This is a genomic window from Gemmobacter caeruleus (assembly GCF_008271655.1).
Lineage (GTDB): Bacteria > Pseudomonadota > Alphaproteobacteria > Rhodobacterales > Rhodobacteraceae > Gemmobacter > Gemmobacter caeruleus.
Genome location: NZ_VKKX01000044.1, coordinates 275,289 through 330,854 on the forward strand (window position 1 = coordinate 275,289; position 55,566 = coordinate 330,854).

Sequence of the window (55,566 nt, forward strand, 5' to 3'; positions counted from 1 at the left end):
CACCAGCAGCAGGGTGTTCACCTCTTTCGGCAGGGCGCCGAAACGGTCGATCAGCTCTGCGGCGAAACCCTCCAGCTCCACCTTGGTCGTCAGATGCGACAGGCGGCGATAAAGGCCCAGACGGATATCCAGATCGGGCACGAATTCCTCGGGGATCAGCACCGGCACGCCCAGATTGATCTGCGGCGCCCAGGCATCGTCCACCGGCGCAAGGCCGCTGATCTCGCCGGATTTGATCTTGGAAATCGTCTCCTCCAGCATCTGCTGATACAGTTCGTAGCCCACTTCCTTGATATGGCCCGACTGTTCCTCGCCCAGCAGATTGCCGGCGCCGCGCAGGTCGAGGTCATGGCTTGCCAGATTGAAACCCGCGCCCAGACTGTCGAGACTGGCCAGCAGCTTGAGCCGCTTTTGCGCCTGCGGCGTCAGCGGCGCGCGGGGTTTGGTGGTCAGATAGCAATAGGCGCGGGTCTTGGACCGGCCCACCCGGCCACGGATCTGGTAAAGCTGGCCCAGCCCGAACATGTCGGCGCGATGCACGATCATCGTGTTGGCGGTCGGGATGTCCAGCCCGCTTTCCACGATGGTGGTGGCCAGCAGCACGTCATACTTGCCATCGTAAAATTCGTTCATCCGCTCGTCGAGATCGCCCGCCGCCAGCTGGCCATGCGCGATGACATAGCGCAGTTCCGGCACCTGGGTTTTCAGGAAATCCTCGATCTCCGGCAGGTCGGCCACGCGCGGCACCACGAAAAAGCTCTGGCCGCCGCGATAGCGTTCGCGCAGCAGCGCCTCTCGGATGGTCACCGTGTCAAACTCGCTCACATAGGTGCGGATCGCCAGACGATCGACCGGCGGCGTGGCGATGATCGACAGGTCACGCACCCCGGTCAGGCTGAGCTGCAGCGTCCGCGGGATCGGCGTCGCGGTCAGGGTCAGCACATGCACCTCGGCCCGCATTTCCTTGAGCCGCTCCTTGTGGCCCACGCCGAAATGCTGCTCCTCGTCGATGATCAGAAGGCCAAGGTTCTGGAATTTCACGCCCTTGGCCAGCAGCGCATGGGTGCCGATGCAGATATCGACCCGGCCTTCCTCCAGCCCCTTGCGGGTATCGGCGGCGTCCTTCGCGGAAACAAAGCGCGACAAGGGCCTGACTTCCATGGGAAATCCGCGAAACCGCTCGGCAAAGCTGCGATAGTGCTGGCGCGCCAGAAGCGTGGTCGGGCAGATCACCGCGACCTGCATCCCGGCCATGGCCGCGACAAAGGCCGCGCGCATCGCGACCTCGGTCTTGCCAAAGCCCACATCGCCCACCACCAGCCGGTCCATCGGGCGCCCGGCCTCCAGATCGCTGATCACATCGGAAATCGCGTTCAACTGATCGTCGGTTTCCTGCCAGGGAAACCGGGCAGAGAACGCCTCCCAGGCCGAATGCGGGGCCTCCAGAATGGGGGCGTGGCGCAGATGGCGTTCGGCGGCGATGCGCATCAGACGGTCGGCGATCTCGCGGATGCGTTCCTTGAGCTTGGCCTTCTTGGCCTGCCAGGCGCCGCCGCCCAGCCGGTCCAGCAGACCTTCGTCATGGCCATAGCGGCTGAGAAGTTCAATGTTTTCAACCGGAAGGTAAAGCTTCGCCTCCTCGGCATAGACCAGATGCACATATTCATGCGGCGGGCCGGGGCGGTTGCGCGGCGGTTCTGGCACGCGCAGGGTTTCCAGCCCCATGAAGCGCCCGACGCCATGTTCGACATGCACCACCAGATCGCCGGGGCTGAGCGTGCCGAGATCTTGCAGGAAATTCTCGGCCTTGCGCTTGCGCCGGCTCTTGCCGATCAGCCGGTCGCCCAGCACATCCTGTTCGGAAATCACCGCAAGGCCCGGCGCGGTAAAACCTTCCTCTAGCGCCCAGACCGCGAGGAACAGCCCGCCCTTGCCCTCGGGGATGTCGCGGGCATCGCGGATCAGTCGCGCGCCGGGCAGGTCGTGATCTTCCAGCAGGCCCTTCAGCCGGTCGCGCGCGCCGTCGGACCAACTGGCGATCACCACCTGCCGATCTTCGCGCAACGCTTTCACATGCGCAGACAAGGCCCCGAAAAGGCTGATGGATTCCTGTTGGCGTTCGGGCGCGAAACTGCGGCCGGCACGCCCTTGGGCATCCAGCGATCCCGGCCCGGGCGATTGCGGCAGCGGCGAAAGCTGGATCACCCGATGCCCTGCAATCGCGGCCTCGAATCCGGCATCGTCCAGATAAAGCGCCTCGGGCGGACAGGGTTTGTAGACCGTATCCATCCGGCCCTTGACCCCCATCTGTTCGCGCCGCGCCTCATACTGGTCGGCGATGCCCTCCCACCGGGCGAGGCGCGCGGGCGTCACCTGATCGTCCAGCATGACGCTGGCCTGTGGCAGATAGTCGAACAGCGTCTCCATCCGGGCATGGAACCAGGGCAGCCAGTGTTCCATCCCCTGATGCTTGCGCCCGGCGCTGACCGCCTCATAGAGCGGGTCATCATTCGTCGCGCCGAATTCGATCCGGTAGGTCTGGCGAAAGCGGGTGATCGCCGCCTCGTCCATCACGATCTCGGACATGGGGGCAAGGTCGATCGTGGTCAGCTTTTCGGTGGTGCGCTGCGTTTCGGGATCAAAGCGGCGCAGCCCGTCCAGCGTGTCGCCAAAGAGATCCAGCCGCACCGGCCCGCCCTCGCCCGGCGGATAGATATCGACGATGCCGCCGCGCACCGCGAAATCGCCGGGATCGGTGACGGTCGCCACCTGCGCAAAGCCCATCCGCACCAGAAAGGTCTTGAGCGCGAATTCATCGACCCTTTCGCCCACCCGCGCGCTGAACGAGGCGCCACGCACCACCTCATGCGCCGGCAGGCGCTGCGTCACCGCGTTCAGCGTGGTCAGCAGGATGAACGGCCCCGGCACCCCATGCGCCAGCGCCGCCAGCGTGGCCATCCGCCGGGCCGAGATCTCGGGGTTGGGCGAGACGCGGTCATAGGGCAGGCAATCCCAGGCCGGGAAATCCAGCACCAGCGCATCGGGGGCAAAGAAGGCCAGTGCCGCGCGCATCGCCTCCATCCGCTTGTCATCGCGGGCGACATGGATCACCGCCTGCCCGCGCCCCAGTTCCCGCGCAAGCAACCTTGCGTCAAACCCCTCGGGCGCGCCGCCAAGGACGATCTTTGCCGCCTCTGCCATGGTGATCCTTTCCGTTCGGGCCAGTCCGTTCGGGCCCGTCAGTTCAGCACGCTGATGTTCAGGTTCTGATACATGCCCCAGACCGCGGTCAGCAACATCGACACCATGCCGACTGCCTGCACCGCCAGCCGCAGCTTGATCAGCCGGGCCTGCAACGCCTCGCCCTTGTGTTCGCCATCCGCGATGCGATGCGCGGCCTGCACCGACAGCAGCAGACAGACCGAAAGCGGGAACAGCAGGCAGAACACCGCCTGCGAGAATTCGGCCCCATACCAGAATCCGGTCACGGCCAGCCCGCTGAGGACAAAGGCCGCAAACGCGATGATCCAGCCGCCCGAGACATGGATGATGTGCAAGAGCCGGTTCACATGGACGCGGGTCAGATCCTCCAGCGCGTCCTGCGCAGGGCCGCCATGCTTGCGCGCCCGCAGGATCATGTCGAAGGGCACGCCCAGGATCCAGTGGCTCGCCATCCACCATTGCACCGCAAGCATGATCCAGAACCACAGATTCGAGAAAGAGCGCAGGTCGATCAGCTCGAAAATGATGTCAGTGACGTTCACGCGCAGGCCCCGGCAGCGACGCCCCCACCGGGGCCACCGCGACATTCCTAACCTTGCGATGCGCGTTTATCCATGGCAGGCAGACAGAAATTTCCGCATGCCGCGCAGAAGGCCGCGCAGCGTTGCGCCATTGCCAGCCCGAGGCCCGACCAAGGACGACTTCCATGCGCCCGATCCAAGCCAGCTATCCCGCCGCCCGCTTTCGCCGTGTCCGCAAGAGCGACAGCCTGCGCCGGCTGACGCAGGAACATGTGCTGACCGCGAATGACCTGATCTGGCCGATCTTCATCCGCGACGGCGCGGGGGTGGAGGAGCCGATCCATTCCATGCCGGGGGTCCATCGCCTGTCGATCGACCGCGCGGTGCAGGCGGCCGAGATGGCGGCGGGGCTGGGCATTCCGGCGATCTGCCTGTTTCCCTATACCGACCCTTCGGTCAAGACCCCCGGCTGCGAGGAGGCCTGGAACCCCGACAACCTGACCAATCGCTGCATCCGCGCGATCAAGGCGGCGGTGCCCGAAATCGCCGTGATGACGGATATCGCGCTCGATCCCTATAATTCCAACGGCCATGACGGGCTGGTGCGCGATGGCATCATCCTCAATGATGAAACCGTTGAGGCGCTGGTGCGGATGGCGCTGGTTCAGGCCGATTGCGGCGCCGATATCCTTGGCCCCTCGGACATGATGGATGGCCGGATCGGCGCGATGCGCTCCGCGCTGGAGGCGGCCGGGCACAAGGATGTGGCGATCCTCAGCTATTCGGCCAAATATGCCAGCGCCTTCTATGGACCGTTCCGCGATGCCGTAGGCGCCTCGGGCGCGCTGAAGGGCGACAAGAAGACCTATCAGATGAACCCCGGCAACAGCGACGAGGCGCTGCGCCTGATCGAACGCGACCTGCGCGAGGGGGCGGATATGGTCATGGTCAAGCCGGGCATGCCCTATCTCGATATCTGCCGCCGGGTGAAGGATGCCTTTGGCGTGCCGACCTATGCCTATCAGGTGTCAGGCGAATATGCGATGATCCGTGGTGCGGCCGAACGCGGCTGGATCCAGGGCGAGGCCGCGATGATGGAAAGCCTGCTCGCCTTCAAACGTGCGGGCTGCGACGGAATTCTGACCTATTTCGCCCCCGAGGCCGCCCGGCTTTTGCGCGGCTGATCGCCGAGTTGCCCGGCTTGGCGGTGACACGGCGTTGAAATCATGTCATATCTGGGGAAAGGGGCCAGAAAGACCCCCAAACCAGAGGCGTGAGGCAGAAATGATTTCCAGACGGAACCTGATCGGGTCGGCCGGGGCGGCGGTGACGCTGGCGGCCTGCGGCAATGGCGTCGGCGGCAATGGCGGCGCGATGATCGACGCGCGGGTCGATGAGACGCGCAATTACCTGTTCAGCCGTTATCCCGGCACCCGCGATCTGGCGGGCAAGGCGCTTGGCGTGCTGTATATGCCGCTGGTGACCGAGGCGGGCTTTGGCATCGGCGGCGCCTTCGGGCGCGGCGCGCTGCGGGTGCATGACGTGACGGTGGATTACTATGCCGCCGCCAAGGCCTCGGTCGGGTTTCAGATCGGGGCGCAGCAATATGCCCATGCGCTGTTCTTCATGACCGAATCCGCCTTGCAGGATTTCCGCCGTTCGCCCGGCTGGGCCGCGGGGGCGGATCTGAAATATGCCACGCCCGAACAGGGTGCCAGCATCGGCAAGGACACGACGGAACTGGACCCGGTGATCGCGCTGGTCTTCGGTCAGTCCGGCCTGATTGCCGGCGCCACGCTGTCGGGCACCAAATATACCCGCATCATTCCCTGACCAGCAGCCCGGCCAGATCCAGCGGCGGGCTGGCCGGGCAACCGCTTTCGGGGCAGCGCCAGCTTTCCAGCAGCGAGAGCCAGCGCTTTGCCTCGGTCGGCGGATCGGCCCCTTCCTGCGCGGGGAAATGCAGCGTCAGCCCGCCCAGCCGCAGCCCGTGCTGCACCACGCCATTGCCCGACAGCCGGGTATAGGCGACAACCTTGCCGCCCTCGTCCTTTTGCAGATAAAGCGCCTCATCCGCGCCATCGCAGATATAGCGCAGGGTCAGCGTGCCGATCGGTTCGGCCCGGGGCCCGGCATCGACCAGATCGCCGTCGCGGATCACCCCGCCCGATTTCACCACACAACCCGCCAGCGTCGGATCGTCCAGCAATGCCAGTCGGTTGAACCGCATCTCGGCAAAGCCCGCGCAGCGGCGGGCGGCATATTCCGGCTCCAGCGTGGCGGCGCAAAGGCCCAGAATGAGCCCGCGTTCAGGATAGGCGATCGGATGATAGGCGCGCGGGATCTGGTATTCGTGCCCGTCAAAGGCCAGCGTCAGATCCGCGCTCTGCGGGTGCAGCCGGTCCCAGCCCCAGATCGCGGCTGCCGCCAGCACCAGGGCCAGCATCACCTCAAAGGCATTGCGCAGATGGTGACGCCGCCGCTGCGCCCGGCCATGCCAGAGCAGCAGCAGAACCATCACCACGCTGAGCGCGGCCAGGATCACCACCGCCGGCGCGACGAGATGGGCGCCCGGCGCCTCGGGGTGGAGCCCGACACCCGCCAGCTTGACCAGCGCCACCGCCAGCCCCGCCAGGGCAAGGGCCAGCCCGACCAGGCTGAACCAGATTCCACGCCACGCTTTCACGATTTCGCCCCTTCCAGACCACAGGTGCAGATTGCGCCGGGAACCCGCGAAGGTAAAGGCGGAAATCCTGTTCTATCCCTTGGGTTTAGGTCAATCGGCGGATCAATGACGATGTGTCGTTCCGCCCGCCGCCCATGCGCTGCACATCCTTGTAGAACTGATCGACCAGCGCGGTTACCGGCAGGCTGGCGCCGATCTGGTCGGCGGTTTCCAGGCAGATCTTCAGATCCTTGCGCATCCAGTCCACCGCGAAGCCGAAATCGAATTCGCCCGCCAGCATGGTCTTGTGGCGGTTCGCCATCTGCCAGCTTCCGGCGGCGCCCTGGCTGATCACCTCGACCACTGCCGCGCCGTCAAGCCCGGCCTTTTCACCGAAGGCCAGCGCCTCGGCCAGGCCCTGCACCAGCCCGGCGATGCAGATCTGGTTCATCATCTTGGCGATCTGCCCGGCGCCACTGTCGCCCAGACGGCGGCAGATGCGGGCATAGGCGGCGATCACCGGCTCGGCCCGGTCATATTCGGCCTGCGCACCGCCGCACATAACCGACAGGACACCGTTCTGCGCCCCCGCCTGCCCGCCCGAGACCGGCGCATCGACAAAGCCCTTGCCCTGCCCGGCCGCCACCGCCGACAATTCCCGCGTCACCTGCGCCGAAACCGTGGTGTGATCGACAAAGACCGCTCCCGCCGCCATGCCGGCAAAGGCGCCCTCCGCGCCCAGGCAGACCGCGCGCAGGTCATCATCATTGCCGACACAGGCCATAATGAACTCTGCCCCCGCCGCGGCCTCGCGCGGGTTGGGCGCGGCGCGGCCGCCATGTTCGGCGACCCAGGCGGCGGATTTCGCGGCATTGCGGTTATAGACCGTCACCTCATGCCCCTTGGCCGCCAGATGCCCAGCCATGGGATAGCCCATCACCCCCAAGCCAAGAAACGCCACTTTCGCCATCGGACTGCCTCCCGCGATTGCCCTGCCGTCGGGTTTCGACTAGGAAACCAACTTGCATCCAAGGTCAAGGACGGCTCCCCTTGCTTACGCTTTTCCGCTGGCTCAGCCGCATCGTCACCGGGCTGATCGTGCTTACGGTGCTGGCGACGGCCATTGTGTACTGGTTTCTGTCGCGGTCCCTGCCGGATTACGACGAGGATTTCACCCTGTCCGGCCTGTCGGCACCGGTGGATGTGGTGCGCAACAACGACAATGTGCCGCATATCTTTGGCAAGACCGATGCGGATGTGTTCTTCGCGCTTGGCTTTGCCCATGCGCAGGATCGTCTGTGGCAGATGACCATGCTGCGCCGCACCGCCGAAGGGCGCCTGTCGGAACTGTTCGGTCAGCGCACCGTCAAGATCGACGAATTGCTGCGCCGCTATGATTTCGAGACGCTGGCCCGGCAATCGCTGGCGGTGCAGGATGACGAGACCCGCGCCGCGCTGGAGGCCTATTCCGCCGGGGTGAATGCCTGGATCGAGCAGGTCAATCTGGGCGCGCGGGGCCGCGGGGCGCCCGAGTTCTTTTTCTTTTCCAACGAGATCGCGGCCTGGCAGCCGAGCGACAGCCTCGCCATTCTCAAGCTGATGGCGCTGCAACTTTCGGGCCAGCTGGAAAACGAGGTGCTGCGCGCGCGCATGTCGATGCTGCTGCCCGGTGCGCGGTTGCGCGACATCCTGCCCGATGCGCCGGGCGCGGGCGTCGCCGCCCTGCCCGATTATGCCAGCCTGATGCCCGGTGCGTTCCCGTCGCAGGCGCCGATGCGGCTGGCGGCGGACCCGCTTTCGCCGGTGCCGCCGCGCGATCTGTCGGGGGCGTCGAATGCCTGGGCGGCCGCGCCGTCGCGTTCGGCCGCCGGCGGCTCGCTGCTGGCCAATGATCCGCATCTGGGCTTTACCGCGCCGACGCTGTGGTATCTGGCGCGGCTGGAACTGCAATCGGGCGGCGTGATCGGCGCGACCATTCCGGGCGTGCCGGCGGTGCTGATCGGGCGCAAGGAAAACCTCGGCTGGGGCCTGACCTCGGCCTATGTCGATGATCAGGACGTGTTCATCGAAGAGGTGAACCCGGCCAATCCCGAGGAATACCGCACGCCCGACGGCTGGAAGACCTTTGAAAAGCGCCGGACCATCGTGCAGGTCAAGGACAGCGCGCCGGTGACGCTGACGCTGCGCTGGACCGACAATGGCGTGGTGCTGCCGGGGTCGCATTACGATCTGGCCTCGGTCACCCCGGCCGGGCATGTCGCGGCGATTCGCTGGACGGCGCTGACCGGGCAGGACACGACGATGACCGCCGCGATCCACATGATGCGGGCCACCACCCGCGCCGAGGCGATGGAGGCGGGCAAGCTTTTCGTCGCGCCGACCCAGAACCTGATGCTGGCCGATCGCGACGGCATCGCCATGCAGGTGATCGGCGCCGTGCCGCTGCGTGATGCCCGCAACGAGACCCAGGGCCGGATGCCCGCGCTTGGCTGGAAGGCCGAAAACCGCTGGCTGGGCCTGGCGCCCTATGAAGACAATCCGCGCTTCGTCGATCCGGTCACCGGCATTCTGGGCAATACCAACAACAAGACCATCGACCGCCCCTTTCCGCAGCATCTGAGCTTTGACTGGGGCGATACGCAGCGCATCCAGCGCTGGCTGACGCTGATGAAAACCCGCGAGGTGCATACGCGCGAAAGCTTCATCGAGGCGCAGCTCGATACGGTCAGCCCGGCCGCGCGCACGCTCTTGCCGCTCATCGGGGCCGATCTGTGGTTCACCGGCGAGGCCGCGCCCAAGGGCACGCCCGAACGGCTGCGCCAGCGCGCGCTGGATCTGATGGCGAAATGGAACGGCGAGATGAACGAACATCTGCCCGAGCCGCTGATCTATCAGGCCTGGATGCGCAGCCTGCAAGACCGGCTGATCCGCGACGATATCGGGCCGATGGCCGATGAATTCACCCATTTCGACCCGGTTTTCCTGGAACGGGTCTATCGCAATCTCGATGGCGCCGGCGCCTGGTGCGATGTGGTGCAATCGGCGGTGGTCGAAAGCTGTTCCGACCTGGCGCGCATCGCGCTGGACGAGGCGCTGTTGCGCCTGTCGGAGAGATACGGGCCGAATGTGGAAAGCTGGCGATGGGGCGATCTGCATCAGGCGGCGCAGGATCATCCGGTGCTGGGCGATGTGCCGGTGTTGAAATATTTCGTCAATATCCGGCAAAGCACCAGCGGCGATGACCACACGCTCATGCGCGGCCGCACCAGCGGCACCGGCGACGACCCGTTCCTCAACGTGCATGGCGCGGGCTATCGCGGGGTCTACGATTTCGGCGACCCCGACAGTTCGGTCTTCATCATCTCCACCGGGCAATCGGGTCATCCGCTCAGCCGGCATTACGACAATCTGGGCGAACGCTGGCGCCGCGGCGAATATATCCCCATGAGCCTTGATCCCCAACTGGCGCGCGCCGCCTCGGTCGGGGACATGGTGCTGACCCCGGCCGCGCCATGACGGTGCTGCGCACGCCCCGGCTGATCCTGCGCCCCGCGAAATGGGATGATCTGGCGGCGGCGCATCGGCTGTTTTCCAACCCGGCGGCGATGCGCTACTGGTCGCGACCCGAACATGAGACGCTGGAGGAAACCCGCCACTGGCTGCGCTTTCTGGTGGAACCGGCGCCCGACAGCGTGGATTTCCTGATTGAAAAGGACGGGGTGGTGATCGGCAAGGCCGGGGCCTGGCGCCTGCCCGAGGTGGGCTTTCTGCTGTATCCCGATCATTGGGGCCAGGGCCTTGCGCGCGAGGCGATGGAGGCGGTGATCGCGTATCTGGCGCAGACGCGGCCCGAGGTGACCGCGCTGATCGCAGAGGTCGATCCGCGCAATGCGGCTTCGTTGCGGCTGTTGGGGCGGCTGGGCTTTGTCGAAACCCATCGCGCGGAACGCACATTGCTGTGGCGCGACGAATGGTGCGACAGCGTCTATCTGCGGCGCGACAGCTAAAGGTCGCGCCAGCGCTTTTCCTGCCGCGCGGTCCACAAGACCGCGATATCCCAGCCGTCTTCGCCCTGGGTTTCAGCCTGCACCACCCCTTCGGCATGCAGCCAGGCACGGCGGCGGCCGTCGCTGAACGGCAGATGCAGCAGGCGTTCGGTCTTTTCCTCGTCAAAGGCCGCGGAAATCGCCGCCAGCAGATCGTCCAGCCCGGCCCCGGTCAGCGCGCTGACCGCCAGCACATTGTCGCGGGTGGCGGCCTGCGCCACCAGCCGGTCGCGGGTAGCTGCATCCAGCAGATCGAGCTTGTTCCAGACCTCGATCATCGGGGTTTCGCCCTTGACGCCAAGGCTGGCCAGAATGTCGGTCACATCGGCGGCCTGTTCGGCGCTTTCGGGATGGGCGATGTCGCGCACATGCAGGATCAGGTCGGCCTCCAGCACCTCCTCCAGCGTCGCGCGGAAGGCGGCCACCAGTTGCGTCGGCAGATCCGAGATGAAGCCCACCGTATCGGACAGGATGACCTTGCGCCCCGAAGGCAGCGTGACCCCGCGCATCGTCGGGTCAAGCGTGGCAAACAGCATGTCCTTGGCCAGCACCTCGGCCCCGGTCGCGCGGTTGAACAGCGTCGATTTGCCGGCATTGGTATAGCCCACCAGCGCCACCACCGGGAACGGCACCTTGCGCCGGGCGCTGCGATGCAGCTCGCGCGTTTTCACCACCTTTTCCAGCTGGCGGCGAATGCGGATCACCTGATCGTCGATGGCGCGGCGGTCGGCCTCTTTCTGCGTCTCGCCCGGGCCGCCGACAAAACCGAAACCGCCGCGCTGGCGTTCCAGGTGGGTCCAGGCCCGCACCAGCCGCGTGCGCTGATAGCTGAGCGCGGCGAGTTCCACCTGCAACACCCCTTCGCGGGTGCGGGCGCGATCGGCGAAAATCTCCAGGATCAGGCTGGTGCGGTCCAGCAGCTTGACCCCCCAGGCCTTTTCCAGATTGCGCTGCTGGATCGGCGAGACCGGCCCGTCGATCAGCACGAGGTCAACCCCGGCCTCGGCAAAGCGGGTCTTCAGCTCCTCCACCTTGCCGGATCCGAACAGGGTGCCGGGATGCAGCCGGGTCAGCCGCACCACCTCGGCGCCCTGAACCTCCATCCCCGGCAGGGCGGCGGCCAGCGACACCGCCTCGGCCAGCCCGTGTTCGGGCAGGCGCCGGCTCTGCGCCGCGCGCAGATCGGGATGCACGATCCAGGCCCGCGTCGGCGCCGCCGCGGTGTCATGCGAATCCACCCCGCTGTCATGCGACAACGGGCCGAATGCGTCATCGTCCTCGTCAGGCAGGTCGGAAATCAGTCTTCACCTTCGTAAAGGTTGATCGGCGCCCCCGGCATGATCGTGGAGATCGCGTGCTTGTAGACCAGTTGCGACTGCCCGTCCCGGCGCAGCAGCACACAGAAATTGTCAAACCAGGTGATAACCCCCTGAAGTTTCACCCCGTTGATGAGAAAGATCGTGACAGGCACCTTGGCCTTGCGCACATGATTGAGGAATGCGTCCTGCAAATTCTGTTTGTCGGCAGCCATTTTTTTTGCCTTTTTTTATGTCGTGCGGGTCTTGTGCCACCGACCCCCGTTCCGGTTGGCGGCAGAATCAGTATGTCTGGCAAAGGTGAGAGATTCCAGCCCAAAAAACGGGATGTTACCGGATCAGCGCCGCCATTGTTCGGGCGCAAGCATCGCCAGCACCGCCAGCGCCTCGACCCGGCCCAGAATCATCGCGGCCCCGAGGATCGCCTTGGCCCAAATCCCAAGCTCGGCATAGCGCACCGGCAATTCGCCGGCATAGCCCGCCAGCGGCCCCGTAGTGGACAGCGCCGAGATCCCGAGGATCAGCGCCGGGTCGAAATCCATCCCCGTCAGCGTCAGCGCGCCCACCACCACCGCGATGGACAGCGCGAACAGCATGAAAAAGACCCAGGCCATCTGCGCCCCTTCGCCGCGCAACTGCCGGGCCAGCGATCCGCCGCCGCCGATGGAATGCGGGTGGATCAGCCGCTCCATCTCGCGCTGGCCATGGCGGAACAGCGCATAGACCCGCAACAGCTTGACCCCGCCCGCCGTGGTGGCGACACCGCCGCCGATGATGGCCAGGCCCATGAAGATCAGGCCATGGGTTTCCAGCCCCGACCAGATGCGCGCGGTGGCCCATTCCTCGGCCGGCAATCCGGTCGTGGTCAGGAAGGACAGCGTGGTGAAAGCCGTGCTCCACAGCACCGACAGAAGGGCGGTCAGGTCGGCGCCCTCGCGGTTCTCGATGGCGCCGATCCAGTGGCGCAGGAACAACACGCCGGTGACGCTGGCGACGATGGCCAGCGCCATGCGCAGTTCCGGGTCGCGCCAGACCGGCAGGTTGCCTTCGCCGAACAGCCCCCCCGGATAGCTGCGCCGCGTCAGCGCCATGAACAGAAAGCCCGCGATCAGGATCTCGCCCCAGATGCCCGATTGCGCCACGCCCTGCGCCCCGTCGGGCAGGATGCCCGAGGTGGACAGCGTCGCCATCGCCAGGCACAGCCCGTGAAAGCCGGTCTCGCCCGCCAGCACCAGTCCGAGCCAGAGCAAGAGTGTGAAACCCGCATAGGGCGGCAGCAGCATCAGGGCGAAACGCTCCAGCCGTTCACGCGGATCGGCGACCTGGCGAATCTGCGGCGCCCGGGTAGCCCCCGACCGGCCCGTCAGCACCTCCATCCCGCCGAGGTTCATCGGCAAAAGCACCGCGACCGCCATGACCAGGATGAAGAACCCGCCCAGCCAGCCGACCAGCGCGCGCCACAGATGCAGGCTGGCGGGCAGACGGCCGGGCGTGTCATAGAGCGTGGCGCCGGTGGTGGTGAAGCTCGACAGCATCTCGAACCAGGCATTCGCAAAGGTGGTGTCGGGCACCGCCTCGCGGAAGGGCCAGGCCATCAGCGGCGGCAAGACCAGATAGGCCACGACCATGGCGCGCAGATGGCTGTGGCGCAGGTCGCGCGGGCGGCGGTTCGCGCTGGCAATGCCGATCATCGCCGCCAGGATGCCGATCACCAGCGCGCCATAAAAGAACGGCCGCCCCGCATCATGCTGGCCGAGCACCAGCGCATGCGCCGCCGGCACCAGCATGGCCAGTGCCGTCAGCGCCATCAGCAGCACCAGCAAGGGAAGGGTGCGCAGCGCCCGCATCGTCAGAAGAAATCGACCGAGACTTGCAAAAGCCGCTCCACCTCGGGCACGTCCTTGGCCATGGCGAACATGGCGATCACGTCGCCCTCGTCGATGCGGACATCGCCGGTAGGCTTCAGCACCTTGTCGCCCTTCATCACCGCACCGACCAGCACGCCTTCGGGAAACTCGATGTCGCGCACCAGCCGCCCGGCCAGCGGCGAGGTGCCCAGCACCTGCGCCTCGATCAGCTCGGCCTCGGCATCGCCGATGGAGTAGATCGCCCGCACCCGGCCATGGCGCACATGGCGCAGGATCGACGACACAGTGGTCGCGCGCGGGTTGATATAGGCGTCGATATCCAGCTCCGCCAGCAGCGGCACCAGCGTCGGATCGTTCACCAGCGCGATCGAGAGCGAGGCCCCGGCGGCCTTGGCGCGCACTGCGACCAGCATGTTGGTCTTGTCGTCATCGGTCACCGCCAGAACCGCATCGGCGCGATCGACATTGGCCTCCATCAGCAGGTCGATATCCAGCCCGTCGCCATTCAGCACGATGGTCCGGGTCAGGCTGTCGGCCGCCAGTTCGGCGCGCGGGCGGCTCATCTCGATCACCTTGGCGCGGATGCGGTCGGTGCGGGCCTCCAGCGCGCGGGCCACGGCGAGGCCCACATTGCCGCCGCCGACGATCACGATGCGTTCCTGCTTGCGGGTGGTCTTGCCGAACACCTCCAGCGTGCGGTTCACATCCTGCGACTGGACAAAGACATAGATCTGGTCATCGGGGAACAGCTGGTCACCGGGTTCGGGCGCGAACAGCCGCCCGCCGCGCCGCACCCCCACCACGATGGCGGAAAGCGTAGAGAACAGTTCCGTCAACTGCCGCAGCGGCGTGTTCAGCACCGGGCAATCCTCGTCCAGCGCAATACCCAATAGCTGCGCCCGGCCGTTCAGAAAGCTTTCGGTATCAAAGGTCGCGGGCGCGGCAAGGCGCTGCATCGCGGCCTCGGCCACCTCGCGCTCGGGCGAGATCACGACGTCGATGGGCAGGTGATCGCGGCGATAGAGATCGTCATAGGCGGGAATGAGATAGTTCTGCGCCCGCAGCCGGGCGATCTTGCGCGGCACGCCAAAGACCGAATGCGCCACCTGACAGGTGACCATGTTCACCTCGTCGGAATGGGTGGCGGCGATGATCATGTCGGCATCCCGCGCGCCGGCCTTTTCCAGAATGTCAGGGTAAGAGGCAAAGCCGGTCACGCCCTGCACATCCAGCGTTTCAGTGGCGCGGCGCACCAGTTCGGGGTTGTTGTCCACCACCGTCACGTCATTGCGTTCGCCCGAGAGGTGCCGGGCGATCTGCCAGCCCACCTGCCCCGCGCCACAGATGATCACCTTCATGGGCTTCTCCCGGCCTTGGTCGGGTCAAGGCATGGCATGGGCGCGGGATGGGGTCAAGGATGCGGGACGGGTCAGAAACAGGGGTTTATGACTGGCAGACGTGGGGTTTGCAGCGCAGCATTCAATGAACTTGGTGTCAGGTCACGCAGGAAATCGGCCTTGATCCGCTCCAGATCGAGATCATTCTCTGGGGTGAAGGCCGCGCAGAAATCAGCCGGTCTTGCTGCAAGCTGTCTTGAAAGCAAGGCTCGCAGGTCGTTCTCTGATATTGGTGGATAGGCGTTCTTGGCGGAAAAGGTGATGACTTGTGCCAGGCGTTTCTGCATCTCGAACAATTCAGGGCCCGGATGGAGATCACACAGGCGCAATGCGGCTCCCAACTCGGCCAATAACAACGACATGCAGCCGACGGCACCTTTCCCCGACACATCAATGGCGCTGATATCGCCGTCCCGCCGCGTCACCTCAACCCCGCCTGGCATTTGCAGACGCTCGCTGCCATCGGACAGATGTTCCACCAGTGCGGCATGATCGGCGAAAAGCCGGTCGGGATCGAATGGAAATGCCGGTTCGGCCATCACGGGCCGGGCCGCAAGACAAAGCGTTGCCGCGAGGGTTGGGTCCAGGCGTCCCCTCACTCCTCGCCCTCGTCATCCTCGCTGCGGCCCTTGGCGCCTGTCACCACGCCCAGCGATTTCAGCTTGCGGTGCAAAGCGCTGCGTTCCATGCCGACAAAGGCGGCGGTGCGGCTGATATTGCCGCCAAAGCGGTTGATCTGGGTCAGCAGATATTCCTTTTCGAACAGCTCGCGCGCCTCGCGCAGCGGCAGCGTCGCAAGTTGCCCGCCGATCACCAGCCGCCCATCCTCGCCATGGCCGGAATCCTGGCCCGGCAATTCGCGCGCCTCGATCGGGCCGCTGCCCTCGCCCAGGATCAGCACCCGCTCGATCACATTGCGTAGTTGGCGCACATTGCCCGGCCAGCGCATCGTTTGCAGCATCGCCTCGGCATCCGAGGACAGATCGCGCAGCGGCAGGCCCTGGCTGCGGTGAAAGAGGTCGATGAAATGGCGGGTCAGTTCGGGGATATCCTCTCGCCGGTCCTCCAGCGCGGGCACCACGATCGGCACCACATTCAACCGGTCATACAATTCCTGCCGGAAGCGGCCGGCCTGAATCTCGTTGCGCAGATCGCGCGTGGTGGAGGAGATGACGCGCAGATCGACGCGCACCTTGTCCTGCCCGCCGGCGCGGGTGAATTGCTGTTCCACCAGCACGCGCAGGATCTTGGACTGCGTGCCCAGCGGCATGTCGGCCACCTCGTCGAAATAGACGATGCCGCCATGGGCCTGTTCCAGCAGCCCCGGCTCCACCCCGCGTTCGGGGGTCTCGCGGCCGAACAGCACCTCCTCCATCCGCTCCGGCTCGATCGCGGCGGAACTGACGGTGACAAAGGCGGCACCGGCGCGGTTGGAATGGGCATGGATATAGCGCGCGGCCATTTCCTTGCCCGATCCGGCGGGACCGGTCAGCATCACCCGCCCGTTCGACTTGGTCACCTTTTCAAGCTGGGTCTTGAGCAGCCGGAACGCCGCCGATGACCCCAACATCTCGGACGAGGTCACGTCGCGGCGGCGCAATTCGCTGTTTTCCCGCCGCAGGCGCGAGGTTTCCATCGCGCGGCTGACCACCACCATCAACTGATCAATGTTGAACGGCTTTTCGATGAAGTCATAGGCGCCCTGCTTGATCGCCGCCACCGCGATCTCGATATTGCCATGGCCCGAGATGATGACCACCGGCACATCGGGATTGTCGCGCTTGACGGTCTTGAGGATGTCGATCCCGTCCATCCGGCTGTCCTTCAGCCAGATGTCGAGGATCATCAGCGCCGGCTGTTCGGCGTTGATCGCGGCCATGCAATCATCGGCATTCGCCGCCAGCCGCACCGTGAACCCCTCGTCGCGCAGGATATCCCCGATCAATTCCCGGATATCGCGTTCGTCATCGACAATCAGAATGCTCATGCGTCCCCCTGGCCTCCCACGGCTGCGTGCCGCCCCCGGCGCGTGATGCGGGCCTGCCCGCGGGGCAGAATAATCTCTGCCTGGGCGCCGGAATGGGCGTTGTCTGAAAAAGGCGGCGCGTCGGTCAGCGCCAGCGTGCCGCCATGTTCCTCAATGATCTTCTTCACGATGGGCAGGCCAAGGCCGGTGCCCTTTTCCCGCGTCGTCACATAGGGCTCGAACAGCCGCGTGCGGTCGGGCGGCAGGCCGCAGCCATTATCGGCCACGGTGATCTCGGCCTGATCCTCGGTCACGGCCAGGCGCAGGCGGATCTCGGGGCGGTAGCCGGGCGGTGCGCCGCGCTCCTGCATGCCCTCGATCGCCTCGCCGGCATTCTTGATCAGGTTGGTCATCGCCTGGCCGATCATCGTCGCATCGAGGTCAAGCATGACCGGCCCCTCTGGCAGATCGGCGGTGATGGTGACATCGGGCTGGCCCGCGGCCTGAAGCGTGACCGCATCGCGCAGCAGCTTGACCAGATCGGTCTCGCGCCGGTCCGGTTCGGGCATGCGCGCGAATTTGGAGAATTCGTCCACGATGCGGCGCAGGTCATTGGTCTGACGCACGATCACATCGGCCAGTTGCTCCAGCTCCTCCGGCTCGGCCACCTCGCGGCGGAACTTGCGCTTGATGCGCTCGGCCGAAAGCTGAATCGGGGTGAGCGGGTTCTTGATCTCATGCGCGATGCGGCGGGCGACATCGCCCCAGGCGGCCATGCGCTGCGCGCCGACCAGATCGGTCACATCGTCAAAGGCCACCACATAGCCCTCCAGCGCGCCCGCGCCGCTGCGGCGCCCCGACATGCGCACCAGCAGGATCTCCATCCGGCCATTGCGCGACAGGCGCACCTCCTCCTGCAAGGCGGCGCCGTCGGTGTCGCGCAGCCGTTCGAACAGCGGGCCAAACTCCGGCACCGCCACCGCCAGGGCGATATCGCTCTGCCCCTCCTCGTCGAAATCCAGCAGGCGCTGTGCAGCGCGGTTCACGAAATCCACATCGCCATCGGCATCGAGACCGATCACCCCCGCCGTGACCGAGGACAGCACCGAATCGAACAGCCGGCGGCGCTGCGCCTCTTGCCGATGGGTTTCGACCAGCGCATTGCGCTGCCCCTTCAACTGATGCGTCATCTGGTTGAAGATGCGGCCCAGCATGGCGATTTCATCATCGCCCTCCTCCTCCATCACGCGGATGTCCAGATTGCCCTCGCCCACCTTTTCGGCGGCGGCAGCCAGACGGCCCACCGGGCGGCTGAGCCTTTCGGCGAACCACAGACCCAGCCAGACCGCGGCCAGAATCAGGATCAGCGCGAAACCCAGATACAGCAGCCCGACCCCGAACAGGATCGACCCGCGCGCATGTTCGACCTGATCGTAAAGCCGGACCTGTTCCTTGGTTTCATCAAGCAGCGACAGCAGGGAACCATCGACCTCGCGCGAAACATAGAGATAGCGGTCGGCATAGGCATCCAGATGCACCAGCGCGCGAAATTCGTTGTTTTCCCAATCCTGAATCACCACGGTTTCGCCCCGCAGCGCCCGGGCCAGTTCTTCGGGGCTCGGTTTCTCGAAATCGAACAGGTAAGAGCTTTGGCCACGCGATTTCAGCTCGCCGGCGCCGTCGATCAGATAGGCCTCGCGCAAGCCCCGCTGAACGGTCTTTTGCGCCTCGGTCAGCAGGACGCGCAACCGCCCGTCATCCAGAAAGAAGCTCGATTGCTTGGCCACATTGAAATAGGCGGCCAGCGCCTCGGCATCGGTGACCAGATCGGTGCGCTGCTCGCGCTCATAGGCCTCGGCCGCGTCGAGCGACGCGCCCACCACGCGCTGCACCCGCTCCGAAAACCAGCCCTCCAACCCGACGCTGACCGTCAGCACCGCAAAGACCGCGACCAGCACCGTGGGCAGAAAGGCCACCAGAGCAAAGACCCCGGTCAGCCGCAGGTGCAGCCGCGACCCGGCAGAGCGGCGGCGGCGGTCGGCCACCATGCGCACGACTCGCGCCAGCACCAGCGCGGCGATGATCAGGATATAGATGAAATCGACCAGCAGCACGAGACGCAGCGCCGTGCCCGACCCGTCGGTATTGAGCGGCCCGAGCAGCATCAGCGTGACGACGACCAGCGCCGGCCCCAGCGTCACCAGCCCCAGCGTGCTGGCCGTCTGAAGCCGCCGCTGGCGCCGCAGACGCGCCAGCTTGTTCAGCCAACTGTTGCTCGCCATTGCCGCGCGCAAGACCGCCAACCCCCTAAATCTCAGGGGTCAACTGTGACCCCGCCGCCATATCTGGCATGAGATTCGGGCCATGGCCCGAAAGTCACGCGATATGTTGCTGTTTTACATCAGCTTGCGGCGGCGTGTCACGCGAATATCCAGCTCCGTGATCTTCTTGCGCAAGGTATTGCGGTTGATCCCCAGCAGATCGGCACATTTTGCCTGATTTCCGCCGGTGGCATCCAGCGCGATCTCGATCAGCGGCGCCTCGACTTCGCGCAGAATGCGGTTATAGACCCCCGCCGGCGGCAATTGCCCGCCATGCAGATCGAAATAGCGCTTGAGATGCCGCGCGACCGAGGCGGAAAGCTTGTCGCCCTCTCCCAGGCCCTTCATCGGTTCGGGCAAGGGCTGGCTGCCCAGAACGGCCTCCACCTCGGCGCGGGTGATCTCGGGCTCGGACGAGGTGACCATCAGCCGCTTGAGCGTGTTTTCCAGCTGCCGCACATTGCCCGGCCAGCTATAGGCGCGCACCAGTTCCCGCGCATCGGCAGACAGGCGGCGCGCGGCGCCGAAATCACGCTCGCCCCGCGCCAGGAAATGTTCGGCCAGCAGCGGAATGTCATCGACCCGCTCCCGCAAGGCCGGCACCGCCAGCGTGACCCCGCCCAGCCGGTAGAACAGATCCTGCCGGAAGGCGCCGCCCTCCATCCGCCCGGCCAGATCGCTTTGCGAGGTGGCCATGATGCGCGGGGCATTGTCGCCCAGCATGTCGAGCATGCGCACGATGCGGCCCTGCGCCTCGTCATCCAGATCGGCCACCTCGTCAAAGACCAGACTGCCGCCGCGCGCCCGCGCCAGAAGCTGCGCCGGGCCGTCCATGCTGGCCAGATCGGCGGCCTGCGCCACCACAAAGGGCATGGTGCGACGGTCGGAAAAATCATGGATCGCCCGCGCGATCAGCGATTTGCCGGTGCCGCTTTCGCCGGTGATCAGCACCGGAAGATCGGTGTTCATCACCCGCGCGACCAGCCGGTAGAGCGCCTGCATCGCCGGCGTGCGCCCCACCAGCGGCAGATCGTCGCCCGCCTCGCGCGGGGCCGGCGTCGCGGGCCGGGCCACGCGGCGCTTCACATCCAGCGCGCGGGCCGAACGCTTCATCAGATCGGGCAGGTCAAAGGGTTTGGGCAGGTAATCAAAGGCCTCGGCCTCGGCGGCCTGGATCGCCGTCATGATGGTATTCTGCGCCGAGATCACGATCACCGGCAGGCCGGGCCGCAGGTTGGAAATGCGCGGCAGCGCCTCCAGCCCGTTGCCATCGGGCATGACGACATCGGAGATCACCAGATCGCCCTTGCCCTCTTCGACCCACCGCATCAGCGTGACCAGCGACGAGGTCGCATGCACCTTGCACCCCGCCCGCGTCAGCGCCTGGGTCAGCACCGTGCGGATCGTGCGGTCGTCATCGGCCACCAGAACCGTGCCATCCATCACTCAGCTTCCTTCTTCTGCAATTCCCTGGGCACGACCGGCAGCGAGACGCGGAACACCGTCCGCCCCGGCACGCTGTCCACCGAGATCCAGCCGTCATGTTCCGTCACGATCTTCGACACCAGCGCGAGGCCCAGCCCCGTGCCGTTTTCCTTGCCCGAGACGAAGGGTTCGAACACCTCGCCGGCGATGCCGGGCGGCAGGCCGGGGCCGTCGTCGATCACCTCGACCTGCAAGGGCAGCGCCTTGCCGGTGCCATCCTTGCGGCGCAGGCGCAGCGACAGGTCATAGCGGGTGCGCAAGGTGATGGTGCCGCCCTGCGGCCCTGCCGCCTCGGAGGCGTTCTTGATCAGGTTGAGGAAGACCTGCATCAACTGATCGGGATCGGCCATGGTATGCGGCAGCGAGGGGTCGTATTCCTCGACGATCTTCATCCGGGCGGCAAAGCCCATGATCGCGGATTTGCGCGCGCGGTCCAGCGCGTCATGGATGTTCACCGGGCGACGGTCGGGCGGGCGCACATTGCCGAACTGCTCCACCTGTTCCAGCAGTTTCACGATGCGGCGGGTTTCCTCGACGATGAGGTCGGTCAGTTCCCGGTCCTCGGGCGTCAGCCCCATGGACAGCAGTTGCGCCGCGCCCGCGATGCCGGCCAGCGGGTTCTTGATCTCATGCGCCAGCATCTCGGCCATGCCGATCGCGGATTTCGCCGCCGTCTTGGCGGCCCCCGCGCGGCCCAGCCGGTCCGCGATCTCGCGCGGGGAAATCAGCAGCATGAGCACGTCGGGGTTGTCGGCCATCGGCGCCACCTGCACCGTGCATTGCACCGGGGGCTTTTCGCCGCTGGTCACATCGACATCGTTGATGAACAGCGCCGACTGGTTCGCCCGCGCTCGCGCGCAGGCCTCGTCCATCTCGGCGTCGATATGGACGCGGTCAAAGACCGGCTGGCCCTTGAGGCTGCGCGAGGAGGCATTCAGAAACAGCTCCGCCGCCGGGTTGGTTTCCAGGATGCGCCCGCCCTCGTCGATCAGCAGCGCCGGAATGGGCAGCGAGGCCCAGATCACCCCCGGCACCGGATAGGGCTGGCGAAAACCCTTCATGCGGCGGCCCTTTCCTGATGCCGGAACGCCGCGCGCACCAGAGCGGCCACCCGGTCGGGGCTGTTGGTCGCCATCAACTCCGCCCGTGCGGCCTCCAGCCCCGCCATTTCCAGATACCAGCCCAGATGCTTGCGCGCGATGCGGATGCCCAGATCCAGCCCGTAGAAGGACAGCATGGCCTGATGATGCCCCACGATCATGTCGGCCAGCGCATCGCCCTGCGGCACCACGGGCGCCGGGCGGCCGAACAGCGCCGCCGCGACCTGCGCCAGCAGCCAGGGCCGGCCCTGCGCGCCGCGCCCGATCATCACCCCGTCCGCGCCCGAAAGCCGCAGCGCCTCGGCCGCGCTGTCGGGGCCGGTGATGTCGCCATTGGCAATCAGCGGCACGGTGATGGCCTGCCGCACCGAGGCGATGGCCCCCCAATCGGCCTGCCCTTTGTAGAATTGACAGCGCGTGCGGCCATGGATCGTCACCATGCGCACGCCCGCCCCCTCGGCCCGGCGTGCCAGTTCGGGCGCGTTCATCAGCGCGTCATCCCAACCCAGCCGGGTCTTGAGCGTGACCGGCACCTCGACCGCGCCGACCACCGCCTCGATCAGCGTCAGCGCGTGATCCAGATCCTTCATCAAGGCCGAGCCGGAATAGCCGTTGGTCACCTTCTTGGCCGGGCAGCCCATGTTGATGTCGATCACCCGCGCGCCCTGCCCCGCGACATATTTCGCGGCCTCTGCCATCCAATAGGGGTCGCGGCCCGCCAGTTGCACGCTGGTCGCGGCCTCCTCAAAGCCCAGTTCGGCCCGGGCGCGCGCCAGCGGGCGGGCCTGAACGACCTCTTGGCTCGCCACCATCTCGCTCACCACGAGGCCCGCGCCGAAAGACGCGACCAGCCGCCGGAACGGCAGGTCGGTGATTCCGGCCAGCGGCGCCAGCAGCACCGGAGGATCGAGGGCAATTTCGGCAAGACGCAAAGCCACGGTCAGGATCCTTGTCTGTTAATCTGGCAGCTAGACATGCCCCGTGCCTGTGACAACGACAAGACCGGGGCCAAGCGCCGCATATTTGGGCGCAAAGTAGTGATTGCACAAATATTAGGCGATGATGCCGCTTTTTGCCACCGGATTGTCACGGCAAACGGCTTGGCCTAGGAACGGCAGAACAACAAGGGGGGGCGCCGCATGACCATCGCCGCGATCATCGTCGCCGCCGGACGCGGCAGCCGCGCCGGGGGCGATGTGCCAAAGCAATGGCAGATGCTGGCGGGCCGTCCGGTGCTGGCGCATACGCTGGCGGCCTTTGCCGGGCTGCACCGGGTGCTGGTGATCCATCCCGACGACCGCGACCGGGCCGCCGCCCTCGGGGCCGAGCAGTTGGTCGAGGGTGGCGCCGACCGGGCGCAATCGGTGCGCAACGCGCTGGAGGCGCTGGCGGGCCGCGGCTTTTCCCGCGTCTTGATCCATGATGGCGCGCGCCCGCTGGTCAGTGCCGCCCTGATCGCGCGCATGACCGTCGCGCTGGAGCGCAGCCCCGCCGCCGCGCCCGCGCTGCCGGTGACCGATGCGCTGTGGCGCGGGGCCGACGGCATGGTCAGCGGCACGCAATCGCGCGACGGGCTGTGGCGGGCGCAAACCCCGCAGGCCTTTCACCTTGATGCGATACTGGCCGCGCATCGCGCCCATGGCGGCGGCGCGGCCGATGATGTGGAGGTCGCCCGCGCCGCCGGATTGCCGGTTGCCATCGTGCCGGGCGAGGATGACAATCTGAAACTGACCTATCCCGGCGATTTCGCCCGGGCCGAAGCAATATTGAGGGAGCGCGGCATGGAAATCCGGCTGGGCAACGGCTTTGACGTTCACGCCTTTACCGAGGGCGATCATGTCTGGCTCTGTGGCGTGAAGGTGCCGCATGGCAATGGCCTGCTGGGCCATTCCGATGCCGATGTGGGCATGCATGCGCTGACCGACGCGATCTATGGCGCGCTGGCCCAGGGCGATATCGGCCGGCATTTCCCGCCCTCCGACCCGCAATGGAAGGGCGCAGAAAGCCACATCTTTCTGCGGCATGCCATTGATCTGGCACGGCAAATGGGGTTTCGCCTGTCGAATGGCGACGTGACCCTGATTTGCGAACTGCCCAAGATCGGCCCCCATGCCGAGGCGATGCAGACCCGGCTTGCCGCGATCATGGGGGTTGAGGCGCATCGGGTCAGCGTCAAGGCCACCACATCCGAACGGCTGGGCTTTACCGGGCGCGAGGAAGGCATCGCCGCCATCGCCACCGCCACGCTGGTGCAGGCATGATCCGGGTTCTGACCACCTTCTTCGGGCTGGGCCTGCTGCGCCCGGCACCGGGCACATGGGGTTCGGCGGGCGCGGTCGCGCTTGGTATCGCCATTGACCGTTTCCTGGGGTTCCCTGCGCTGGTTATCGCAACGTTTCTGGTAACTTGCGTCGGTTTCCTCGCCTGCCGCGTGGCCCTGGCCGACCGCCCCGGCGAAGACCCGTCGGAAATCGTGATCGACGAGGTGGCGGGGCAATGGCTGGCGCTGCTGTTCCCGGCCTATGCCTTCTGGCAGCGCGGGCTGGAGGATTGGGCCGTGGTCGCCTATCCCGGCTGGGTCGCGGCCTTTCTGTTCTTTCGCCTGTTCGACATCTGGAAGCCCTGGCTGGTGGGTCGGGCCGACCGGCGCGGTGACTGGCAGGGGGTCATGCTCGACGATCTCTGGGCGGGGCTGTTCGCGGGCCTCGCGGTGATCGTCGCGGCCGGGGTCGCGCATGGGGTGATCATGCGATGAACGTCGCGGAACTGCTTGATCTTGCCCGAAAATCCGGCGCGGTGATCGCCACTGCCGAAAGCTGCACCGGCGGGATGATCGCAGCTGCGCTGACCGATATTCCCGGATCATCCGACGTGTTCGACCGCGGCTTTGTCACCTATTCCAACGCCGCCAAGCAAGACATGCTGGGCGTGCGCGCGCCCACGCTCGACGCGTTAGGCGCGGTGTCGGAACAGGTGGCGCGGGAAATGGCCGAAGGCGCATTGGCGCATTCGCGCGCGACGCTGGCGGTTTCGGTCACCGGGATCGCCGGCCCCGGCGGATCAGAACACAAACCCGAAGGCCGGGTCTGTTTCGGCCTGTCGCAAAAAGGCCGCCCAACCCGCTGTGAAACCGTGGAATTTGGCGCCATCGGGCGCGCCGCGGTGCGGGCCGCGACGCGCGACCATGCGCTAGGCCTGCTGGCGCTTGCCCTCGCCGATCCGCCCGTCATTTGACAACAGGATCGCCGCCGGACGGGTAAAGGGAATGGCCCCCAGCACCGCCAGAATGATCACCGTCATCGGCACCGCCAACACCGCCCCCGGCAGGCCCCAAAGCGCATACCAGGAGGCAAGGCTCACCAGCACCATCATCGGCGACAGGTTGATGCGCCGGCCCATCACATGCGGCTCGATCAGCGAGCCGATGACGAATTGCAGCGCCGACAGCGCCGCCATGGTCAGGAAAGTGTGCTTCAGATCGCCGGTCTGCGCCAGCGTCATCAGCGTCGGCGCCACCACCCCGGCGGCCGAGCCGAGATAGGGCGTGTAATTCAGGATGCCGATATAGATCGCCCAAAAGCCCGCCAGCTCGATCCCCAGGAATTTCAACGCGAAATAGGACAGGAGCCCCAGAACGATGTTGATTACCGTCTTGACCGCCAGAAAGCCGCCGATCCGGCTGTTGATATCCGACGACAGCGCGATCAGCTGTTCGGCCTTGTCGCCCTGCGGATAGGCCAGATGCAGCTTCTTCACGAAGCCGCCATATTCCACCATCAGGAACGAGGTATAGAGCAGGATCAGCACCAGAAGCCCGCCCAGGCTGCCAAGCGCGGTCAGCGCCTGCCGCGCGACCCCTTGCAGATCAAGGTTGGAGGTGACGATCTTGGTCAGCCCGCCGGGAATATACTGGTCGATGCGGAACCGCGCATCCAGCCCGTTCACCAGCCCCAGAATGTTGGTGGTATATTGCGGCAGGCGCTGCACCAGCACCTCGCCATTGCTGCGCAGGGTGGAAATCGCCAGAAAGATCGCCACAACGAACAGGCCCAGCACAAAGACATGGTGCAGGAAGGACGGCAAGAGCCGCAGCCCCGGCACCCGGCCCATCCAGTCCACTACCGTCCACAGCACGAAGGCCACGACCAGCGCGAAGGCGATCGGGATCAGGATCCCTTGCGCGATATAAAGCGCCAGCACCGTCAGGGCGATGAGGCCCGCCGCCGAAAAGGCGGTGATGATGGCAAGCGGGCGGGTTTCGATCCGGCGGGACATGATGGCCTTTCAAAGCGGGCGTCAGGCAAGGCCTGGGCCATAAAGATCCTTGGCGCGCGCCTCGAAGGCGCGGACGACACGTTGCATCGCCTCATTGAAGACGATGCCGATGATGCCTTGCAATATGGCGTTGCGGAATTCGAAATCCACGAAGAATTCGACCTCGCAGCCGCCCTCGACATCGCGGAACATCCAGGCGCTCTTGAGGAATTTGAAAGGCCCGTCCAGATATTCCGTGTCGATCTTCATCTGCTCCGGCCAGAGCGTGACCCGGCTGCCAAAGCGTTCGCGGAACACCTTGAAGCTGATGACCAGATCGGCCTCCATCACCTCGCCCCCGGGGATCGGACGACGCGAACGGATGCGCGCCGCCGCCGTCCAGGGCAGGAATTTCGGATAGGAGGCGACATCCGACACGAGGTCATACATCTGCTGGGCCCTGTAGGGCAGAATGCGTTTCTCGTGGTGCGTGGGCATCGGTCTTCCAAGCGTGACTTCCCCTTTGGTAATGTGTAAACGAACGGCAGAAATCAAGGGGCCGCCATGACCGACAGACCTTATGTGATCGAACCCATGATCTCGGCCAAGGCGATTGCCGCACGGGTCGAGGCGCTGGCGCGCGACATCACCGCCCATTATGCGGGCTGTGACCGGCTGGTCGTGGTGGGGCTGTTGCGCGGATCCTTCATGTTCATCGCCGATCTGGTGCGCGAGATCGACCTGCCGGTCGAGGTCGATTTCCTGGAGGCATCAAGCTATGGCGATGCCAGCCATTCATCCAAGGAAGTGCGTATCCTCAAGGACTTGCGCGGCGAAATTGCGGGGCGCGACGTGCTGGTGGTGGAGGATATCGTTGATAGTGGCTTTACCCTGTCGCATGTGACGCGGCTGTTGCAGAGCCGCAACCCCCGCCGGCTGGAGGTCTGTGCCCTGCTCGACAAGCCGTCGCGCCGCGAGGTGGAGATCCGCGCGACCTGGACCGGTTTTGAAATTCCCGATGAATTTGTCGTGGGTTACGGGCTGGACTTCGCGCAGCGTAACAGGAACCTTCCCTATATCGGCAAGGTCCGTTTCACCGAATGATCCTGCCCGACCTGCTGGCGCCCGGCCTGCGCGCGGTGTTTTGCGGCACGGCGGCGGGGGCGGCTTCGGCTCGCAAGGGGCATTATTATGCCGGGCCGGGCAACCGTTTCTGGCCGCTGCTGGCGGAATGCGGCCTGACGCCGCGCCTGCTGCGCCCGGAGGAAGATCACCTTCTGCCCGGCTTTGGCCTGGGCCTGACCGATCTGGCCAAGACGGCCAGCGGCGCCGATGCCGATATTCCGGCGGCGGCCTGGGATGCGCCGGGGCTCTTTCCCCGCATCGCTGCCTGTCGGCCCGCGCATCTCGCCTTTACCAGCCTGACCGCCGCGCGGCTTGCACTACAGCGGCCCGACCTGGGCGCCGGCCCGCTGCCCGAGGATGCGCGGCTGCCGGGGGTGCGGCTCTGGGCGCTGCCCTCGCCCTCGGGGCGGGCACGCGGGCATTTCGACGCCGCGCCCTGGCAGGCGCTGGCGCAAGCGCTCTCCGATCGGACCTAAGTCGGACGATCGCGCTGCCAGCGGCGTTATCGGCGTGACGCGGCGGCGCTCTCCGGGTTAGCCTGTCGCAAAAGGACGGAGGTTTTCCATGCGCGTGATCCCGACTGTGCTGGCCCTGGCGGTGATCGGCGGTGGCCTGGGCTGGTGGCTGACCGCGCCCGCGCCACTGCCCCCCGAGGCGACCGCCGGGCTGACGGGCGATGCGACGCGGGGCGAACAGGTGTTCTGGGCCTCGGGCTGCGCCTCATGCCACATGGCGCCCGGCGCCACGGGCGAAGCGCAGCTGGTGCTGTCGGGCGGGCAAAAGTTCCCCTCGCCCTTTGGCACCTTCGTCGCGCCCAATATCTCGCCCTCGGCGCAGGGGATCGGCGGCTGGTCGCTGGCGGATTTCGCCAGTGCCGTGACGCGCGGCGTGTCGCCCGAGGGGCAGCATTATTACCCCGCCTTTCCCTATGCGTCCTTCATCCGCATGGAGTTGCAGGATGTGGCCGATCTCAAGGCCTATATGGATGGGCTTCCGCCCAGCGATACCGCAAGCCTGCCGCATGAGATCGGCTTTCCCTTCAACATCCGGCGCAGTCTGGGCGGGTGGAAGCTGCTGTTCCTGCGCGACGATTGGGTGATCGACGATCCGCTGACCGATGACGAGGCGCGCGGGCGTTATATCGCCGAGGCGATGGCGCATTGCGGCGAATGCCATACGCCGCGCAATGCCCTGGGCGGGCTGGAGACCGGCCGCTGGCTGGCCGGGGCGCCCAATCCCTCGGGTCAGGGCACCATCCCCAATATCACCCCGGCTAAGCTGGGCTGGAGCGCGGACGAGATCGTCGAATATCTGACCACCGGCTTTACCCCGGAATTCGACAGCGTGGGTGGGCATATGGCGCATGTGGTGGAGAATATGGCCCGCCTGCCCGAGGCCGATCGTCAGGCCGTCGCCGCCTATCTGAAAAAGGTGCCGCCGTCGCCCTGAAGCGATTAACCACGCCTTAACCAGGGCGCGGCAGACTGCGGGGATGAGACAGCAGATGCACCCCGCCCCTTCACCGCTGCCGCTTTCCTTGCGCGCCCTGCCCGCCGGGCCGGATGAGGCGCGCGCAGAACGCTGGTTGCGCCAGATCTTTTCGGCTCAGGCGGCACAAGGCGGCGTGGTGCGCCGCTCGGTCGGCTGGGTGGACCGCGAGGTCGGCCGTGCCCGCTTTGTCGCCGAGGTGCGGCGACGCGGTTTCCACCTGATCTCCAGCGGCAACCAATTCATCGTGGTTTGCCATTCCGGCCCGGTAGACCTGCTGTTGTGACGCACGGATTTCGTCGAAAACCCGTGGGGATCCGAGTTTTCGACGAAAACTCGGGCGCCCCGTCAGACCTGGCCGAGCTTTTCCATCCGCGCGGCGCGCAGCCGGGCGAAATCTTCGCCGGCGTGATAGCTCGACCGCGTCAGCGGCGTCGCCGAGACCATCAGGAACCCCTTGCCGAAGGCCGCCTTTTCATAGGCCGCGAATTCCTCGGGCGTGACAAAGCGATCCACCCGGTGATGTTTCGGCGTCGGTTGCAGATATTGCCCGATGGTCAGGAAATCGACATCGGCCGAGCGCATGTCGTCCATCACCTGCCGCACGCCCTGCGCATCCTCACCGAGGCCCACCATGATGCCAGATTTGGTAAAGATCGTGGGATCCATCTCCTTGATCCGCTGCAACAGACGCAGCGAATGGAAATAGCGCGCGCCGGGCCGCACGGTGGGGTAAAGCCCGGGCACGGTTTCAAGATTGTGGTTGAACACATCCGGCCGCGCCGCGACCACCGTTTCCAGCGCGCTGGCATCGCATTTCAGGAAATCCGGCGTCAGGATCTCGATCGTGGTGTCGGGGGCGCGATGGCGCACGGCGCGGATGGTCTGGGCGAAATGCTCCGCCCCGCCATCGGCCAGATCGTCGCGATCGACGCTGGTGATGACCACATGTTTCAGCCCCAGTTTCTGCACCGCATGGGCCACGCGGCCGGGCTCGAACGCGTCAAGCGCCTCGGGCCGGCCGGTCGCCACGTTGCAGAAGCTGCAACCGCGGGTGCAGATATCGCCCATGATCATCATGGTGGCGTGGCCCGCGCTCCAGCATTCGCCGACATTTGGGCAGCCCGCCTCTTCGCAGACGGTGACCAGCTTGTTGGCCTTCAGCAGGTCGCGCGTGTCCTTGTAGCCCTGCGAGGTCGGCGCCTTGACGCGGATCCAGGAGGGTTTCTTGGGTTGGTCCTGATCGGGACGATGCGCCTTTTCCGGGTGGCGCTGATCGGGAAGTTTCAGGTCGCGCATCGGATATTTTTCCCCTGCCGCATGTCTTGGCCCAGACATAGGCTTTTTGCATGGGTCTGGCAACCGCGTGCCGGCGCGCGTGAAAGTTGAACGTCGCACGGCGCCGGCACGACCCAGAGCCAGCCGGCCCTTTCGGGCAGGGTCGCGCGGGCGGGCTTCCCCGATCCGGGCCACTTAAACAGTAAATGAAGGAGTCAACATGCCGAAGAAAATGATTGCCGAGGGGCTGGGAACCGCCATCCTCGTGCTGTTCGGCTGCGGAACCGCGGTGATTGCCGGGGGCGATGTCGGCCATACCGGCATCTCGCTGGCCTTTGGCCTTGCGATCGTTGCGGCCGCCTATGGTATCGGGGCGATCTCGGGCGCGCATCTCAACCCGGCGGTGTCGCTGGGCATGATGATGGCCGGGCGCATGACGCCGGGCCAGTTCGTGAGCCATGCCGTCGCGCAGGTCGCGGGGGCCATCATCGGTGCCGCGATCCTGCTGGTGATCGCCAGCGGCAAGGCCGATTATTCGCTGGCCGGCAACGGTCTGGGCCAGAACGGCTATGGCGCCGGCTATCTGGGCGAATACGGGCTGATGTCCGCGCTGACCTTTGAATTCGTCGCGACCTTCATCTTTGTCACGGTCATCCTGGGCGTGACGGGGCCGGGCAGCGTGGCGGGGTTCGCGGGGCTGGCCATCGGGCTGACGCTGACGGCGATTCACCTGCTGGGCATCAATGTCACCGGCGTTTCGGTCAATCCGGCGCGGTCGATCGGGCCGGCGCTGTTCGTCGGCGGCAAGGCGCTTGGCGATCTGTGGGTGTTCATCGTGGCGCCGCTGGCCGGCGGGGCACTGGCCGGGCTGGTGCATGCCTTGGGCTTCACCCGCGCCAGCGCCTGAGCGCGATTGCCAGACCTAACGGCGGCGCGCCGCCGTCAGGGCCGTTTCAGCCGATCAGCGGACCGGCGCGGCCATAGGTTTCGTCATAATGCCGGCGCAGCCGTTGCAGCGCGATGCGCAGCACGATCTTGCCCGAACGCGCGGCCCAGCCCATGCGCTTTTCCGCGATCTCCAACCCTTCGAGAAAACAGCAGACCCTGAGCGCCACATCCCCGAGGCCCGGGCCCAGATCGCGCAGCGCCGCCGCCACGCGGTCACGCGCGGCCGCCGGCCCCTCGGCCCGGCCCGCCTCGCCGCGAAAGCCGCCACGATCGCCGCCGGTCAGAAAGCGATCCCAGTTCTGCGCCACGCGCGGCCCCATCTGCGCCAGTTCGAAATCCTCGCGCAGGCGTTCGGCGGCCTGCACCAGATCTGGTTCCAGAAACACCTTGCCATCCTTGTCGCGCCGCCGCGCCAGCACGGCAACCGGGCTTTCGGCCAGGTTGAACCGCGCCCGGCGCAGCCCCTCGCCGCTGTCGATCTCGCGTTCCGTCCAGTCGGCATGCTGGGCGGCAAAGGGTGTCGCGGCCTCGGCCAGGCCGGAATGATGCGCCATGCGGCGGCGGTCTTCCTCCTCCACCAGGCGGCGCAGCGCGGCGCGGCCGGGGGCGGTGATCTCGTAGGTGGTCAGCCGGCCTTGCGTCTTGTGGATGACAATCCAGTCCTTGAGCGCGAAGGCCTGCGCCACGCCGCGTTCCAGCACCGCGGTCTGCACCATGCGCCCGTCACTCGCGGCGCGCAGGACGGCGGCCTTGTCCATGTCGGGGGCGATGGCCATCACTGCGCCGGGTTCGGCCATGCGGCGCAGCACGCGGCGACCCTCGCGGGCGATGCCGGCCTCATCGAGGGTGACGGGGGTCGGGCGGATCGGGGCAGTCATGTCATCGCTCTCCTTGCTGGTCCTGTCGCGATCGAACCCGGGGCCGGCGCGCATGTCCTGCGCACGGGCCAGCGCGGCCAGCGCCTCGTCCACCAGGGGATCGTCGCGCCGCGCCTCATAGCGCCGCACCTGCCGCATGACGGTCGAGGCCGCGACCCCTTCGCGCCGCGCCAGTTCGCGCAGCGACACCCCGTCTTCGGTATGATCGAGATAGAGGCGGACGGCATCGGGCAGCCAGGCGGGCAAGGTGAAGTCAGCGCTGAGATTGGGTTCCATCGTCTCGTTTTCCTGCGGCCCTCCGGTCGCTTTGCCCGGATGAGAGCAAATTCGACCGTCGGGGCCATTGGTTACCCATTGGTTAACAAAACCTGTCACCGCCGGGCTGAGACCCATAATTGTTTCCAAAAGCTAAACAAAAGCTGTGGCGCCGCACGCTGAAAACGGGCGCAATGCAACGACAGGTTGTTCCGTGCCATTGTTTCCGCATCGAAAACGGGAGACCCTGCCAATGACCGATTTCCGCAAAATCCTCGCCGATCTGCGTCGCCCCGCGCTGCTGCTGCGCGCCGCCCGTTGCGGGCTGAGCGACTATCAGCGTGACCGCGATCTGCGCCGGATCCTGCGTCTGGACAGCGCCGCGGGGCCGGAAAAGACCCTGCCCCGCCTGATCCGCGCCGAGGAGGAAATCGAGGAAATCCGCCAGTCGGGCGATGCGAGCTATTCGCTCAACCGCCATATCGAGCTGCTGATCGCGCTGCTGTGCGAGGCCAATCTGCTGCCCCGCGCGCCGCAGGGCGCCGCCTGACGAGAGACGGGCAGAACTACGAACGGGCCGACATGCGAACGGGCCGGGGGTGACCCCGGCCCGTTTCCATTTCCGCCACAATCGCTCAGATGAAGGCGTCGGGCATCGAGGCCTTTTTCTGCGCGACATAGGCATCGAGCGCCTCGCGCACCCCCTCGTCCATCGCCGGCGCCTGATAATCGGCCAGTTGCTTTTTCACGCGCTCCGCCGCCAGCACCTGCGTATCGCGGGCGCCTTCCTCGTCCCAGGTCTCGAAGGGTTTGTAATCCAGCAGGTCCGACCGCCAGAAGGCCGACTTGAAATTGGCCTGGGTATGGGCGCAGCCCAGATAGTGACCGCCGGGGCCGACCTCGCGGATCGCGTCCATCCCCTGCCCGTTCTCGTCCATCATCACGCCCTTGGCGAGGTGATGCAGCGTGCCCAGCTGGTCGGCATCCATCACGAATTTCTCGTAGCTGGAGACCAGACCGCCCTCAAGCCAGCCGCAGGCATGAAGCATGAAGTTCACGCCGGCCAGAAGCGCCATGTTCAGGCTGTTCGCGGTCTCATAGGCCGCCTGCGCATCGGGCAGTTTCGAGCCGCAGAACGACCCGCCCGAACGGTAGGGCAGACCCAGCCGCCGCGCCAGTTGCCCGGCGCCATAGGTGATATGCGCGGCCTCGGGCGTGCCAAAGGTCGGCGCGCCGGAATTCATGTCGATCGAGGTCACGAAGGCGCCAAAGATCACCGGGGCGCCGGGGCGGATCAGCTGGCTGTAGGCCACGCCCGCCAGCACCTCGGCCAGAACCTGCGTCAGCGTGCCCGCCACGGTCACCGGCGCCATGGCGCCGCCCACGATGAAGGGGCTGATGATCGCGGCCTGCCCGGCCTTGGCATAGACCTCCAGCGCGCCCATCATTACCGAATCGAAGGTCAGCGGGCTGTTGATGTTGATGAGCGAGGTCATCACCACGTTCTGATCGACGAAATCGGCGCCGAACAGGATCTTCGACATCTCGACCGAATCCTCGGCCCGCACCGGCTCGGTCACCGAACCCATATAGGGTTTGTCCGACAGCGTCATATGCGCGTGCAGCATGTCGAGATGGCGCTTGTTCACCGCCACGTCGGTCGGTTCGCAGACCGTGCCGCCGCTGTGATGCAGCCATTTCGACATATAGCCCAGCTTCACGAAATTCTGGAAATCGGCAATGGTGGCATAGCGCCGGCCGCCTTCCAGATCGCGCACGAAGGGCGGGCCATAGACCGGCGCCAGCACCAGATTGCGCCCGCCGATTTCCACATTGCGGGCCGGGTTGCGGGCGTGCTGGGTAAAGGTCTTCGGCGCCGTGGCGCAGAGCTTGCGGGCCAGGCCGCGCGGAATATGCACCCGCTCGCCGCGCACATCGGCGCCGGCCGCCTTCCACAGCGCCAGCGCGCCGGGGTTTTCCAGGAAGTTGACGCCGATCTCTTCCAGAACGGTCTCGGCATTCCATTCGATGATCTGAAGCGCTTCCTCGTTCAGAATCTCGAAATTCGGAATGTTGCGCTCGATGAAGCGCGCGGTGTCAAAGCTGATGCCGGTGCGCTCGGCCCGACGGGCCGCGCCGCCGCCCCGGGCCCGACGCCCGCCTGCTGTTGCATCATTCATCCCGCCATCCTCCATACGCGCCCAAAGGGGCAGTCCTGCGTTGCCCCCTATATGCCGCCGCGCCCGCGCCGGACAAAAGCCGTTTTCGTCGCATTTGGCGCGAAAGCGACATTCCGCCCTTTCTTCTTTTCGCAAATCTCCCCGGGGGTGAGGGCCACAGGCCCGAGGGGCCGGGCAGCCCCCCGAACCCGCCCGCCCGGGCCGGTTTCCCCTTGCGATTCCGGCCCGCCAAAGCTATGGCGCGCACATGACACATCCGCATCAACGCCTGCTCATCATCGACTTCGGCTCCCAGGTCACGCAGCTGATTGCGCGGCGCCTGCGCGAACTGAACGTCTATTGCGAAATCCACCCGTTCAATCGTGTGGATGACCGCTTTCTCAAGGAATTCGCCCCCCGGGCCGTGATCTTTTCCGGCGGTCCGGCCAGCGTCTATGCCGAAGGCGCGCCGATGCCGCCGGCCGGCGTCTTCGATCTGGGCGTGCCGATCCTCGGCATCTGCTATGGCCAGCAGGTGATGATGCATTGCCTCGGCGGCACGGTCGAGGGCGGGCATGGCACCGCCGAATTCGGCCGCGCCTTCGTGACGCCCAGCCCGGCGCGCCTGCCCCTTCTTGACGGCTGGTTCGCCGGCGGAGACGAGCAGGTCTGGATGAGCCATGGCGACCATGTGTCGAAACTGGCCCCCGGATTCGAGGTCTATGGCACCTCGCCCAATGCCCCCTTCGCCATCACCGCCGATCCCGCGCGCCATTTCTATGCCGTGCAATTCCACCCCGAGGTGCATCACACGCCCAAGGGTGCGAAGCTTTACGAAAATTTCGTGCGCCTTGCAGGCTTTACCGGCGACTGGACGATGTCTTCCTACCGCGAGGACGCCATCGCGCGCATCCGTGAACAGGTGGGCGACAAGCAGGTGATCTGCGCGCTGTCGGGCGGCGTGGACAGTTCTGTCACCGCGATCCTGATCCATGAGGCGATCGGCGACCAGCTGACCTGCGTCTTCGTGGACCATGGCCTTCTGCGCAAGAACGAGGCGCAGCAGGTGGTGGAGATGTTCCGCCAGAACTACAACCTCAACCTCATCCATGCCGATGAGAGCGAACTGTTCCTCGGCGCGCTTGAAGGGGTGTCCGACCCCGAAACCAAGCGCAAGACCATCGGCCGGCTGTTCATCGACGTGTTCCAGAAATACGCGAACGAGATCGAAGGCGCCGAATTCCTGGCCCAGGGCACGCTTTACCCGGATGTGATCGAAAGCGTCAGCTTCTCGGGCGGGCCTTCGGTCACGATCAAGAGCCATCACAATGTCGGCGGCCTGCCGGAAAAGATGGGGTTGAAACTGGTCGAGCCGCTGCGCGAGCTGTTCAAGGACGAGGTCCGCGCGCTTGGCCGCGAACTGGGCCTGCCCGCCAGCTTCATCGGCCGCCACCCCTTCCCCGGCCCGGGTCTTGCGATCCGCTGCCCCGGCGAGATCACCCGCGAAAAGCTGGCGATCCTGCGCGAGGCGGATGCGGTCTATATCGACCAGATCCGCAAGCACGGGCTCTATGACGAGATCTGGCAGGCCTTTGCCGCGATCCTGCCGATGAAAACGGTGGGCGTGATGGGCGACGGGCGGACCTATGATTACGCGGTCGCGCTGCGGGCGGTGACCTCGGTCGATGGCATGACGGCGGATACCTATCCGTTCAGCCATGATTTCATGGGCGAGACGATGACCCGGATCATCAACGAGGTGAAGGGCGTGAACCGCGTGTTCTATGACCTCACGTCGAAACCGCCGGGCACGATCGAGCTGGAATGAGGCAGAGCGGCGATTTTTCGTCGAAAAATCGGGGGGATGCGGCATGGTGAGGTTGCGCGGACAGTTGATCTGCATGACAGAGGACGACCGCGCGGTCGTCCTGGCGCATGTGGCCGATCACATCGCCCTGACCCGGGCGGAACCCGGTTGCCTGTCCTTTGACATCGCGGAAACCGACGATCCCATGACCTTCGAAGTGATGGAGAGCTTTCGGGACCGCGCCGCCTTTGACGCGCATCAGGCCCGCACCCGCGACAGTGCCTGGTTCGCCGCGACCCGCCATATCCTGCGCGATTTCCGCATCGAGGAGGTGGGCGACTGATCGCCCACCCTGCCACGCTATTTAGGCCGGCGCCAGTTCGCCGCCGACCGACCGGTGTTCCCAGATCGCCACGATCAGCAGGATCGCCGTCGAGGCGATATTGAGCCCCAGCAGGTTCAGCCAGGGCAGCGCGGCCAGCAGGCCTAGGCAGGCGCCAGCCCCACCATATGCGACAGCGGATAGTTCCGCCCCGAGATCTGCTTGAACCAGCCATTCCCCGCCAGGAACAGCAGCACCCCGCCCAGCACGCTGGCCGCTTCGGCCAGGGTCGCGGGGTCGGCCGGATGCGCGATCGACCGCTCCGCGCCGACCGCAGCCAGCACGATGCCGGCCACGATCGGGATATGGGCATAGGTGAAGGCCAGCCGCGCGAGCCGCCCGGGATCGTCGGAATGTTCGATCTGATGTGTGGCGCGGCGATGGCCGATGTGGAAATAGACCCACCACAGGCCAATCGCGCCCAGCAGACTGGAGAGGAAGGCCGCCATGGTCGTCGTCGTCCACTCCATCTCGGCGAAAGTGGCACCAGAGACGAGCAGCGTCTCGCAAGGCAGATGATGACGAACAGGCCGCAGCGCTCTGCGATATGGCCGCCCCTGACCTCCCAGTTGTGCGTGCCGTCGCGGCCGAGACCGGGCACATACATGCCGGTGACCGGCCCGAGATAGTCGATGACCACTGCCGCGATCCAGAGCGGCAGCCGCCCGTGATGCGCATCGGCCAGACCGCCGGCGATCCAGAACAGCGCGCCGACCGAGAACCAGATGATGATCCGCAGCTAGGTGCTGCGCAAGACCAGATCCTGACGCGAGACGGCGAACATGAAGCCGGTCCGCCCCAGTTGCATCGCGACATAGGCCAGTGCGAAGACCAGCCCGCGCGACCCGAAGGCCTCGGGGATCGACATCGACAGGAACAGCCCCGCCGTCATCAGCACAAAGACCAGGGCCCGGACATAGGTCCGCTCCGGATCGAGGCGGTTCAGCACCCAGGTCGTGTAAATCCAGACCCACCAGATCGCCAGAAAGATCAGCGCGGCCTCGACCGCGCCGAGCAGCGAATAGTGATGCAACAGAAGGTGGCTGACCTGGGTGATCGCAAAGACATAGACAAGATCGTAGAAAAGTTCCGCAAAACCGACGCGGCTGTCAGTCGCGCGCAAAAGCGTGCGGGCCATGATACCTCCAACATGAACGGGCGGTCGAAGGTAAGGGGCTGGACAATCCCGGCAAGCCTCGCCACCACTGGCGGGAAGGAGACCGCCATGCCCCCATCGCACCCCCTGAAAGCCGCGCTCTGGATGGTCGGATCCATCCTGTCCTTTACCGCCATGGCCGTGGCGGGCCGCGCGGTCTCCGGGGTGCATGACACGTTCGAGATCATGCTCTGGCGTTCGGTCACGGGCTTTGGTCTGGTGGTGCTGGTCGCCGGGGCCATGGGGCGGCTTGGCGATGTGCAGACCGCCCGCCTGCCCCAGCACCTGCTGCGCAACATCATCCATTTCTCGGGGCAGAACCTGTGGTTCTGGGCGCTGACGGCCATTCCGCTGGCGCAGGTCTTCGCGTTGGAATTCACCTCGCCGATCTGGGTGATCCTGCTGTCGCCGCTCTTGCTGGGCGAGGGGCTGACCGCGCGCAAGCTGCTGTCGGCTGGGCTGGGTTTTGTCGGGACGATGATCGTGGCGCGGCCCGATTTCGGGCGGTTCGATCCCGGAGTGCTGGCGGCGGCGGCCTCGGCGCTGTGCTTTGCCGGATCCGTGATCATGACCAAGCGGCTGACCCGGGTAGAAACGCTGGTCTCGATCCTGTTCTGGCTGACGCTGATGCAGACCGGGCTGGGGCTGCTGGCCAGCGGCTGGGACGGGCGGATCGGCCTGCCGACGCTGGCCACCCTGCCCTGGCTTCTGGTGATCGGCGCGGCGGGGGTGATCGCGCATCTATGCCTGACCATGGCGCTGAGCCTGGCCTCGGCCTCGGTCGTGGTGCCCATCGACTTTGCCCGCCTGCCGCTGATTGCTCTGGTCGGGATGGCGCTTTATCACGAGCCGCTGGACGCGGCGGTTCTGCTGGGCGGTGGCATCATCTTTCTGGCGAACTGGATCAATATCCGCGCGCGGACTGTCGCGCCGGCCACAGCGCGTAACGTCACGCCACGCTGACGTCGCGTTATTGATTGACCCAAAGAGAAGCCGCCGCATAGCCTTTTTCGCAACCGGCGGAGGAGGACACGGCCGGGTTGGAAGGGATGAGACACCATGAAACAGTTCACCGCATTTTGCGGCGTGCTGGCCGCCACGACCGGGCTGACCGGCACGATGGCACTGGCCGGCGGGATCGACCGATCGGGGCAGCCGGTCGGCGTGCTCTTTGAAAAGGGCAACTATGTCGAGTTGAGCTTTGGCCAGATCACGCCCAGCGTGAGCGGCCATGACCTTGCGGGCTTTGGCGGCGCGGCCACCGGCGGGGTGGCGGGCAAGCACAACCTGCCCGGGCTCGCGATCAAATACGATTTCAGCGACAAGCTGTCGGGCGCGCTGATCTATGACAATGCCTATGGCGCCGATATCGCCTATCCGGCGGGCAGTTCGTTCATGCTGGGCGGCACCTCCGCCACGGTGGACAGCGAGGGGTTGACCGCGCTGCTGCGCTACAAGTTCACCGAGCAATTCTCGGTCCATGGCGGGCTGCGCGCCTCCAAGGCCTCGGGGCATGTGGCGCTGCGCGGCCGTGCCTATGGGCCGGCCTTCGATCCGGCGGACCCCGCGACCTATCAGTCGGTCAACGGCTATGAGGCAGATCTCGCGCCCGACTGGGGCACCGGCTATGTGATCGGCGCGGCCTTTGAAAAGCCCGAGATCGCGCTGCGCGTCGCGCTGACCTATTTCTCCAAGGTGACGCACAAGTTCGACACGGTGGAGACCCTGCCGGGTGGTGCCGCCGCCGTTCTGGGCGCGGCCACCGTGAACGCGATCACCGAAACCGACACGCCGCAGGCGGTCAACCTCGATTTCCAGACCGGCATCGCCAAGGATACGCTGGTCTTCGGCTCGATCCGCTGGGTGGACTGGTCGAATTTCGAGGTGGCGCCGGGCACCTTCTTTGGTCCGCGTCTGGGCAGCCTGACCGAGCTTGAGGATACCACGACCTATACGCTGGGTCTGGGCCGCAAGTTCAACGACAACTGGTCGGGTTCGGTCTTTGTCACCTATGAGCCGGGCGGCGATCGTCTGGTCTCGCCGCTGGCCCCGACCAATGGCTATCGCGGCTTGGGCGTGGCGGCGGTCTATACGCAGGACAACATGAAGGTCACCTTCGGCGCCCGCTATCTGGACCTGGGCAATGCCTCGCCCGAGACCGGCACGCCCGACAACGCGGTGGCCGAGATGCGCGACAACCATGCCGTCGCCGTGGGTGTGAAGGTCGGCTTCACCTTCTGATCCGGCCCCCTGCCGGCGATGAAAGGCCCCGCCCGGCGCGGGGCCTTTGTTTTTGCACCGGGGCCATTCCCCGGCGCGGGGCCTTTGTTTTTGCACCGGGGCCATGCCCCGGCGCGGGGCCTTTGCTTTTGCGGCCAGCCGCGCTAGGAACAGGCCGAAGAATGGGGAAACAGGCGATGATCTACGCTTCGGCAGCAGACTGGCGCGCGGCGCCGCGCAAGCGGGTGCTGCTGTTCGGCATGTCGGGCCTGGGCAAGACGCATCTCGCCTCGATGCTGCGGGCGGCGGGCGGCTGGTTTCATTATTCGGTCGATTACCGCATCGGCACGCGCTACATGGGCGAACATATCGCCGACAATTTCAAGCGCGAGGCGATGAAGGTGCCGTTCCTGCGGGAATTGCTGATGACCGACAGCGTCTATATCGCCTCGAACATCACCTTCGACAATCTGGCGCCGCTTTCGACCTATCTGGGCAAGCCCGGCGATCCGGCCAAGGGCGGCGTGCCCTTTGACGAATACATGCGCCGGCAGGCGCAGCACCGCGAGGCCGAGATGGCCTCGCTGCTCGATACCACGCGCTTCATTTCCCGCGCCGAACAGCTTTATGGCTATCCGCATTTCCTGTGCGACAGCGGCGGGTCGATCTGCGAGGTGGTGGAGCCGGAAAACCCCGCCGATCCGGTGATGACCGCCTTGTCGCAGAACCTGCTGATGGTCTGGATCAAGGGGTCCGAGGCCCATACCGCCGAACTGGTGCGCCGCTTTGATCGCGCGCCCAAGCCCATGTATTACCAGCCGCATTTCCTGGAACGGATGTGGGCCGATTACCGAATGCAAAAGGGCGTGTCGCCCGAGTCCGTGGACCCCGACGATTTCGTCCGCTGGACCTATGCGCGCGCCCTTGCCCATCGTCAGCCGCGCTATGCCGCCATGGCGGAATGGGGCGTGACGGTCACCGTCGAAGAGGTCGCGCAGGTGCGTGACATTGGCGGCTTCGAAGACCTGATCGCCGACGCCCTCGATCGCCGCCCTTGATCGCGCCACAGCGTATCCCATCTTCTCCGCCGAACGGAGTGTGACATGCCGATTACCCTGCCCGAAACCCTGCCCGCCTTCGACGTTCTCAACCGCGAGGGCGTGATGGTGATGACGCCCGAACGCGCCGCGCGCCAGGACATCCGGCCGCTGCGCTTTGCGCTGCTGAACCTGATGCCGAAAAAGATCCAGACCGAGAACCAGTTTGCCCGGCTGATCGGCGCCACGCCCTTGCAGATCGACCTGCACCTGATCCGCATGAGCGAGCATCAGACCCGCAACACCGCCGCCGAACATATGGAAACCTTCTACCGCCCCTTTGACGAGGTCGAGGCCAGCGGCGAAAAGTTCGACGGCCTGATCATCACCGGCGCCCCCATCGAACACCTGCCCTTCGAGGAGGTGACCTATTGGGAGGAACTGACCCGCGTCTTCAACTGGACGCAAAGCCATGTCCATTCCACCTTCGGCGTCTGCTGGGGTGGCATGGCGATGATCAACCATTTCCATGGCGTGAAGAAATACATGCTGGATCACAAGGCCTTTGGCTGTTTCCGGCATCGCAACCTCTGCCCGACCTCGCCCTATCTGCGCGGTTTTTCGGATGATTTCGTGATTCCGGTCAGCCGCTGGACCGAGATGAAACAGGCCGAGATCGACATGAGGCCCGGGCTGCGCACGCTGCTCGGGTCGGACGAGGTCGGCCCCTGTCTGGTCGAGGATGCCGGGCATCGCGCGCTCTATATCTTCAACCATTTTGAATATGACAGCGACACGCTGAAGCAGGAATATGATCGCGACGTGGCGCAGGGCACGCCGATCAACGTGCCGATGAACTATTACCCCGAGGACGACCCGTCGCGCCCGCCGCTGAACCGTTGGCGCAGCCATGCCCATCTGCTCTATGGCAACTGGGTGAACGAGGTCTATCAGACCACGCCCTTCCGGGTGGAAGATATCGGTGCTTGAGACGGTCGCGCTGGTCGGGCTTGGGCTGGCCGGGCTGACCGGCTGGCGCGCCCGGGGGCGCGAGGCGCGGATTGCCGCGCGCTTTCCCGCCCTGGGCCCGGTTGTGACGGTCGAGGGGCGGCGGCTGCATCTGTGGCAGACCGGCGCCGGGCCGGATCTGGTGATGATCCATGGCGCCTCGGCCAATCTGCGGGAATTGCAGGCACTGGCCGAAGCGCTGGCCGCGCAGTTCCGGGTCACGCTGATCGACCGGCCGGGGCTGGGCTGGTCGGCGCCGGGCGTCGATGATCCGCGCGAACAGGCCCGGTTGATGCGTCTGGCGGCCGAAGGGCTGGGGGTGCGGCACCCGCTGCTGCTGGGGCATTCCTATGGCGGGGCGGTGGCACTGGCCTGGGCGATGCAGGCGCCGGTCGCGGGGCTGGCGCTGATCTCGGGCGTGGCGATGCCCTGGCCCGGCGGTCTGGGCGCCTGGTATGCCGCCACGAAACCCGCGCCGCTGCGGGCGCTGCTGGTGCCGCTGGTCGCGGCCCATGTGCCGCGCCGCCGGATCGAGGCCGCGATGACCGAGGTCTTTGCCCCCCAGCCCTGCCCGCCCGGCTATGGGCAGGCGGCCGGGGTGCCGCTGATCCTGCGCCGCGCTGCGCTGGCCGCCAATGCCCGGCAGATCAACAGCCTCTTGCCGGTGGTGCGCGTCATGGCGGGGCAATATGATACAATCCAGAGCCCGGTCGAGATTGTTCACGGCACCAGCGATACAATCGTGCCCGCCGCGATCCATGCCCTGCCGCTGTCACAGCGCCTGCCCGATGCCAGGCTGACCCTGATCGAGGGCGCCGGCCATATGCCGCATCGCACGCATGAGGCCGAGATCCGCGCCGCCGTGATCCGCCTTGCGGGCCGCGCGGGGCTGCGCCTAGACTGCCGCCAGGATGATGAGGGGAGTCAGTGATGGACCTGCCATTTGACGGCGCGATCAGCCGCTATTTCAAGGATGAAGCGCCCAAGGCGGTGCGCAAGCGCATTGAAAACGCCGGCAAGGACGAGATCCTCTCCAAGGGCTATGCCTATCGGGAGGAAATCGGCAAGAAGGAATATGAGGCCGATATGGCGGTGCTTCAGGCCCAGCTTGTCCGGCTTCAGGCCGATGTGAAGGCCACTGGCAAGCGCATGATCGTGGTGTTCGAGGGGCGCGACGCCGCCGGCAAGGGCGGCACGATCAAGGCGCTGACCGAAAACCTCAACCCGCGCGGCGCGCAGGTGGTGGCGCTGTCCAAACCCTCGGACCGCGAGGCGACACAATGGTATTTCCAGCGCTATATCGACTGGTTCCCCGCCGCCGGCGAAATGGTGTTCTTTGACCGCAGTTGGTACAATCGCGGCATCGTGGAGCCGGTCTTCGGCTTTTGCACCGAAAACCAGAAGGACGCCTTCTTTCGCCAGCTTCCCGATTTCGAGGACATGATCGTGCGCGAGGGGATCACCTTCCTGAAATTCTGGCTCGATGTCAGCCGGCCGGAACAATTGCGCCGCATGCTCGCCCGCGAGAAAGACCCGCTCAAGCAATGGAAGCTGTCACCCATCGACGTGGAGGGGCTGACCCGGTGGGAGCCCTATTGCGAGGCCATCGCCGAGACGCTGGAACGCAGCCATACCGGCCATGCGCCCTGGACCATCGTGCGCTCTGACGACAAGAAACGCGCGCGGCTGGCGGTGATCCGGGCGATCCTGCAATCGGTGGAATTCAAGGGCAAGGATGGCAAGGCCATCGGCCAGCCCGACCCCGCGATCTGCGGCGGACCGGAATTGTGGTCAGACGGCGAGAATGACTAAACGCGGCTATCATCACGGCAATCTGCGGCAGGCGCTGGTCGAGGCCGCGCTCGATCTGATCGCCGAGAAAAGCCCGCAGGGCTTTACCCTGTCCGAGGCGGCGAAGGCGGCAGAGGTCACCCCTGCCGCCGTCTACCGCCATTTCGCCGGGCGCGAAGACCTGCTGGCCGAGGTGGCCCGTCAGGGCTACGAGATTTTCGGCGCGCTGATGGAATACGCCTATGATGACGGCCGCCCGACCGCGCTGGCCGCGTTCGAGGCGACGGGCCGCGCCTATCTGGCTTTCGCGCGCAAATATCCCGGTCATTACATGGCGATGTTTGAAAGCGGCATCAGCGCCCAGGCCTTTCCCGATCTGGCGCCGGTGGCGGCGCGGGCGCGGGCGGTGCTGGAACGTGCGGCCGATGGGCTGTCACAGCACCTGCCCGCCAATCGCCGCCCGCCGCCCAGCATGGTCTCGGCCCATATCTGGGCCATGAGCCATGGTGTCGTGGAACTTTACATGCGGGGCAATGGCGCCAAAAGCCCGTTCCCGCCCGAGGATCTGCTGGAAACCGGGATCGGCATCTATCTGCGCGGCCTGGGTCTGTTGCCGCCCGACAGCTGACAAAAAAGGCCGGGACGGCCGGATGGCTCCGGCCCCCGGCCAGTCAGGGGTACGCCCATTTGACCCGCTGGGCAGGGATGGCTCACGCCTGCCAGAACGCCTTGGCGCATTCGGCCTCGGCCGCGCCGGGGGTCAGGCCGATATCCTTGAGCAGATGCGCATCGAGCGACTTCAGGGCATGGCGGCCATTGCGGCGCAGCTCCCAGGCCAGAACCGTCTGGGCCAGCGCGACAATGAGGCGCGAGACCGGCGGCAAGGCTTGCGGCAGGGAGAGTTGCAGCGTCGGGGCGGTCATCGTTGACCGGGCCATGATATCACCTTTTGTGTTGATACAATGCGCGAGATTGCGTAGTATGATTGATACAATGCGATTCCCGACAGCACCAGAGGAACATTGTGACTGACACAAACTGGATCCCCGACCTGTCACAATTTCCCGGGCCGAAATATCTGTCGCTGACCCGCGCCCTGCGCGAGGCGATCCGCTCGGGCGCGCTGCCGCCGGGCACGCAATTGCCCACGGTGCGCGATCTGGCCTGGGATCTGCATGTCACGCCCGGCACCGTCAGCCGCGCCTATCAGATGGCGACGCAAGAGGGGCTGCTGGCCGCCACGGTGGGGCGGGGCACCTTTGTCGCCGCCCGCGCCCCGCGCCTTGGGCCGACACAATCGCTGTTTCAGGAACGCGACCTGGCCAGCGAACCCTGGCTGGTCGATTTCCGCTCGCCGCAATTGCCCGATGTCGGCCAGGGCGCGGCCTTCGCGCAGGCGCTGCAACGGATCGCCGCCGATCTGGGCCATTCCTGGGATGACTACCCCACGCAGCGCGGCGAGGCGCCCCTGCGCGCGGCGATCGTCGATTGGCTGTCGGATCGGCAGATGGGCCAGATCCGCCCCGAGGATATCGCGCTGACCCATGGCGGGCAGAACGCGCTTTTGCTGATCTTCCTGTGTTGCCTGCGCGGTGACCGTCCGGTGATCCTGGCCGAGGATCTGGCCTATCCGGGCATCCGCCACGCGGCGCGGCTAGTGCGGGCCGAGGTGGTCGGGATCGAACTGGATGACGAGGGCATGGTGCCCGACGCGCTGGAGGCCGCCTGCCGCCGCCATAGCGCGCAGGTGCTGGTCCTGACCCCCGAGGCACAGAACCCGACCGCCTGCCGCATGTCCGCCGCCCGCCGCGCCGCCATCATCGAGATCGCCCGGCGCTATGATTTGCAGGTGGTCGAGGACGATTGCTATTCCGTCGCCGAAAGCGACCTGCCCTGCCTGCGCGCGCTGGCGCCGGAACGCTGCTGGTATGTAGGATCGCTGTCCAAGTCGATCTCGGCGGCGCTGCGTTTCGGTTTTGTCGTCTGCCCCCCGGGCATGGGCGAGGCCGGACGGCTGACCGCACAACATGGCTTCTTTGCGCTGGCGCGGCCGGTGTCGGATCTGTGTCTCGATCTGCTGCGGTCAGGCGCGGCACATGAGATCCGGCGCGGAGTGCAGGCCGAATTTTCGGCCCGGCTCACGCATATGGTTTCGGCGCTCGACGGGTATCGGCTGTCCTGGCAACCCGGCCTGCCCTTCATCTGGGTGCCGCTGCCGACGGGCTGGCGCGGATCGACCTTCACGCGCATGGCCGAATCCGAAGGGGTGCTGGTGCGGCAGGCCGATGAATATGCGCTGATCCATGGTCGCGCGCCACATGCGCTGCGCATCGCGGTGGCCGGCGCCATTCCGCGCCCGCGCTTTGACGCGGCGGTGGCCAAGATCGCACGTCTGCTGGCCTCGCCCCCGGCCGACATGATGGCGGTGTGACCGGCCTGCCGCGTTCACGCCCTTGTGCTGCGCGGCGCATCTTGGCCGGCTTGACCCGCCACGCGCCCGGTTTCATATTGAAATCAGAGCAGTAACATAATGGACCCGAAAATGGGACAGGCGATTTCCTTTCACGCCCCGCATGGGGGCGCCGATTTTCTTGCGCTGCGCAAGGGCCGCAGCGGCCAGCGCGAGATTGTCTATGACGATGGCGTCAGCCGCCGTATCGTCTGGCAGGTCGAGGCCGCGGTGCCCGAGGGTCGGCTGACCGATGCGCTGCGCCTGGCCGCGCGCAGCCTGCGGATTGTGCCCGCCCTGCTGGACGAGCTGAAGAAACGGGCAATCCCTGTGGCCCGCGTGGCGGGCTGAAAAAATGATCAAATTATTTTTCTATGCCTGACAAGGCCTTGTGCAAATCCGTTCCCGGTTCGCCCCCGCCCCTGGCGGGGGTTTCGCATTTTGGCCCCTTTTCAGACCCGCTTCCCTGTGCCAGAAAATCAGGAAAAATCCTGCGTCCCATAGACGCGGAGAAACCGAACAGGGGGCATGATGAACCGGGGTTCCTCATCCGGGCGCTTCAGGAATACCGAAGCTGCCAACGGCTTGATGATGGTGTCACCCACCGCGATCTATGCGGTGCTGCTGCTGGCCGCGCCGCTGATCGCGGTCGTGCTGTATTCGCTGATGGTGGACAGCAAGGTGGGCCTGTCGGCGGGCCTGACCTTTGACAATTACATCAAGGTCTGGACCGGCAGGATCGACCAGGCGCTGATGCTGCGGTCGCTGACCGTATCGGCCATGGTGACGCTGGTGACCGTGGCGCTGGCCTATCCGGTCGCCTATTTCGTCAGTTTTCATGTGCGGCCCGAACGCAAGTCGATGTGGATCTTCCTGATCACCATCCCGTTCTGGACCTCGTATCTGATCCGGGTTTTCCTGTGGAAGGTGATCCTGGGCTATAATGGCGTGATCAATTCGGGGCTGATGAACCTGGGCATCATCGACGAGCCGCTGACGGTCATCAACTATTCGCTCGGCTCGATGATCATGACGCTGGCCCATGCCTATGCGGCCTTCGCGATCCTGCCGATCTTCGTGAGCCTGGAAAAGATCGACCGCTCCTTCCTGGAGGCCGGGCAGGATCTGGGGGAATCGAAGCTGATGACCTTTTTCCGCGTCACCCTGCCCCTGTCGATGCCGGGCGTGATCGCGGCGGTGCTGATCGTCTTCATCCCGACCATCGGCGATTACGTCACGCCAGAGCTGATCGGCGGCGGCAAGCTTCCGATGATTGCCAACCGGATCGAGGCGATCATGCTCAAGCAGAATGACAAGGCGCTAGGCTCGGCCATCGCGATGACGGCGATGCTGATCGTGGCCGCGGTGGCGGTGGTGTTCCTGCTGCTGAACCGGCGCTTCCTCAAGGGGCAGAGCAAATGATGAAGAACCCCTCTCTCAAGCTCTATGCCGTCGCCTATCTGATCTTTCTCTACGCGCCGATCGCGCTTTTGCCGCTGTTTGCCTTCAATGACAGCAAGGTGATCGCCTTTCCGCTGGCCGGGTTCACGACCAACTGGTTCGCGGAAATGTGGGCCGACCAGCAATTGTTCAAGGCCTTCGGCAATTCGCTCTTGATCGCGGTCTGTGCCTCGGTGCTGGCGACCACGCTGGGCATCTTTGCCGCCCGCGCCTCGACCCGCTACAAGTTTCCGGGCAAGGCGGGCATCCTTGGCCTGATCATGCTGCCGATGGTGCTGCCTGAAATGATCGTGTCGATGGCGCTCCTGGTGGTGCTGATCGCGATCGGGGTGCCGTTGTCGATCTTTACCATCATCCTGGGCCATGTGCTGATCTGCACGCCCTTTGCGGTTGCGATCCTGACCTCGGCCTTTCAGTCGCTGGACCGCTCGCTCGAGGAAGCCGCCTATGACCTGGGCGAGACGCCGGCCTCCACCTTCCGGCTGATCATCCTGCCGCTGGTGATGCCGGGCATCATCTCGTCGCTGCTGATCTGCTTCACCATCAGCCTGGACGAATTCATCATCGCCTACTTCCTGGGCGGCAACCAGACCGTGCTGTCGGTCTATATCTTTGGCCAGTTCCGCTTTCCGGCCAAGGTGCCCGCCGTCATGGCGCTTGGCTTCGTGCTGGTCTGCATCTCGATCTGCCTTCTCACCATCGCTGAATATTTCCGTCGCCGCGGCATCGCCAAGACCGGCGGCAAGGATACCGGAGGTTTCCTGTGACATTCTCTGCCGAAAAGACGAACATGATCGAGTTCCGGGATGTTCACAAATATTACGGCGATTACCATGCGCTGCGCGGGATCAATGCCACGATCAAGGCGGGGGAGTTCTTTTCGCTGCTCGGGCCTTCGGGCTGCGGCAAGACCACGCTCCTGCGCACCATCGCGGGGTTCGAGGATATCTCCTCGGGCGCGGTGCTGATCGACGGCAAGGACATGGCCAATGTGCCGGCCAATATCCGCCCCACCAACATGGTGTTCCAGTCCTACGCGATCTTCCCGCATCTGACGGTGGAGGAAAACGTGGGTTTCGGCCTGCGCAAGGATCCGCGCAGCAAGGACGAAAAGGCCCGCGCCGTGGCCGAGGCGCTGGAGATGGTGGGCCTCAAGGGCTATGGCAAGCGCGCCGCCCATGCGCTTTCGGGCGGGCAGCGGCAGCGCGTCGCGCTGGCCCGGGCGCTGATCCTCAAGCCCAAGGTGCTGCTGCTTGACGAGCCGCTCTCGGCGCTTGACAAGAAGATGCGCGAACAGATGCAGGTGGAGCTGATCAAGCTGCAACGCCAGGTCGGCATCACCTTCATCCTGGTGACGCATGACCAGGAAGAGGCGCTGGTCATGTCCGACCGGATCGCCGTGATGTTCGAGGGGCAGATCGCCCAGCTGGCTGATCCCGAGACGCTCTATCGCCGCCCGGCCAGCAAGAAGGTCGCCGATTTCATCGGCACGATGAACTTCCTGCCGGCGCAGGTGATTTCCGACAGCGGCGCCACGGTGGAGATCGACGCCGCCGGCTTTGGCCGCATGAGCCTTTCCCCCGATCAGGTGATGCGCGGCGACAGCGAGGGCGGCCCTACCATCGGCCTGCGCCCCGAGACGCTGACCATCCTGTTCGACGGCCAGACCGCCTCTGACCGCGAGGTGTTCGGCACGGTGGAGGAGGTCGTCTATTACGGCGACATGACCTATTATGATGTCAGCCTGCCCGGCGCGCCCGAACCCATGCGGCTGTCGATGCGCAACGTGCCCGGCCGCCCGGTGCTGGACCGCGGCGCCCAGGCCCGGCTGGGCTGGAGCCCCGGCGCCGTGGTGCTGTTCCGCTGATCCATCCAAACCCCGCGCCCCGGCGCGGGGTTTCGCTTTGGCCCGGTTGCATCGACAATCGGGGCCAGCCGGCCCGAGATGGCGCCGACGGTCTACCCCTCCTCCTTTCGCCCGATGCTCCCGCGCCGCACCGATCATGGCGGCGCGCATTCGCGCCGTTGTCGAAAGGTTCAGACCTCGCTCGCGTCGATCTTCGCACACGAAGCGACAGCACGGCCGCAGCGCGGCCAGCAATACCTCGGCGGCGCCGACCGGCGTCCGGAAAGCAAAAAGGCCCGCACGACGCGGGCCCTTTCGATGTTGGACAGAAAGCGGATCAGCGCTTCGAGAACTGGAAGGACCGACGGGCCTTGGCCTTGCCGTATTTCTTCCGTTCCACCACGCGGCTGTCGCGGGTCAGGAAGCCGGCGGCCTTCAGCGCACCGCGCAGCGAGGGTTCATAAAGTTGCAGCGCCTTGGAGATGCCGTGCTTCACCGCACCGGCCTGACCCGACAGGCCACCACCGGCCACGGTCGCGTAAACGTCGAACTGGCCTTCGACATTCGCCACCTGGAAGGGCTGCTTCAGGATCATCTGAAGCACCGGACGGGCGAAATATTCCGCCATCGTCTTGCCGTTCACTACAACCTTGCCCGAACCGGGCTTGACCCAGACGCGGGCCACGGCGTCCTTGCGCTTGCCGGTCGCATAGGAGCGGCCAAGCGCGTCACGCTTGGGTTCACGCGCCACGGCTTCAGCCACGGCCGGAGCCGCAGCGGCGCCCGAGACGGCCGATTTCAGATCGTCGAGGGATTTGATGTCAGCCATGATCAGGCGCTCCGGGTGTTCTTGGGATTCAGCACCTTCACGTCCAGGACGGTCGGCTGCTGCGCTTCATGGGGATGCTCGGCCCCGGCATAGACGCGCAGATTGGTCATCTGCTTGGCGCCCAGCGAGTTGCGGGTGATCATGCGCTCGACGGCCTTGATCACGACGCGCTCCGGGTGCTTGCCTTCCAGGATGTCACGCGCGGTGCGCGACTTGATCCCGCCCGGGTGGTTGGTGTGCCAGTAGTACACCTTGTCGGTGCGCTTCTTGCCGGTCATCTGCACCTTGTCGGCGTTGATGACGATGACATTGTCACCCATGTCCATATGGGGGGTGAAGGTCGGCTTGTTCTTGCCGCGCAGGATATTGGCGACGATCGTGGCGAGGCGGCCCAGAACGACGCCCTCGGCGTCGATCAGGATCCACTTCTTCTCGATATCCGCCGGCGTAGCGGTAAAGGTTTTCATGTCAGACCCATGGAATTGAAGGGGCAGCAACCGCCCCTGAATCTCGGATGGCGGCTTTTCCCGCATTTCCCCGCGCAGGTCAAGCACCACCATCACATTTTAATGACGCCAAAACAATGGCTTACAAAAACGGTATCAATTTACCCCACAATTCTGCCTTGCTCCTTGCCCAAATACTCCCGCCGGAGGCAGACCGGAGACCAGCGGGCCGCCCGGCCCGCGCAGGCGACGCCAAAGCCGTGCCGCCGCAGGCGGCTCCGCAAGACAAGCCCGGCTCAGCGCAGCTTCGGCGGCCGCTCCGGGTCCATGCCGGGGGGCTGGGGCGCGGGCGGCGCCTCCGCGACCGGCACGGGCAGGTCAAAGCGCAGCGCTACCGCCGCCATGGCACGCACCGCCGGCTCGGTGCCGGCGAGGAAGGCCACATCCATTTCGCCCGCCTCGATCCCCGAAAAGGTCAACGCCTCGGCCGCGGCGCGCGCCAGCGCCGCTTCGGCCCCCGCCACCGCATCGACAAAGGCCAGCATATGCCCGCGCCGCCCGCCGCGATAGACAACCGCCGCCAGCAGCGCCTGCCCCGCCAGCCCGCCCGCGCGCGCCAGTTTCGCGTCCAGCCCGGTGACCAGCGTCTCGGGCAGGCCCTTCGGCGGCTCGAACCGCTCCGGCACCGCCTCGGCCTCCTCGGGTTCATGGTCCAGCGTCTCGGCCAGCCAGTCCACCGCGAAAGCCGGCAGCAAGAGCGACGAGGGCGCGACGCCGAGGTTCACCCCCAGCCCGATGCCCTGCCCCGCCAGCTGCCGCGCGATCACCCGCCCGGGCAGCGCGGCATAGGGTGCGGGCACGCCGGTAAAGGCGCCCAGCCGTTCCTCGGTGTCAAAGACCAGCACGACCGGCCCGTCCTTCAGCTCAAAGATGCGCGGCGCCAGCACCTCGCCCTCGGCCTCGCGTTCCAGAAGCAGGATCATCTCGCCATCGGCCAGACGTTCATAGAATCGCAGGCGCGGGGCGTCCTCGCCCTCGGGCGCGGCGGCCATGGCCTCATAGGCCAGATCAAGCGGCGTCATCGGTCGTCGTCCTCCATCAGCGCCGCGACGCGCGCCCGCAATTCGGGCAGCAGTTCGGCGGCGAACCAGGGATTGCGCTTCAGCCACCCGGTATTCCGCCAGGACGGATGCGGCAAGGGGATAATCCCCCGCGCCGCCGGGCCGCGCCACTCGGTCACGACCTGGGTGACCGGCCGCCGGTCGCCCAGATGCCAGCGGATCGCCGCCGCCCCGACCGCCAGCACCAGCCGCACCGCACGGTGTTCGGCCATCAGCCGCGCGCGCCAGGTGGCGGCGCAAATCAGCGGCGGCGGCAGATCGGCGCCGCGCGCATCATAGCCGGGAAAGCAAAATGCCATCGGCAGGATCGCCACCCGGCTGCGATCATAAAAGGCGGCCGGCTCCAGCCCCAGCCAGTCGCGCAGCCGGTCGCCCGAGGGGTCGGTAAAGGGCTGGCCCGAGCGATGCACCCGCAGCCCCGGCGCCTGCCCCGCGATCAGCAGCCGCGCCGCCGGCCCATGCCACAGAACCGGGCGCGGCTCATGCGCGGTCGCGGTCGCGGCAAAGCGCGCGGCACAAAGGCGGCAGGCGGCGATCTCGGAGGCAAGCTGGTCCATCCTGCCAGCATGGCCCGGCCGATGCGGGGCTGCAACACCCTGCCGCCGCGCCCCGTCCCGGCATTGCCCCCCGTGCGCGGGACGGCTATCCCGGCGCAACCCCGACACCCGCTTGACGGGTGGCCCCACAGGACGGAAGCTGCGCCTGATGTATCGCGTCTCGACCTTCATCCGCCATTTCGCCCATGCGCTGCTTCTGGGCGCGCTGATCGCGACGATCTGGGTCAATCTTTCCCCGGCCAGCTATTATGACGTGATGGAGCGGCGGCTGTTCCCATTGCCGCTGCCGGCGGGGCTGATCTCGGATCACGTTGTCGTGACGCTGATCACGCTGACCTCTGACGCGCTGATGGCGCTGTTCTTCTTTCTGCTCGGCAAGGAGCTTTGGGAAGCCAACATGCTGGAACGCGGCGCGCTGCATGGCCGGCGCGGCGCCCTGCCCTTTCTGGCCACACTGGGCGCGATTGCCGGGGCGGTGCTGGTCTGGCTGCTGGTTTCTGCGCTGATCGAAACCGCCGAGGAGGCCGCCTTTGGCACCGGCTGGGCGGTGCCCGTGGGTGGCGACGCGGTGCTGAGCTATGTGATCGGGCGCCATGTCTTTGGCAAGGGCAGCCCGGCGCTGCATCTTCTGCTGCTGATCGCCATCGGCGCCGATCTGGCGGGGCTGCTGGCGCTGACGCTGGTCGCGCCGCTCGATCCTGCGCGGCTTGTCTGGCTGGCGCTGCCGCTGGGCGCGGTGCTGGCGGTCTGGCTGATGTTCGGCCGCCATGCCCGCGCGCGGTCCGAGCGCGAAAGGCAAGAGGCGCGGCATCTGTGGCCCTATATCATCGCGGGACTGGCGAGCTGGGTCGGCGTGACCGCCGCGGGCCTGCCGGGGGCGCTTGGCCTTTTGCCGGTGATCCCGGCCATTCCGCATGCGCGCCGGGCCTTCGGCCTGTTCGCCGAGGCGGAGGAGCTGTTGCACGATCCGCTGAACCGCATCGCGCATATGGTGGTCAAGCCGCTGGTCGCGGTGCTGTTCCTGTTCGGGCTGACCCGGGGCGGCATCGACCTGCGCGCCTTTGCGCCCACCACGATCACGGTGCTGGCGGCCTTCTGGATCGGCAAGCCGCTGGGCCTCATGCTGGGCGTCACACTGGCACGACGGCTGAGCGGTCTGCCGCTGCCCGCCGATCTTGCCATGGCCGATATCGTCCGCATCGCCGCCCTGATGGGCCTGGGCTTCACCGTGCCGCTGGTCGCGCTCGAGACCGCGCTGCCCGGCGGCGCCATGGCCGAGGCCGCGCGGCTGGGCCTCGCGCTCAGCCTGCTGATCGGGCCGCTTCTGATCGTCACACATCGCCGCTGACAGGCCCGTGGCGGTGGACAGCCCGCGCCGCTGCCGACATAATGCAGCCCCAATTGGGGCCTATCCTGCCCCCCGACGGAAACGAGTGACCGAGTATTAACGAAGATGTCCTATCCGGGGAAACAACCGGGCGGACAGGGGCGCCGGGCAGCTGGCGCAATGAGGCGCGGATGATCGAGTTCGAAAATGTCAGCAAGTCCTTCTGGACGGGCAAGCAGCGCAAGGTGATCCTTGACCGCGCCTCGTTCCGGGTGGAGCTGGGCAATTCGCTGGGTATCCTTGCCAGGAACGGCACCGGCAAGACCACGATCATCAACATGATGGCCGGGCTGGAAAAGGCCGATGAAGGGCGGATCACCCGCACCTCGCGCATTTCCTTTCCGCTGGGCTTCATGGGCGGGCTGATCAACAAGCACAGCGCGACCGAGAATGTGCGCTATATCGCGCGGCTCTACGCGCTCGACCCCGACTATATCGAAAGCTTCTGCCGCTGGCTTTGCGGGCTGGACGAATATTTCGACATGCCAGTCGGCACCTATTCGGCGGGGATGCGGTCGCGCCTGTCCTTTGCACTGATGCTGGCGCTGGAATTCGACATCTACCTGATCGACGAGGGCATGCCCTCCACCACCGATGTCGAATTCAACCGCAAGGCCGGCTCGATCCTGAAACAGCGGCTGGAGAATACGACCATGGTCGTCGTCTCGCACCAGGCCGCCACGCTGGAAAAATTCTGCCGCTCGGCGGCGGTGCTGCGCAACGGGCAGCTTTACATGTTCGACACCCTCGAAGAGGCGAAGCGTCTTTATGACTACGAAGCTCAAAGTTAAGCGGTTCCGCATTCGCCGCCCCGAGCCGGTGACCCCGCTTCCCCCGCGTGAGGCGGTCGCGCAAGAGGGCATGCTGTTCGCGCCCACGGCCGATGATGACGGCTTTGCCGGGCAATCCTTCGTCAAGCCCGAGGCCGCTGCCAATGCCGGCCCCCGCGCCGCCGGCACCGAGATGGACGAGATCCGGCGCGAGGGGCTGACCGGGCGCCAGCTGCGGCTGGCCCGGCGGCTGGCGCAAAAGCACAACCTGCCCGCCACCTCGGATTTCGATGCGGTCCGGCTGCTGCGGCAGGCCGGGCTTGACCCGTTCCAGCGCACCAACCTGCTGGATCTGCTGCCCGGTGGCGATGGCGATGGCGGCGCCCCGCCCTCCGCAGGCCCGCCCGGCCGCGCCCTGGCGCCGGTGCCGGGCGACGGGGTGCAACTGCCCCAGACCATCCGCCCCGCCGCCCTGCCCTCGACCGAGGTGCAAGCCGAACGCAGCCATGCCGATGACATCATGCGCATCCAGCGCGATCTGGCGCGGCGGCGGCGGCGGCGCTCGGCGCTGCTGGCGGTGCGGATGTTCTTTTTCGTGGGCCTGCCCACGCTGCTGACCGCCTTCTACTATTACTTCGTCGCCTCGCCGCTTTATGCCACCAATACCGAATTCGTCATCCAGCAGGCGGGCAGTTCCGGCCGGGGCGGCGCCAGCGGTCTGGGCGGGCTGTTGCAGGGCACGAGCCTGGCCAATTCGCAGGATTCGATCACCGTCCAGGGCTATCTGCAATCGCGCGACGCGATGATCCGGCTCGACAAGGATCACGGTTTCCGCGCCCATTTCGAAGACCCGTCCATCGACCCGATCCAGCGGCTTGACCCCGATGCAACGCTGGAAAAGGCCTATCGCACCTATACCCGGAACATCCATATCAGCTACGACCCGTCCGAGGGGCTGATCAAGATGGAGGTGATCGCCGCCGATCCCGCCAAATCCGAGGAATTCG

Annotated in this window: 55 protein-coding genes and 1 pseudogene (2 of these 56 running past the window's edge); 30 read left to right on the plus strand and 26 right to left on the minus strand. The window is 65.9% G+C overall.

The genetic code is table 11. The features are described from left to right. Nucleotides 1-3,201 carry the 5' portion of a transcription-repair coupling factor gene (gene mfd / locus FOA17_RS14640; RefSeq protein ID WP_149142242.1) on the minus strand. Its footprint begins 264 nt before the window's first position, so 3,201 of the gene's 3,465 nt are visible here — the first part of the coding sequence; the start codon lies at nucleotides 3,199-3,201; the stop codon falls past the left edge of the window. Nucleotides 3,202-3,239: 38 nt separating this feature from the next. Continuing rightward, the gene (locus FOA17_RS14645; RefSeq protein ID WP_149142243.1) at nucleotides 3,240-3,764 is read right to left on the minus strand and encodes a component of SufBCD complex; all 525 of its coding nucleotides are present in this window, start codon (nucleotides 3,762-3,764) and stop codon (nucleotides 3,240-3,242) included. A gap of 164 nt (nucleotides 3,765-3,928) precedes the next feature. On the opposite strand from FOA17_RS14645, the gene hemB reads away from it, so the two are divergent. Both hemB and FOA17_RS14655 read left to right on the plus strand, forming a co-directional pair. After that, nucleotides 3,929-4,927: a porphobilinogen synthase gene (hemB, locus tag FOA17_RS14650; RefSeq protein WP_149142244.1), complete on the plus strand. Its 999-nt coding sequence runs from the start codon at nucleotides 3,929-3,931 to the stop codon at nucleotides 4,925-4,927. Between the two features lie 100 nt (nucleotides 4,928-5,027). Beyond that, nucleotides 5,028-5,576 carry a lipid-binding SYLF domain-containing protein gene (locus FOA17_RS14655; RefSeq protein WP_149142245.1) on the plus strand — a complete coding sequence of 183 codons (549 nt, stop codon included), beginning with the start codon at nucleotides 5,028-5,030 and terminating at the stop codon, nucleotides 5,574-5,576. Here FOA17_RS14655 and FOA17_RS14660 read toward each other — a convergent pair. Continuing rightward, a complete protein-coding gene (locus FOA17_RS14660; protein ID WP_149142246.1) occupies nucleotides 5,566-6,429 on the minus strand; it encodes a hypothetical protein in 864 nt (287 codons plus the stop codon). The genes FOA17_RS14655 and FOA17_RS14660 overlap by 11 nt on opposite strands. A gap of 85 nt (nucleotides 6,430-6,514) precedes the next feature. After that, the gene (locus FOA17_RS14665) at nucleotides 6,515-7,378 is read right to left on the minus strand and encodes an NAD(P)-dependent oxidoreductase (protein ID WP_149142247.1); all 864 of its coding nucleotides are present in this window, start codon (nucleotides 7,376-7,378) and stop codon (nucleotides 6,515-6,517) included. Between the two features lie 80 nt (nucleotides 7,379-7,458). Here FOA17_RS14665 and FOA17_RS14670 point away from each other — a divergent pair, with 80 nt between their 5' ends. Then, complete coding sequence (locus FOA17_RS14670; protein ID WP_149142248.1) at nucleotides 7,459-9,924, plus strand: penicillin acylase family protein; 2,466 nt, start codon at nucleotides 7,459-7,461, stop codon at nucleotides 9,922-9,924. Beyond that, nucleotides 9,921-10,415 carry a GNAT family N-acetyltransferase gene (locus tag FOA17_RS14675; RefSeq protein WP_149142249.1) on the plus strand — a complete coding sequence of 165 codons (495 nt, stop codon included), beginning with the start codon at nucleotides 9,921-9,923 and terminating at the stop codon, nucleotides 10,413-10,415. Before FOA17_RS14670 ends, FOA17_RS14675 begins: the two co-directional genes overlap by 4 nt. Here the strand turns inward: FOA17_RS14675 and hflX are convergent. From hflX to dusB, 10 genes are all read right to left on the minus strand, one after another. Then, nucleotides 10,412-11,710 carry a GTPase HflX gene (hflX, locus tag FOA17_RS14680; protein WP_238991832.1) on the minus strand — a complete coding sequence of 433 codons (1,299 nt, stop codon included), beginning with the start codon at nucleotides 11,708-11,710 and terminating at the stop codon, nucleotides 10,412-10,414. The two genes, FOA17_RS14675 and hflX, sit on opposite strands and share 4 nt — an antisense overlap. 41 nt (nucleotides 11,711-11,751) lie before the next feature. Then, the gene (hfq, locus tag FOA17_RS14685) at nucleotides 11,752-11,985 is read right to left on the minus strand and encodes an RNA chaperone Hfq (protein ID WP_054303569.1); all 234 of its coding nucleotides are present in this window, start codon (nucleotides 11,983-11,985) and stop codon (nucleotides 11,752-11,754) included. 123 nt (nucleotides 11,986-12,108) lie between these two features. Continuing rightward, complete coding sequence (locus FOA17_RS14690) at nucleotides 12,109-13,617, minus strand: TrkH family potassium uptake protein (RefSeq protein ID WP_149142251.1); 1,509 nt, start codon at nucleotides 13,615-13,617, stop codon at nucleotides 12,109-12,111. 2 nt (nucleotides 13,618-13,619) lie between these two features. Then, a complete protein-coding gene (gene trkA / locus FOA17_RS14695) occupies nucleotides 13,620-14,996 on the minus strand; it encodes a Trk system potassium transporter TrkA (RefSeq protein WP_149142252.1) in 1,377 nt (458 codons plus the stop codon). A gap of 71 nt (nucleotides 14,997-15,067) precedes the next feature. Next, entirely contained in the window at nucleotides 15,068-15,574 is a 507-nt protein-coding gene (locus FOA17_RS14700) for a hypothetical protein (protein WP_149142253.1), read from the minus strand. 56 nt (nucleotides 15,575-15,630) lie between these two features. Next, entirely contained in the window at nucleotides 15,631-17,022 is a 1,392-nt protein-coding gene (ntrX, locus tag FOA17_RS14705) for a nitrogen assimilation response regulator NtrX (RefSeq protein WP_149142254.1), read from the minus strand. Continuing rightward, nucleotides 17,019-19,283, minus strand: coding sequence for a sensor histidine kinase NtrY-like (locus FOA17_RS14710; protein ID WP_149142255.1), 2,265 nt, complete (start codon nucleotides 19,281-19,283; stop codon nucleotides 17,019-17,021). Before FOA17_RS14710 ends, ntrX begins: the two co-directional genes overlap by 4 nt. Nucleotides 19,284-19,397: 114 nt before the next feature. Then, the gene (locus FOA17_RS14715; RefSeq protein ID WP_149142256.1) at nucleotides 19,398-20,765 is read right to left on the minus strand and encodes a response regulator; all 1,368 of its coding nucleotides are present in this window, start codon (nucleotides 20,763-20,765) and stop codon (nucleotides 19,398-19,400) included. Then, on the minus strand, nucleotides 20,765-21,868 hold the full coding sequence (locus FOA17_RS14720) for a two-component system sensor histidine kinase NtrB (protein WP_149142257.1): 1,104 nt from the start codon (nucleotides 21,866-21,868) through the stop codon (nucleotides 20,765-20,767). The genes FOA17_RS14715 and FOA17_RS14720 overlap by 1 nt, the downstream gene beginning before the upstream one ends. Next, nucleotides 21,865-22,845 (minus strand): tRNA dihydrouridine synthase DusB, encoded by a 981-nt coding sequence (gene dusB, locus FOA17_RS14725; RefSeq protein WP_149142258.1) that lies wholly within the window; start codon nucleotides 22,843-22,845, stop codon nucleotides 21,865-21,867. Before dusB ends, FOA17_RS14720 begins: the two co-directional genes overlap by 4 nt. A gap of 201 nt (nucleotides 22,846-23,046) precedes the next feature. Here dusB and FOA17_RS14730 point away from each other — a divergent pair, with 201 nt between their 5' ends. The 3 genes from FOA17_RS14730 to FOA17_RS14740 are packed head-to-tail and all read left to right on the plus strand — an operon-like array spanning nucleotide 23,047 to nucleotide 25,141. Beyond that, nucleotides 23,047-24,168 carry a bifunctional 2-C-methyl-D-erythritol 4-phosphate cytidylyltransferase/2-C-methyl-D-erythritol 2,4-cyclodiphosphate synthase gene (locus FOA17_RS14730; RefSeq protein WP_149142259.1) on the plus strand — a complete coding sequence of 374 codons (1,122 nt, stop codon included), beginning with the start codon at nucleotides 23,047-23,049 and terminating at the stop codon, nucleotides 24,166-24,168. Beyond that, entirely contained in the window at nucleotides 24,165-24,662 is a 498-nt protein-coding gene (locus FOA17_RS14735) for a phosphatidylglycerophosphatase A family protein (RefSeq protein ID WP_162528274.1), read from the plus strand. The genes FOA17_RS14730 and FOA17_RS14735 overlap by 4 nt, the downstream gene beginning before the upstream one ends. Continuing rightward, complete coding sequence (locus FOA17_RS14740; RefSeq protein WP_149142260.1) at nucleotides 24,659-25,141, plus strand: CinA family protein; 483 nt, start codon at nucleotides 24,659-24,661, stop codon at nucleotides 25,139-25,141. The genes FOA17_RS14735 and FOA17_RS14740 overlap by 4 nt, the downstream gene beginning before the upstream one ends. Here the strand turns inward: FOA17_RS14740 and FOA17_RS14745 are convergent. Then, complete coding sequence (locus FOA17_RS14745; RefSeq protein ID WP_149142261.1) at nucleotides 25,097-26,182, minus strand: AI-2E family transporter; 1,086 nt, start codon at nucleotides 26,180-26,182, stop codon at nucleotides 25,097-25,099. The genes FOA17_RS14740 and FOA17_RS14745 overlap by 45 nt on opposite strands. A gap of 21 nt (nucleotides 26,183-26,203) precedes the next feature. Then, nucleotides 26,204-26,659, minus strand: coding sequence for a type II toxin-antitoxin system RatA family toxin (locus FOA17_RS14750; protein ID WP_149142262.1), 456 nt, complete (start codon nucleotides 26,657-26,659; stop codon nucleotides 26,204-26,206). A 66-nt stretch (nucleotides 26,660-26,725) separates the two neighbouring features. On the opposite strand from FOA17_RS14750, the gene hpt reads away from it, so the two are divergent. From hpt to FOA17_RS14770, 4 genes are all read left to right on the plus strand, one after another. Continuing rightward, the gene (hpt, locus tag FOA17_RS14755; protein ID WP_149142263.1) at nucleotides 26,726-27,265 is read left to right on the plus strand and encodes a hypoxanthine phosphoribosyltransferase; all 540 of its coding nucleotides are present in this window, start codon (nucleotides 26,726-26,728) and stop codon (nucleotides 27,263-27,265) included. Beyond that, nucleotides 27,262-27,762, plus strand: coding sequence for a mismatch-specific DNA-glycosylase (locus FOA17_RS14760; RefSeq protein ID WP_149142264.1), 501 nt, complete (start codon nucleotides 27,262-27,264; stop codon nucleotides 27,760-27,762). Before hpt ends, FOA17_RS14760 begins: the two co-directional genes overlap by 4 nt. 88 nt (nucleotides 27,763-27,850) lie before the next feature. Then, nucleotides 27,851-28,735, plus strand: coding sequence for a c-type cytochrome (locus FOA17_RS14765; RefSeq protein ID WP_149142265.1), 885 nt, complete (start codon nucleotides 27,851-27,853; stop codon nucleotides 28,733-28,735). Nucleotides 28,736-28,790: 55 nt separating this feature from the next. After that, the gene (locus FOA17_RS14770) at nucleotides 28,791-29,060 is read left to right on the plus strand and encodes an N-(5'-phosphoribosyl)anthranilate isomerase (protein WP_238991833.1); all 270 of its coding nucleotides are present in this window, start codon (nucleotides 28,791-28,793) and stop codon (nucleotides 29,058-29,060) included. 62 nt (nucleotides 29,061-29,122) lie between these two features. Here the strand turns inward: FOA17_RS14770 and lipA are convergent, their stop codons facing one another. After that, nucleotides 29,123-30,073, minus strand: a complete 951-nt coding sequence (lipA, locus tag FOA17_RS14775) for a lipoyl synthase (RefSeq protein WP_149142266.1) — start codon at nucleotides 30,071-30,073, stop codon at nucleotides 29,123-29,125. Nucleotides 30,074-30,272: 199 nt separating this feature from the next. On the opposite strand from lipA, the gene FOA17_RS14780 reads away from it, so the two are divergent. Beyond that, the gene (locus FOA17_RS14780; protein WP_149142267.1) at nucleotides 30,273-30,959 is read left to right on the plus strand and encodes an aquaporin; all 687 of its coding nucleotides are present in this window, start codon (nucleotides 30,273-30,275) and stop codon (nucleotides 30,957-30,959) included. Between the two features lie 46 nt (nucleotides 30,960-31,005). Here FOA17_RS14780 and FOA17_RS14785 read toward each other — a convergent pair whose 3' ends face one another. Further along, on the minus strand, nucleotides 31,006-32,154 hold the full coding sequence (locus FOA17_RS14785) for a DUF6456 domain-containing protein (protein WP_149142268.1): 1,149 nt from the start codon (nucleotides 32,152-32,154) through the stop codon (nucleotides 31,006-31,008). 232 nt (nucleotides 32,155-32,386) lie between these two features. On the opposite strand from FOA17_RS14785, the gene FOA17_RS14790 reads away from it, so the two are divergent. After that, entirely contained in the window at nucleotides 32,387-32,683 is a 297-nt protein-coding gene (locus FOA17_RS14790) for a DUF6477 family protein (RefSeq protein WP_149142269.1), read from the plus strand. An 85-nt stretch (nucleotides 32,684-32,768) separates the two neighbouring features. Here the strand turns inward: FOA17_RS14790 and FOA17_RS14795 are convergent, their stop codons facing one another. Next, entirely contained in the window at nucleotides 32,769-34,313 is a 1,545-nt protein-coding gene (locus tag FOA17_RS14795) for a trimethylamine methyltransferase family protein (protein ID WP_149142270.1), read from the minus strand. 247 nt (nucleotides 34,314-34,560) lie between these two features. On the opposite strand from FOA17_RS14795, the gene guaA reads away from it, so the two are divergent. Next, complete coding sequence (guaA, locus tag FOA17_RS14800; RefSeq protein ID WP_149142271.1) at nucleotides 34,561-36,120, plus strand: glutamine-hydrolyzing GMP synthase; 1,560 nt, start codon at nucleotides 34,561-34,563, stop codon at nucleotides 36,118-36,120. A gap of 73 nt (nucleotides 36,121-36,193) precedes the next feature. Then, nucleotides 36,194-36,442, plus strand: coding sequence for a putative quinol monooxygenase (locus FOA17_RS14805; RefSeq protein WP_238991834.1), 249 nt, complete (start codon nucleotides 36,194-36,196; stop codon nucleotides 36,440-36,442). A 143-nt stretch (nucleotides 36,443-36,585) separates the two neighbouring features. On the opposite strand, the gene FOA17_RS20320 is transcribed toward FOA17_RS14805, so the two are convergent. Both FOA17_RS20320 and FOA17_RS20325 read right to left on the minus strand, forming a co-directional pair. Then, complete coding sequence (locus FOA17_RS20320; protein ID WP_275260130.1) at nucleotides 36,586-37,050, minus strand: low temperature requirement protein A; 465 nt, start codon at nucleotides 37,048-37,050, stop codon at nucleotides 36,586-36,588. Then, a pseudogene (locus FOA17_RS20325) lies at nucleotides 37,002-37,808 on the minus strand (low temperature requirement protein A); the annotation flags it as partial. The pseudogene FOA17_RS20325 and the gene FOA17_RS20320, both read right to left, overlap by 49 nt. On the opposite strand from FOA17_RS20325, the gene FOA17_RS14815 reads away from it, so the two are divergent. The 7 genes from FOA17_RS14815 to FOA17_RS14845 all read left to right on the plus strand — a co-directional run bounded on the left by FOA17_RS14815 (nucleotide 37,707) and on the right by FOA17_RS14845 (nucleotide 44,321). Next, complete coding sequence (locus FOA17_RS14815) at nucleotides 37,707-38,600, plus strand: DMT family transporter (protein ID WP_149142273.1); 894 nt, start codon at nucleotides 37,707-37,709, stop codon at nucleotides 38,598-38,600. The pseudogene FOA17_RS20325 and the gene FOA17_RS14815 sit on opposite strands and share 102 nt — an antisense overlap. 96 nt (nucleotides 38,601-38,696) lie before the next feature. Beyond that, the gene (locus FOA17_RS14820; RefSeq protein WP_149142274.1) at nucleotides 38,697-39,878 is read left to right on the plus strand and encodes an OmpP1/FadL family transporter; all 1,182 of its coding nucleotides are present in this window, start codon (nucleotides 38,697-38,699) and stop codon (nucleotides 39,876-39,878) included. A gap of 176 nt (nucleotides 39,879-40,054) precedes the next feature. Next, nucleotides 40,055-40,915 (plus strand): ATPase, encoded by an 861-nt coding sequence (locus tag FOA17_RS14825; protein ID WP_149142275.1) that lies wholly within the window; start codon nucleotides 40,055-40,057, stop codon nucleotides 40,913-40,915. A 45-nt stretch (nucleotides 40,916-40,960) separates the two neighbouring features. Continuing rightward, nucleotides 40,961-41,884 (plus strand): homoserine O-acetyltransferase MetA, encoded by a 924-nt coding sequence (gene metA, locus FOA17_RS14830; RefSeq protein ID WP_149142276.1) that lies wholly within the window; start codon nucleotides 40,961-40,963, stop codon nucleotides 41,882-41,884. Beyond that, the gene (locus tag FOA17_RS14835) at nucleotides 41,877-42,833 is read left to right on the plus strand and encodes an alpha/beta fold hydrolase (protein ID WP_149142277.1); all 957 of its coding nucleotides are present in this window, start codon (nucleotides 41,877-41,879) and stop codon (nucleotides 42,831-42,833) included. Before metA ends, FOA17_RS14835 begins: the two co-directional genes overlap by 8 nt. Continuing rightward, entirely contained in the window at nucleotides 42,833-43,714 is an 882-nt protein-coding gene (gene ppk2 / locus FOA17_RS14840; RefSeq protein ID WP_149142278.1) for a polyphosphate kinase 2, read from the plus strand. Before FOA17_RS14835 ends, ppk2 begins: the two co-directional genes overlap by 1 nt. Beyond that, a complete protein-coding gene (locus FOA17_RS14845) occupies nucleotides 43,707-44,321 on the plus strand; it encodes a TetR/AcrR family transcriptional regulator (RefSeq protein ID WP_149142279.1) in 615 nt (204 codons plus the stop codon). Before ppk2 ends, FOA17_RS14845 begins: the two co-directional genes overlap by 8 nt. Before the next feature lie 82 nt (nucleotides 44,322-44,403). Here the strand turns inward: FOA17_RS14845 and FOA17_RS14850 are convergent, their stop codons facing one another. Continuing rightward, nucleotides 44,404-44,631 (minus strand): DUF1127 domain-containing protein, encoded by a 228-nt coding sequence (locus FOA17_RS14850; protein WP_238991835.1) that lies wholly within the window; start codon nucleotides 44,629-44,631, stop codon nucleotides 44,404-44,406. An 86-nt stretch (nucleotides 44,632-44,717) separates the two neighbouring features. Between FOA17_RS14850 and FOA17_RS14855 the strand changes: the two genes are divergently transcribed. The 5 genes from FOA17_RS14855 (at nucleotide 44,718) to FOA17_RS14875 (ending at nucleotide 49,470) form a co-directional block, all read left to right on the plus strand. Continuing rightward, nucleotides 44,718-46,124, plus strand: a complete 1,407-nt coding sequence (locus tag FOA17_RS14855; protein WP_149142280.1) for an aminotransferase-like domain-containing protein — start codon at nucleotides 44,718-44,720, stop codon at nucleotides 46,122-46,124. A gap of 111 nt (nucleotides 46,125-46,235) precedes the next feature. Further along, entirely contained in the window at nucleotides 46,236-46,493 is a 258-nt protein-coding gene (locus tag FOA17_RS14860) for a hypothetical protein (protein ID WP_203232337.1), read from the plus strand. Between the two features lie 180 nt (nucleotides 46,494-46,673). Next, entirely contained in the window at nucleotides 46,674-47,564 is an 891-nt protein-coding gene (locus tag FOA17_RS14865; RefSeq protein WP_149142282.1) for an ABC transporter permease, read from the plus strand. Beyond that, nucleotides 47,564-48,370, plus strand: a complete 807-nt coding sequence (locus tag FOA17_RS14870) for an ABC transporter permease (RefSeq protein WP_149142409.1) — start codon at nucleotides 47,564-47,566, stop codon at nucleotides 48,368-48,370. Before FOA17_RS14865 ends, FOA17_RS14870 begins: the two co-directional genes overlap by 1 nt. Before the next feature lie 23 nt (nucleotides 48,371-48,393). Next, complete coding sequence (locus tag FOA17_RS14875; protein ID WP_203232338.1) at nucleotides 48,394-49,470, plus strand: ABC transporter ATP-binding protein; 1,077 nt, start codon at nucleotides 48,394-48,396, stop codon at nucleotides 49,468-49,470. 316 nt (nucleotides 49,471-49,786) lie between these two features. Here the strand turns inward: FOA17_RS14875 and rpsI are convergent, their stop codons facing one another. The 4 genes from rpsI to FOA17_RS14895 form a co-directional block, all read right to left on the minus strand. Next, a complete protein-coding gene (gene rpsI, locus FOA17_RS14880; RefSeq protein ID WP_149142284.1) occupies nucleotides 49,787-50,278 on the minus strand; it encodes a 30S ribosomal protein S9 in 492 nt (163 codons plus the stop codon). 2 nt (nucleotides 50,279-50,280) lie between these two features. Further along, on the minus strand, nucleotides 50,281-50,745 hold the full coding sequence (gene rplM / locus FOA17_RS14885; RefSeq protein WP_149142410.1) for a 50S ribosomal protein L13: 465 nt from the start codon (nucleotides 50,743-50,745) through the stop codon (nucleotides 50,281-50,283). Between the two features lie 275 nt (nucleotides 50,746-51,020). Further along, complete coding sequence (locus FOA17_RS14890) at nucleotides 51,021-51,806, minus strand: SseB family protein (RefSeq protein WP_149142285.1); 786 nt, start codon at nucleotides 51,804-51,806, stop codon at nucleotides 51,021-51,023. Next, nucleotides 51,803-52,402 (minus strand): uracil-DNA glycosylase family protein, encoded by a 600-nt coding sequence (locus FOA17_RS14895; protein ID WP_149142286.1) that lies wholly within the window; start codon nucleotides 52,400-52,402, stop codon nucleotides 51,803-51,805. The genes FOA17_RS14890 and FOA17_RS14895 overlap by 4 nt, the downstream gene beginning before the upstream one ends. 148 nt (nucleotides 52,403-52,550) lie before the next feature. On the opposite strand from FOA17_RS14895, the gene FOA17_RS14900 reads away from it, so the two are divergent. The 3 genes from FOA17_RS14900 to FOA17_RS14910 form a co-directional block, all read left to right on the plus strand. Beyond that, nucleotides 52,551-53,750, plus strand: a complete 1,200-nt coding sequence (locus FOA17_RS14900) for a Na+/H+ antiporter NhaA (RefSeq protein WP_149142287.1) — start codon at nucleotides 52,551-52,553, stop codon at nucleotides 53,748-53,750. A gap of 170 nt (nucleotides 53,751-53,920) precedes the next feature. Beyond that, complete coding sequence (locus FOA17_RS14905; RefSeq protein ID WP_149142288.1) at nucleotides 53,921-54,580, plus strand: ABC transporter ATP-binding protein; 660 nt, start codon at nucleotides 53,921-53,923, stop codon at nucleotides 54,578-54,580. Continuing rightward, nucleotides 54,558-55,566, plus strand: partial view of a KpsE/RkpR family capsule polysaccharide export protein gene (locus tag FOA17_RS14910; RefSeq protein ID WP_149142289.1) — the 5' portion only. 653 nt of this gene lie beyond the right edge of the window; 1,009 of the gene's 1,662 nt are visible here — the first part of the coding sequence; it begins with the start codon at nucleotides 54,558-54,560; the stop codon falls past the right edge of the window. The genes FOA17_RS14905 and FOA17_RS14910 overlap by 23 nt, the downstream gene beginning before the upstream one ends.

Bases quoted from the DNA above. Each gene is read 5' to 3' on its own strand.
- hemB (WP_149142244.1), top strand. From the start codon at position 3,929: ATGCGCCCGATCCAAGCCAGCTATCCCGCCGCCCGCTTTCGCCGTGTC.
- FOA17_RS14655 (WP_149142245.1), top strand. From the start codon at position 5,028: ATGATTTCCAGACGGAACCTGATCGGGTCGGCCGGGGCGGCGGTGACG.
- FOA17_RS14665 (WP_149142247.1), bottom strand. From the start codon at position 7,378: ATGGCGAAAGTGGCGTTTCTTGGCTTGGGGGTGATGGGCTATCCCATG.
- FOA17_RS14675 (WP_149142249.1), top strand. From the start codon at position 9,921: ATGACGGTGCTGCGCACGCCCCGGCTGATCCTGCGCCCCGCGAAATGG.
- hfq (WP_054303569.1), bottom strand. From the start codon at position 11,985: ATGGCTGCCGACAAACAGAATTTGCAGGACGCATTCCTCAATCATGTG.
- FOA17_RS14690 (WP_149142251.1), bottom strand. From the start codon at position 13,617: ATGCGGGCGCTGCGCACCCTTCCCTTGCTGGTGCTGCTGATGGCGCTG.
- trkA (WP_149142252.1), bottom strand. From the start codon at position 14,996: ATGAAGGTGATCATCTGTGGCGCGGGGCAGGTGGGCTGGCAGATCGCC.
- FOA17_RS14700 (WP_149142253.1), bottom strand. From the start codon at position 15,574: ATGGCCGAACCGGCATTTCCATTCGATCCCGACCGGCTTTTCGCCGAT.
- ntrX (WP_149142254.1), bottom strand. From the start codon at position 17,022: ATGAGCATTCTGATTGTCGATGACGAACGCGATATCCGGGAATTGATC.
- FOA17_RS14710 (WP_149142255.1), bottom strand. From the start codon at position 19,283: ATGGCGAGCAACAGTTGGCTGAACAAGCTGGCGCGTCTGCGGCGCCAG.
- FOA17_RS14715 (WP_149142256.1), bottom strand. From the start codon at position 20,765: ATGGATGGCACGGTTCTGGTGGCCGATGACGACCGCACGATCCGCACG.
- FOA17_RS14720 (WP_149142257.1), bottom strand. From the start codon at position 21,868: ATGAAGGGTTTTCGCCAGCCCTATCCGGTGCCGGGGGTGATCTGGGCC.
- FOA17_RS14730 (WP_149142259.1), top strand. From the start codon at position 23,047: ATGACCATCGCCGCGATCATCGTCGCCGCCGGACGCGGCAGCCGCGCC.
- FOA17_RS14735 (WP_162528274.1), top strand. From the start codon at position 24,165: ATGATCCGGGTTCTGACCACCTTCTTCGGGCTGGGCCTGCTGCGCCCG.
- FOA17_RS14740 (WP_149142260.1), top strand. From the start codon at position 24,659: ATGAACGTCGCGGAACTGCTTGATCTTGCCCGAAAATCCGGCGCGGTG.
- FOA17_RS14745 (WP_149142261.1), bottom strand. From the start codon at position 26,182: ATGTCCCGCCGGATCGAAACCCGCCCGCTTGCCATCATCACCGCCTTT.
- FOA17_RS14750 (WP_149142262.1), bottom strand. From the start codon at position 26,659: ATGCCCACGCACCACGAGAAACGCATTCTGCCCTACAGGGCCCAGCAG.
- hpt (WP_149142263.1), top strand. From the start codon at position 26,726: ATGACCGACAGACCTTATGTGATCGAACCCATGATCTCGGCCAAGGCG.
- FOA17_RS14760 (WP_149142264.1), top strand. From the start codon at position 27,262: ATGATCCTGCCCGACCTGCTGGCGCCCGGCCTGCGCGCGGTGTTTTGC.
- FOA17_RS14765 (WP_149142265.1), top strand. From the start codon at position 27,851: ATGCGCGTGATCCCGACTGTGCTGGCCCTGGCGGTGATCGGCGGTGGC.
- FOA17_RS14770 (WP_238991833.1), top strand. From the start codon at position 28,791: ATGCACCCCGCCCCTTCACCGCTGCCGCTTTCCTTGCGCGCCCTGCCC.
- lipA (WP_149142266.1), bottom strand. From the start codon at position 30,073: ATGCGCGACCTGAAACTTCCCGATCAGCGCCACCCGGAAAAGGCGCAT.
- FOA17_RS14780 (WP_149142267.1), top strand. From the start codon at position 30,273: ATGCCGAAGAAAATGATTGCCGAGGGGCTGGGAACCGCCATCCTCGTG.
- FOA17_RS14785 (WP_149142268.1), bottom strand. From the start codon at position 32,154: ATGGAACCCAATCTCAGCGCTGACTTCACCTTGCCCGCCTGGCTGCCC.
- FOA17_RS14790 (WP_149142269.1), top strand. From the start codon at position 32,387: ATGACCGATTTCCGCAAAATCCTCGCCGATCTGCGTCGCCCCGCGCTG.
- FOA17_RS14795 (WP_149142270.1), bottom strand. From the start codon at position 34,313: ATGAATGATGCAACAGCAGGCGGGCGTCGGGCCCGGGGCGGCGGCGCG.
- guaA (WP_149142271.1), top strand. From the start codon at position 34,561: ATGACACATCCGCATCAACGCCTGCTCATCATCGACTTCGGCTCCCAG.
- FOA17_RS14805 (WP_238991834.1), top strand. From the start codon at position 36,194: ATGACAGAGGACGACCGCGCGGTCGTCCTGGCGCATGTGGCCGATCAC.
- FOA17_RS14815 (WP_149142273.1), top strand. From the start codon at position 37,707: ATGCCCCCATCGCACCCCCTGAAAGCCGCGCTCTGGATGGTCGGATCC.
- FOA17_RS14820 (WP_149142274.1), top strand. From the start codon at position 38,697: ATGAAACAGTTCACCGCATTTTGCGGCGTGCTGGCCGCCACGACCGGG.
- FOA17_RS14825 (WP_149142275.1), top strand. From the start codon at position 40,055: ATGATCTACGCTTCGGCAGCAGACTGGCGCGCGGCGCCGCGCAAGCGG.
- metA (WP_149142276.1), top strand. From the start codon at position 40,961: ATGCCGATTACCCTGCCCGAAACCCTGCCCGCCTTCGACGTTCTCAAC.
- ppk2 (WP_149142278.1), top strand. From the start codon at position 42,833: ATGGACCTGCCATTTGACGGCGCGATCAGCCGCTATTTCAAGGATGAA.
- FOA17_RS14845 (WP_149142279.1), top strand. From the start codon at position 43,707: ATGACTAAACGCGGCTATCATCACGGCAATCTGCGGCAGGCGCTGGTC.
- FOA17_RS14850 (WP_238991835.1), bottom strand. From the start codon at position 44,631: ATGGCCCGGTCAACGATGACCGCCCCGACGCTGCAACTCTCCCTGCCG.
- FOA17_RS14860 (WP_203232337.1), top strand. From the start codon at position 46,236: ATGGGACAGGCGATTTCCTTTCACGCCCCGCATGGGGGCGCCGATTTT.
- FOA17_RS14865 (WP_149142282.1), top strand. From the start codon at position 46,674: ATGAACCGGGGTTCCTCATCCGGGCGCTTCAGGAATACCGAAGCTGCC.
- FOA17_RS14870 (WP_149142409.1), top strand. From the start codon at position 47,564: ATGAAGAACCCCTCTCTCAAGCTCTATGCCGTCGCCTATCTGATCTTT.
- FOA17_RS14875 (WP_203232338.1), top strand. From the start codon at position 48,394: ATGATCGAGTTCCGGGATGTTCACAAATATTACGGCGATTACCATGCG.
- rpsI (WP_149142284.1), bottom strand. From the start codon at position 50,278: ATGGCTGACATCAAATCCCTCGACGATCTGAAATCGGCCGTCTCGGGC.
- rplM (WP_149142410.1), bottom strand. From the start codon at position 50,745: ATGAAAACCTTTACCGCTACGCCGGCGGATATCGAGAAGAAGTGGATC.
- FOA17_RS14890 (WP_149142285.1), bottom strand. From the start codon at position 51,806: ATGACGCCGCTTGATCTGGCCTATGAGGCCATGGCCGCCGCGCCCGAG.
- FOA17_RS14895 (WP_149142286.1), bottom strand. From the start codon at position 52,402: ATGGACCAGCTTGCCTCCGAGATCGCCGCCTGCCGCCTTTGTGCCGCG.
- FOA17_RS14900 (WP_149142287.1), top strand. From the start codon at position 52,551: ATGTATCGCGTCTCGACCTTCATCCGCCATTTCGCCCATGCGCTGCTT.
- FOA17_RS14905 (WP_149142288.1), top strand. From the start codon at position 53,921: ATGATCGAGTTCGAAAATGTCAGCAAGTCCTTCTGGACGGGCAAGCAG.